This window comes from Providencia sp. TYF-12, assembly GCF_041344805.1.
Taxonomy (GTDB): Bacteria; Pseudomonadota; Gammaproteobacteria; order Enterobacterales; family Enterobacteriaceae; genus Providencia; species Providencia huashanensis.
The window spans coordinates 4144405-4202075 of record NZ_CP166833.1 but is presented as its reverse complement, the minus strand read 5'-3'; the positions used below and the strand labels follow the sequence as shown (position 1 = coordinate 4202075).

Below are 57671 nucleotides of genomic sequence, written 5' to 3'. Positions count from 1 at the left end.
TATGCCATACAGTGCAACGGTAGCGGCAACATTAGCATTGGCAGGGAAGTTCAAGGCAGCTTCTCGCGCACTACCACTAAAAAAGGCGGTAGCTTCAGAGACACTCGATAAGTCGATATAACGCTCAGCAGCACCATTGCGCCAACTGGCAGGGCTTTTACGTGACTGATAAATGACGTGGGTAATGTTCGCCTCTTTGGCTGCTCGTAAACCATCAAGCCCAGCAACCGCGCCTGAGAGAGGGATTAGTTGGCTTTGATGACGCTTTGCTAATGTGGTTAGTGTGTTTTCGAAAGTGGCATCAGCCAGTACACCAGTGGAAATAATGGCAAGAGTCCAGCCCCTTTGTAAAATGGTTGGCGCATACTGCTGTACCGCTTGATGACCAGCACACTCCAACACTAAATCGGGGTGTTCGTTAAAGTCATCAAGGCTATCAATAGGGAGCACCGCGCCATTGAAGCGTTCTTGTATTGCGTTATGGTGATGAGGGCGAGCCACAACCCAGCGAAGGGTTATTCCACTAGGTAAACGAGCAATCACTTCTTGTGCCATTGCACCATAACCAATCAACATTAATGTTTTCATAATTAACCCTTTAAATGTGATGGCTAAAGCCACCCGAAATATCTAAAGCGGCACCGGAGGTAAACGAAGCCATCGGTGAAGCTAAAAAAACTAAGGCACGGGCTGGTTCTTCTGGTTTCCCCAAACGTTGCATCGGGATCCCTCGCTTGTTAGCGATATCGCCAATCCATTGCTGCCAATCCAAGCTTTTATCACTCCGGTTTTCGAAACGACGCCGCCATTGGTCTGATTCGACCATACCGAGCAAAATTGAGTTAACGCGTATCCTTTTGGGTAGCAATGTTTTCGATAAATTTAATGTCATGTTCAACAGAGCAGCGCGTGCGGCAGATGTGGCGACCATATGGGGCTCGGGTTGTAACGCTAATAACGAATTAACACAGGTAATTGACGCAATATTGGATTGTTCTAAGAAAGGTAAAAAAGCATTTACTGGGTTAATGACACCAAATAATTTTAATTGTGCTTCATGTAACCAAGCGGCTTCAGGAGTGTCAGCATAGCTTGCAACATAGCCTTGACCCGCATTGTTAATCAGAAGATCAACTTGCCCATAGTGTTGATAAACATGTTGAGCGAAGTTTTCTGTTTGTGCCTTATCGAGGACATCACAGCGCTGTGCGATAAATTCCCCTTGAGGGTAGAGAGACCGTAATGTATTGAGAGCGTGTTGTAGTTTTTCAGTATCTCGACCACAAAAAGCAACTTTACAACCTTCGTCGAGTAACAGTTTGACTGTTGCAAAACCAATACCAGAGCTCCCTCCAGTCACGACAGCAATACGGTTATTTAACTGTAAATTCATAAGGATTCCTTTATTCGACTGGGTTGTATACCGTCTCTAAAAATTGTTTCAAATGGTGATTAAACTGTGTGGGGGTATCAAGGTAACTGGCATGTCCCGCTTGTTTAATCAACCAAAAAGGGCACTCTTGTTGTATCGCGAGCTGCTGTACTTGTTGTGGTGGCGTAATGGTGTCATCAGCGCCTGCCAGTATTTCGATTGGCCCGTTATAACCCTTTAAATACAAACTAATATCGTCATGGGCTAACATCCATGCTGCCGCAAGAAAGCCTTGGGGATTAAGTTTTTCCATATTTTGTTTCACCCAATCGATTTTTTCTGGGGTTGCATTGGGTGATAGTAGGGCGGCGGCTCGGTTTTCAGCATAGGCTTGTAACCCTGAATTAGTTACAATCATCTGCCGTTGTTGATACACGGAAGCTTGCTGTTCAGGGCTTTTAGAGGCATAGCCTTGAGCTGGATTAGCTAAAAATAACCCTTTTACTTGCTGAGAATATTGTGCGGCAAAAGCGCTAGCCATCAAGGCTCCGAGTGAATGCCCGACTAAAACGACCTGTTGTATTTTTAGGCTATCTAAAAAAGCTTTTAATGCTGTAGCATAGTCAACAGCAGTTGGTTTCGCTGTGTTGAGCATTGAGCTGCTCGAATAGCCGGGAGCATCCCAGCTATACAGTCGATAGTGGTCGGTCAGTGATGAAGAAGCCAGTTGGCTTACCCATGAGGCCGAGCCAGAGCTGATCCCGTGCAATAAAACGACGGCATGCCCATGACCTGAACAGCGCCAATTAAGGCGGTATTGGCCAAAATCAGCCAGTTGTTGTGCAGGAAGTTTTTCGATTGGCAAATTCATCACTGATAACTCCGGTTAGTTACGTTTCACTTTAGATAACGGGTGGTCTTCTGGGTAAGTCGGGATTGCAGGCTTTTGTGTGCCAATCATCACGCACATTAATGCCTCTTCCTCTCCATGATTAAATAGACCACGGTAAATCCCCGCTGGAACAGAAATTAGGTCACGTTCTTTGAGAACCGTTTCATACTCTTCGTCACCATCACGAACAAATAGCGTAATAGTGCCCTTCAGCATGAAAAACACTTCTTCAACATCAGGATGTAAATGTAAGGGGCCTTCACATTTGGCAGGTAATACCATGGTGGAGAAAGTGAAGTTCTCTGCGGGGACGGTATTCACGTCATTAGCAACACCTGTTGCACCAGTACCGATGTAGCGCATTTGGGCACGACGATATTTAGGGTCGTAATCAGCTTGGAATTTCAAGGCGTTCCAGTCATATTTACGGCCTTCAAGGCGAGCAATTCGTGATTCTATCCATTGTGCCATTGGGATATCTTGGGGTTTGATTTGAGGTTGTGACATAGCGTTATCTCCTACACAGAGTGATTAGTATTTTTTCAGTAGAGGCAGAAGTAGTAGGCTGCCGACTAAACCAATAATTACGATAAATAACAGCCCGCTATCCATAGTGTGAGTGGCGGTGATCAGCACCCCCATCAGCAGAGGTGCAGCCGCGCCAGCGAGGTTTCCTAGGCCATTGAATATGCCACCGGCCAATGCACTGACTTGTTTTTGTGTGACTTTAGCGAGTAGAGCGAAGATATTGGGAGCACCTGCTCCCCACATAAACATGCTAAATGCCATCATGAGGATGATGCTGTAGGTATCAGTGAGGAATAGCACTCCAGCTAAGCCCAATACCGCACCTAAGAGAGATACAAAACACACTAAAGCTCTACGGTCATAGCGGTCAGACAACCATGCGCCTATTCCTTCGCCAAACAACATGGCGATAAAGGGGAGAGAGGATAAGACCCCTGCATGCTCTAAGTGGATTGATTTCCCTTTAATTAAATAGCTTGGTAACCAGCCATTCATCCCCCAAAGATAAACAAGAAAAGCGATGTTAAACAGGCAGATAATCCAAAAATGGCTGTTTTGGAATAAGCGTTTTTTATGGGCTTGTATGGTCGCGAGCTGTTCGGCTGATCGTTTTTCACCCGCTGAGTTTTTGGTTTGAGCCTGACGATTTACTAAGTTAGGGTGACGGATACCAATCACGACTAGCCACCAAACGGGTACGGTAAAGGCCGCCATTACAAAGAAGGTACTTTGCCAGCCAAAATTATTCAGAAGATATAGGGCGATAGGGAAGCCTAGAGCCGCTCCAATTGGAGTTCCAAGTAACCACATCATGGTGGCGCGAGCCTGCATCTTAGGTGGAAATGTGCGGCGTACAATGGCGTAAGCAATGGCTAGCAGGGGGCCTTCAGCAATACCGAGCAAGATCCTCAGAAAAACCATCGTGCCGTAATGATGGGTAAACCCCATGAAAATCATTAAGAAGCACCAACTGCTAATCATAAACAGTAGCATTTTGGTTGGGTGGAATCGGTCGCCAATTCCACTAAGTAACATTGAGGAAACGCCATAAGCAAATAAAAATGCGCTCATCAGCAGACCTAAACGTGTTGGATCAAAGTCAATGCCAAGTGCCTGCTGAAACTTTTCATCTGAAAACAGAGCTGCAATACTGATTTTGTCGAAGAAAGCGAGCAATACACAGGAAAATAAGCCAATTGGGATTAACCAATTAATTTTTTCAGGGATGTCTTGGGCTTGTTGGTCATGTTCCTTGGCTTGTAAGGTAATGCTTTGATTAGCCATGTTATTTCTCCTTGCTGTACACTATTTCAGTGACATCAGTGAAAATGTTGGATCAGCAAGTTCAGAAGGATCCAGTTTGCGGTGACTTTGCATCCAACGCTTACCTAGCTTGATAGCGCGTGCATCATTGAAAGCAATCATTTGCACCAATTCATTAGTGTCATTCAGGGAAAAATGGACCTCTGAGTTTGGTGTATAGCGCTGGATGTGTTGTTGCGCTTGCGAAGTTGGTATGCCCAATATTTGAATATTATCTTGGTATTGATCCGACCATAGCCAAGCTGGCTCATCAAACCCTTCTGATTGCGGGTTTAACATGGCTTTTGCCGTCGTGATGGCTTGGTTTTGTGCGTAAGCCCAAGATTGCAGACATAAAGAAAGTGTTGGATGACAAGCTACGTCGCCAGCGGCGTAAATATCAGGGTGTGAGGTTTGCCCTTGGTCATTGATAACAATACCATGGGTGATATCAAGCCCAGCTTGTTTGGCGAGTTCAAGGTTTAATTCAACCCCAATCCCCATTACGGCTAGGTCGAATGTTTGCCATGGTTGCTTCTGGCAAGTGATTTGTAAGCGAGTCACTGACTCCCCAAGCTTAATGTCACCACAATCCGTAATGATATGTACGCCAGCTCGGGTATGGCGCTGTGCCAATGCTTCAGAGACATTTTGTGGAACGCTGCGTTCACATAGGCGGCTTTGACGCTCAAAAATTGTGACATCTATTCCCATTTGACGTGCAGAGGCAGCGACCTCCAAGCCAATCCACCCGCCGCCAATGATGGCAATTTTCTTTGACTCAAGGAGTGCTGAGCGTAGTTGTTGTGCATCGTTCCATGAGCGTAATGCGAAAACTTGTGGGTGTTTTTGCCAATCATTGGAGAGGTAACGGGGGCGTCCACCTGTGGCGAGTAACAGTTTTTCAAACGTTACAATACGACCATCATTGAGGTGAACATATTTTGTTTTTGTATCAATCTTAGTGGCTCGCACTGGGCGAAACCATTGCAAATGTAAGGCTTGGGTGGCTTCTTCACTAAATAACCGCGACAGCGCAAAGCTTTCTAGTGTGAGTGCGGCCTTTGATAGCGGTGGGCGTTCATAAAAGTCATGATCTTCATCGCTGATAACAGAAATTTGGCCTTGGTAACCTTCATCTCGTAAGGTTTTTGCCGCCCAGCCACCTGCTTGCCCACCGCCAATAATGACAATACCACCTTGGATTAAGGAATTCATAGGGTTACTCCTTTACCGGTTTGACTTGACGACGGGTTTCATAATCTAGACCGCCTTCCACCGCCCACTCGGTGAATGAAACCAGTGAATGTTCCAGTTCGCGAGGCTGCCATTTATCCGTCAAGAAATCGTCATTGGTGTAATATTCAAAGGCGCCACCGGTCGGGCTGTTAACGTACCAAAAATAAGCCGATGAAATCGGGTGGCGACCAGGACCAATAAAGGTGCTCCATTGCTGCCGGTTCATTGCTAAGCCCCCGCCAATGACTTCATGGATATCACGTACGGTAAAGGCAACATGATTAAGGCCGCTGCCACGGTGTGGTAATTTGAGTAGGAATAAATTGTGATGACAACCATTAACTTGAGCACGTAAAAAGACAGCACGGTCGATATAACGGTCAGAGACTTGAAAACCCAGCTTTTGGCAATAAAAGGCTTCTGTGGACGGTAAGTCGTCGACAAAAAATACCACATGGCCCACATTAATTGGCGTTGCTTTTTCGTAAACAGGGCTAGGTTGATCAATACGGCGAATATCCCCCCATTGGTTGATTGGTGAGATTTCTATTTCGACGCTCTGTTGCTGAGTGACGGTAAAAGCCACTGTCATACCATTCGGGTCACGGCATTCGGCGCCATCTCCAGTAAGTTTGAAACCATCACAACCCTGAATGTTTTCGATGATTTTATTGAGTTCAGTGGCATTTTCCGTCCCCCAAGTTATTCGACGCAGGGTTGAGCCTGTTTCAAAAGCAGGTGGAAGTGTAGGGTCTTGATGGTCAAAAAGTTGTATTTTTGCCCCAGAGAGCGTCGAAAATAATGACGGGTTGACCGCAGTAACCTGTAGGCCAAAATCATGTAAAAATTTTTGGCAGTTAGGGATGTCTTCGACACCAAATTCTAATTTTTCTATTCCAATCACTGACATAGCAAAGTCCTCTGTAGATTGGTGTTATTGCCAAAGGCACCTTTTGGGCAAAAGGAGTCTGAGGCTTATGGCAATAAACCTAAAAATGTAGGGTAGATAATTGCTTAACGCTAAACGGCTTTTGCTTGGTTCATACCACCAATAAATTCAGTCAATCTTTGCGCGGCATAACTCACTTCATTTTGTAATCGCTGGCGTTCCTGTGCCGGAATACTGTTCATCGGTACCATGATGCTAATCACCGCCTCTACGCCATTAGCTTGGTTGTAGACGGGGTAAACAATGGATGAAATCCCCCGACGATAAAATGATTCGCCGATCACGTAGCCACGCAATTTGTCGGCTTGGATCATTTGCCAGAATTCGTGTTTACTGCCTGCATTGTCGGGTAACTCATCGTGAGGGTAGAGTGCATCAAATTCCGCACGGTTCAGCCCACTAAGTAGCATGCGCCCAAGTGAGGTACGATGCGCGGATAAACGTGTTCCGACACTGACGTGGTTAATTTTTGATTCGGCACCACTAACCCGAGCGATATAAATAATATCTGTGCCATCGCGGATAACTAAATGGCTGTTACATTGGCTACGGTCTCTCAATTGTTCGATAATGGGTTGACCTAATTGAGTTAAATCTAACGATGCAATATAACCAAGACCAAGGCTTAATACTTTTCGCCCCAGAGAAAAGGCCCCTGTGCGTGGGTGTTGGACGAGAAAATCCAAATGCACCAATGTTTGGATAGCCCGATATGCCGTAGCCTTTGGCATATCGACTAAGCGCAAGATTTCAGCAAAAGTTAACTCACGATGTTGCTGAGCGAGGAGAAGAAGAAGTTGTAACCCTTTTTCCAAACCCGGTATTAAATATTTGCATGTTGAACTCATTGCCTTAACCCCTTAGCCAACTTGGTTAGTTAATTAAAAACAAAGCCACCATTAACGGGAATTAATTGCCCTGTGACAAAATTAGCCATTGGTGAAAGTAGATACAACGCGGTGCCCGTTACGTCTTCAGGGATTTGTTCACCTTGTAGTGCTCGGCCATTTTCATAAAGCTGGTGGCGCTCAGCAGGGACATATTCTGTTGCTTCAACTTTGGTAAGCCCCGGTGCAATAGCATTCACACAAATGCGGTGAGTACCAAGTTCGCGAGCCATTGAACGAGTCATACTGATAATGGCCCCTTTACTGGCGACATAAGCCATTAGCTTTGGTGCACCCCACAGTGCAGTATCGGAGGCAATATTGACGATTTTTCCATGGCCACTGAGTTTTAAAAATGGCAAAGCCGCTTTTGTGACTAGCCATGTTCCTCTGACATTGACGGTCATGACGTTATCCCACAGTGCTATGTCATACTCATCCAGTAACTTGCCGCCTACACCTGTTGCAAGAGCTGCGTTATTGATCAAACCATCAATAACCCCTTGCTGACCGATGATATCGAATGCATGCGCTATTGAATCAGGGGAAGCAAGGTCAAGCTGAACACCTTGTGCATCAAGGCCTTGGTTACGGAGTGTTTCAACGCTTTCTTGTAACCGTTGTTCTAGGATGTCACATAAGACAACATGAGCCCCTTGCTGTGCTGCGGCTTGGGCAAAACTAAAGCCAAGCCCTCTGGCTGCCCCAGTGATCACAATCCGTTTGCCCACTAATAAGTCACGCATTTTCAGCTACCTTGCTGTTTATTAGGTCAAATTGTTTTTTCGCTTCACGCTGCATTATCCGGCGTAGGCGCGATAGCCCCACATCATGTTGGTAGAGGAATTCTCTATTACGTGCGTTAGGCGCAAGGTTTTCTAAAATAATGCGGTCTTGTTCTAAGACATCCCAGTGCAACCCTTCTAGACGATTGCGGTACATAAAGCGCCATAAATCACGTTGCCAATCTTTGACTTTGCGGATGCGCCAGAAGAAGACCCGAGTATGATCACGGTCTTCAGGAACGACCATACCGATAATCCAAAAATGCCCACCCGGCCCAAAACGTTTTTGATAAGGAATGGATAAGCGCATCCAATTTGCGCCTGTGCTCGCAAATTCGACCCAATCGAAGTTGACGCCAATTTGGTCATTTTTACGGAAAATGAAACCATTTTTTGTCGCTTCAAGGATCATCTCTGACTGTTTGTCTCCTTCAGCCATTGAATGTGATGATGAATGGAGGTAGGTTCCGTGCATGGGGTCCATTACGTTTTCTAACGCATACTGGTAATTGCATTTCCATGAGGCAGTACATAGGAAATGACTGTGATTTTCGTCATCCGCTAATTCTTCAGGGAACTCAAGAGCGGGTGGGGTTTCACCTTCAATGACAGCAAAGTAGAGAAAAATAGCCCCATGAATTTCTTGAACTGGGTAGGTCTTTAAGCATTTTTGCCCTTCAAGCGGACATTGGCTGACCGCTGGAACATCTTTAACGACACCGTCGCCACCGACTTCGACGCCGTGGTACCAGCAAGCAATGCGTTCACCTAGGTTCCACCCCATTGATAATCGAGCGCCACGATGTGGGCATCTATCTTCAAGTGCGTGAAGTTGGCCTTTATCATCTCGCCATAAAACGATTTGTTCTTCGAGCCGAGTGATGCCAATAGGGTTACTGCTTACTTCCCAACTGGATAATACGGGATACCATTGTCCACGTAACCCAACATCTAAATATTCTTGAGAGTTTTGAAGTTGTGTATTGGTTGTCATGATTTGCTTCCGTTTATCAAAGGCGTTTTAATTATATTTTCTGAGTAATGCCAAGGTGTTAATAACCATTGACGAGAAGAAATTCTCGGAAACTGCTGGAAGACCAAAGGTGACCTTGTCGGTCATATATTTGCAGCTGGTTTAATGCGCTAACTAATTCATCAAGGGTTTCAGTGCCTGCTGCAAATAGAGTCTCAAGTGCCGAAATTAGAGTGGTCTCATATTCATCAGGTATACGTGAACGGGTTTGCCAAACAATATTGGGGGCACTTCCCGGTGCTTGAATACTGCCTTTCCCCCCTTCACGGGCAGGAATGATTTGGTTATTTGCAGGTAAATAAGGATTAAAATTCTGAATGGGTTCCATTTCTACTCCTCAATTAAACTGATTTCGATTTGGTTTTCGTGAACTCGCGTTTGGTAGGTTTTTAAGTCACGACCTCCTGGTTCACGTAAACATTTTCCGGTTTTGATATCGAAAATGGCTTCATGTAGTGGGCATTCAACTTTTCCATCTTCTACAAAACCTTGACTTAAAAGGGCATAAGCATGCGGGCAAACATCTTCCAAGGCGTAATATTGGTCCTCAACCAAGAAGATCCCAATCTCGGCATTATCAACTTTGGCGGAAAAAGGAAATTCTTCTTGAACTTGTGATACATCACATACCGCAATCCAGCTCATTGTTTTCTCCTTTTAAATGTGGGTAACATTTTGTTTCATATATAAAACATTGTTTATTATTTAAAACCAGATTAATTGTATGGACGATTATTAGTCAATCAAATGTTGGTTTTATGTAAAATAATCGTTTCAAAATGTGGGGTGTGTCTAGGTTATGGTGATGTTTTGTTTCATATAAGAAACCCAAGCTGACATACGCAGAGTAAAGTGCAGACTAAGCTGGTCGTGTTAGAAAAGGTGAAAGAATGGGGGGTGAGAGAAGAGGGGGAATAAAATTAAAATGGCGCCTTATTTAGACGCCACTAAAAAAGCGTTTCACGTATAGTTAAAACTGATTGAAGAAATAACTTAATGTCGTTTAAGTACAAAACCACTTATATACAAAGTAGTTCTATACTTACTATTGTCAAAAATGAAGCGTTAACTTGCTACTGGGGTTTGATGGTTGTTATTTAATGGTGCATGGGTCGTAAAGAGTTGTAATATAACGCCTAATAATGCGCATGCAGCCATCGCAAAGAAGGTATAAATATAGCCTAAAGAACTATTCCAACCCCCGCCTAAATTGATTAACCAGCCCATTAATAACGGTGATAACGCACCGCCAATAAACATTGATGTGGTAATAATACCATTTGCTGTGGATATGGACTGGTCATTTGCATTATCTGATGCCATGGCATAGTAAATAGGCCAAACAGCGTTAGCGACTAAGCCAAAAAACAGTTGTATTGCGATGATTTTTGGCATTGAGGTTGCGAAGTAAAATAAAGCAATCCCGATACTCATCCATAAACCACAGATGATCAATGTTCTTTTTCTGCCTAAGATATCCGATAACCATGGCCAAACAATTTGCCCAACCACGCCCGTCAATGTAAAAATAATACTCAAACCCGCAGAAGCCGCTAAAGATAACCCCGAAACATGATATAGATAAGAAGGTAATACCATGCTTATCCCCATATAGACGATTTGAGTTAATAGGGTATTCCCGGCGGTTAAGGCAATATTTCTATTTTTTAGTGTTTTCAGGAAAATTTTTAACCCTTCACCTTTTTGAACTTGAGTACTGCTATTCTCAGCAGGTTTTGTCATCCCTGACTTTTCAATATGTTGATATAATATTGAAATCCTTGCAGCGGTAGAATATTTTGCCCAAAAAATCATAATAGGCAGTGCGACGATTAATGGAATAAAGAAACTATAGCGCCAATTTGCTTCGCCAAATTCAGAAATAATAAAGCTTGCGACAACGCCACTTAATAAAGCCCCAATAGGATAGCCCGTATGATGTACACCGAGAGCAAACCCTCTTTTTTCTTTAGGCCACCATTCAGCAGTATTACTGACGCCAACAGGTTCACCCCAGCCTGCACCTAAATTAACCCCAAAACGCAATAGAATAAAATAGGTTAAGTTATGGCTAATTGCTTTAAAACCTGAAACAAATGAAATTGCGGTATAACCTAAAACTAAAGGAACTTGAAAACGAGCTCGTTTCCAACCGGAGCCATATCGGTCACTTAATACAGAACCTGGTATGTCAAGAATAGCGAGAGCTATCATGATAATAGCAACAATATTACCCCACTCTTCAGGGCTTAAATTAAACTCTTGAGAAATAACCGGACCTAACCTTAAAATCATTTCTCTATCATAAGCATTCAATAACCAAATAAGCCAACATATGAATAATGAAACCCATGAATAGCGATGTATATTCTTAAAGGATATTTTATTATTTGAAACATTATTTTTAATCATAATTATAGCTCTTTTATAAGTATAATAATTTGAGGTTAATTGATATTAAATTTTGATTAGCAAATTGTTTATCTACCCACCAAATCTTTTTTCAGCTATGCCCTTTACACCAAGATTATGTATTGAGAATACGCTTCCTCTTAATTGACCATCTTCAGGGAAGCGAGGTAATGGTGGCCTTGCCATTGAAGTAACATATAAAATATCTAAATTTTCGCCGCCAAAAGCGACGCTGGTGACCTTTTTAACTGGCATTTCGATAATTCTGTCAATATCGCCGTCGGGGTTATATCTCACGATTTTCCCTGCATAAACGAGTGCATTCCAAAGGTAGCCTTCACTGTCAACAGTTGCTCCATCTGCAGCGCCTCCTGTTGATGTATCGACTTTGCAGAATGTCTGGCGATTATTAATATTACCTGTCGATACGTCATAATCATATTTCCATATTTCCCCTGTCCATGTATCAGCAAAATAAAAAATATCACCGTTTGGTGACCAACAAGGTGCATTAGAAACAATAATGTTTTGTTCTATTTTATGGAGTGAGTGGTCTGTATTTAATCGATATAACGCCCCTGATGGGTTATCTTCTTGCATGTCCATAGAGCCGACAACAAAGCGTCCTTGTCTATCGACTTTTCCATCATTAAACCTATTGTTAGGTTTGTCACTTTCAGGTGCGTGCAGAAGATGAGTTTCACCTGTTATAAAGTCAAGAATATATATTCCTTTTTCTAGGGCGACTATAGCCGAATGACCGTCTTTGCATAAAGCCATTGAGCCTATTTTTTGCCTAACATCCCAACATTTAATTTCAGTTCCTTTTTCTGTACATGAAAATACTCGTCCATCTAAGCTATCAATCCAATATAAACGTTGTTGTTCTACATCCCATATAGGGCCTTCCCCTAAATTGTTTTTTAAATCCAATAATATATTTATTTTCATTTTTCAAATCCTACTAATAACATTATTTAAACTAGGGTTATTTAATGGGTTTCGGGAGTGTGATTACTTACACGATTGGGTTAATTAGTTATAGAGAATCTTAATAGTAGGGGAATAACGCTGGAATAATGTGAAGATGGCAATGTTTATTATATATTCAATTGTTAAATCATTTGTTCATTTGCACAATGAAATAAAATTTAATATTGAGGTGGGTTCTTATATTTTTTTATTCTAATAGTTATCTAAAATAAAATCAATTGACTTAAATTAAATGTATAGTTAGGCATATTAACTAATACTTCTTAATAAAGGTAATAGATTAATCGAGATTAAATTAACTTTTTAACAGAAAGTGGATTAACTTTATAAATTTAACTTTAGTTATTTTTTGTGTCAATAAACCTTACATTTTGTAATGGATTATTGATCGCGCACAAGGCTCCATTCTGACCTGTCTATAGAATAACCATTGAAATTACATAACTTAGCTAAATACAAAAAAATTTTAATAAAGCTATTTAAACTTTAAGAAGCAATGTTAAGTGAGGCAGATATGGATAAAGCATTATCTGATAGGTTGCTCCAATCGGAAATCAGCCGTAGGAAATTAATGCAAACAGGTACTGCAGGTGGGCTAGCGCTTGCCAGTGGTGCATTAAGTTTACCCTTTTGCAGTGCCGCGAATACGAATGAAACTGCATCACAAACAATGACACCCAAGGAAAAAATTGTTTGGAGCGCATGTACGGTTAACTGTGGTAGCCGTTGCCCGTTACGGATGCATGTGGTCGACGGTGAAATTAAGTATGTCGAAACCGACAACACAGGCGATGATGTTTACGGAGACAAACATCAGGTAAAAGCGTGTTTACGTGGTCGCTCTATGCGCCGCCGTGTGTATAACCCTGACCGCTTGAAATACCCAATGTTGCGTGTTGGTGCGCGAGGTGAGGGGAAGTTTAAGCAAATTAGTTGGGAAGAGGCCTACGATTTAATCAGTGACAATCTAAAACGTATCATTGCCGATTACGGTAATGAAGCGGTCTATTTGAACTATGGTACGGGGACTCTAGGGGGGACGGTTGCTCGTTCGTGGCCGCCGGCCAACTCACCTATTGCACGCCTAATGAATTGTACAGGTGGTTATTTAAACCACTATGGCACATACAGTACGGCACAAATTAGCTGTGCGATGCCTTATACCTATGGCAGTGGGGCAGGAAACAGTGTTTCTGATATCGAAAACTCTAAGTTAGTGGTGCTATTTGGTAATAACCCAGCTGAAACGCGAATGAGCGGTGGTGGTATTACTTATCAATTAGAGCAAGCGCGTGAGCGTTCGAATGCACGCATGATTGTTATTGACCCTCGCTATACTGATACGGCAGCAGGGCGCGAAGATGAATGGATACCGATCCGACCTGGTACTGATGCTGCATTGGTCGCGGGGCTTGCTCATGTGTTAATCACAGAAGACATGGTTGACCAACCTTTCTTAGATAAATACTGCGTTGGGTATGATGAGAAAACCCTCCCTGCGGATGCGCCGAAAAATGGCCACTATAAAGCGTATATTTTAGGTCAAGGGGATGATGGTGTAGAAAAAACACCACAATGGGCTGCGCAAATCACCGGTATTCCGGCTGATAAAATCATTAAACTCGCGCGTGAAATCGGTTCAGCAAAACCAGCTTATATTAGCCAAGGTTGGGGGCCTCAGCGCCATTCAAATGGTGAGCAGACAGCGAGAGCTATTGCGATGTTGCCGATTTTGACTGGCAATGTGGGAATTAGCGGGGGGAATACAGGGGCCCGCGAAGGGAATTACGATATTCCATTTGAACGCATGCCAACCCTTGAAAACCCAGTTAAAACCAGTATCTCTGTATTCTTATGGACAGATGCTATTGAACGCGGCCCTGAAATGACCGCAACTCGCGATGGTGTTCGGGGTAAAGACAAACTAGATGTGCCAATTAAATTTATTTGGAACTACGCGAGTAACAGTTTAATCAATCAACACTCAGATATTAATAAAACACATGAAATTCTTCAGGATGATAAAAAGTGTGAAATGATTGTTGTGATTGATAATCATATGACGGCTTCGGCAAAATATGCAGACTTAGTCCTGCCAGACTGTACGGCCTCGGAACAAATGGATTTTTGTTTAGATGGTGCTGCCAGTAATATGGGCTATGTCATTTTTGCCAGTCAGGCAATTGAACCTCGCTTTGAAAGTAAAACTGTGTACGAAATGTGTACGCAAATTGCACGTCGTATGGGGGTGGAAGAGAAATTTACCGAAGGGCGAACACAAGAAGAGTGGTTACGCCATTTATATGAAATTTCAAGAGAAAAACTGCCAGAACTCCCTGATTTTGAGACCTTCCAGCAGCAAGGGATCTACAAAAAAATGAATCCGCAGGGACATGTGGTGGCACACCAAGCCTTCCGACAAGACCCTATTGCTAACCCACTAAATACGCCATCGGGCAAAATTGAGATCTATTCATCACGCTTAGCGGATATCGCGAAGACATGGACATTGGATGAAGGCGACCTGATTTCTCCTCTCCCAATGTATTCTCCTGGCTTTGAAAGCCATGATGACAAACTTACGGATAAGTATCCTTTGCAACTTAGTGGTTTTCACTATAAATCACGAGTTCACTCAACTTATGGCAACGTCGATGTGCTTAAGGCAGCTTGTTTACAAGAGATGTGGATTAACCCGATTGATGCAAAACGTCGCAACATCAAAAATGGCGATATGGTGCGTATTTTTAATGATAGGGGTGAGGTTCATATCAATGCCAAAGTAACACCAAGGATTATACCGGGGGTGGTTGCGATGGGGGAAGGGGCTTGGTATGCACCAGATGAAAACAAGATAGACCACGGTGGGAGCCTTAACGTATTGACCACGCAGCGTCCGTCACCGCTGGCAAAGGGTAACCCTCAGCACAGTAATCTTGTTGAAGTGGCTAGGGTATAGGGAGGAGATAAATCATGACAACCCAATATGGTTTTTATATTGACTCAGCCCGTTGTACGGGGTGTAAAACATGCGAATTAGCCTGTAAAGATTACAAAAATTTATCTCCTGAAGTGAATTTTCGACGTATTTACGAGTACACAGGGGGAGATTGGCAAGAAGATAACGGTGTATGGCATCAAAACGTCTTTAGTTACTACCTGTCAATCTCCTGCAACCACTGTGAAGACCCTGCGTGTGTCAAGGTGTGCCCGAGTGGTGCGATGCATAAACGTGAAGACGGCTTTGTGGTCGTAGATGAAAGTGTCTGTATTGGCTGCCGTTATTGCAATATGGCTTGTCCATATGGTGCACCGCAGTTTAATGCGGAAAAAGGTCATATGACAAAATGTGATGGCTGTTATGAGCGAGTGGCAGAAGGGAAAAAACCGATTTGTGCAGAATCTTGCCCACTGCGAGCCCTCGATTTTGGTCCTATTGACGAGTTACGTAAAACTCACGGCAATTTGGCTGAGATAGCGCCATTACCTGAAGCGCATTATACCAAGCCAAATATTGTGATTAAACCTAACGCCAATAGTCGCCCTGTCAATGATACGACGGGTCATTTAGCCAATCCACGGGAGGTCTAAGATGGGCAACGGATTACATGAATGGCCGCTGATTTTATTCACCGTTTTAGGCCAAAGTATAGCAGGTGGTGCGATTGTGACCGGACTTGCATGGCTATCGACTGATGATAAACAGCAAAAACAGCGCATTGTTAATGCCATGCTAGTGCTATGGGTGCTAATGGGGCTAGGCTTCTTAGCCTCTATGATGCATATGGGGTCACCATTACGGGCCTTTAACTCGATGAACCGTGTATTTGCATCTTCATTAAGTAATGAAGTGCTGTTTGGTTCAATCTTTTTTGCCCTCGGGGGGCTTTGGTGGCTGCTATCTGCGCTGAAGAAAATGCCTGAGGGGTTAGGCAAAATTTGGTTGATCCTTACAATGCTAATGGGGTTAGTCTTTGTCTGGGCTATGACTCGCGTCTATATGATTAGTACTGTACCGACATGGGACACGCCACATACCACTATCGGCTTCTTTATGACGGTGTTTGTGGTGGGACCTATCTTAGGGACATTGTTACTGCGAATCGCTAAATTTCCCCTTCATAGCGGTAAGTTAGCGGCAATCAGTATTATTGCCTATATTGTGACTATCGCATCGGTGTTACTACAAAGTGGTGAAATAGCGCTAATCGCTAGCTCAGTACAAAAAGCGAGTGATTTAGTCCCTGACTACGGCTTATTGCAAATGATCCGTTTAGTGGCTACAAGCCTTGGCTTGTTGTTGTGGATCTTGCCAATTTTCCGTCAAAGTCAACCTTCTGCGGTAAGTTTGTTGATCGGCACATTATTGGTGTTGTTTGGTGAATTGATTGGACGTGGACTATTCTATGGTTTACATATGACAGTCGGTATGGCTGTTGCTTAATAGTAAACTTTTCAGCGTAGGGGGGTCCCTACGCTGACCACCGCAGAGACAATGAATATGCAAGACACGCGATTTCTTGAACAGGTAGCAATTACTGGACGCGTTCTCGGTTCTTTATTTTATTTCGCCCCAGATAGTGAAAATAATACGGATATTGTTGCTATTTTGCAGGAACCGACATGTCATGAAGAATGGCCATTTGACTTACCGTCTTTAACTACCATAAGTCAATTTTTTCAGTCCAGTATTCACGATGAAGAACCCTTGAACGAAGCCTGGCAGCGTTTATTTATCGGGCCTTATGCTTTACCAGCTCCCCCTTGGGGCTCAGTTTGGTTAGATAAAGAAAATATTATTTTCGGTGATTCAACTGTTGAGCTTCGTCAATGGATGCGTACAAAAGGCATTGAACCTGTGACGACCCAAAAAGAGCCTGAAGACCATATTGGCTTGGTCTTGATGTTAGCGGCTTGGTTAGCAGAGCAAAATAGGCGAGACGATCTTGAAGAGCTACTCGCGTGGCATCTTTTACCTTGGTCTGAACATTTTTTGGATACTTTAGCGGATACAGCAGACAGTGCTTTTTATATAGCAGTAGCGAAATTGACCAAAGAGACGCTTGCTGGTTATCAGCAACAAATCACACAGCCTGTTTTAGCAAAAACAGTGTATTACAAGGAAAACGCCGAGTAAAAAAATAGCACCATCCAGTTATAGGGTTGGTGCTATTGGTTTCTATTAATTGTTATTGTAGCTTAGGGTGTTGTTTCGCCTTGTTGTACATAAGGTGTATACACACCCGTTAAACTTTTCAAGAAGGCCACAATATCATCGACATCTTTTTGTGGGAGTTCTTTACCCACTTGATAACGCAGCATCAGTTTAACGGCTTCGTCTAAGGTTGCCACATCACCACGGTGGAAATAAGGTGCGGTTAGCTCGACATTACGCAGTGTTGGGACTTTCTGACGTAGCTTATCGCGTTCATCGGAAGTCACATTCATACGGCCAATATCTTGTGCAGTTATTTCACCGAATTCATAATCTTTCTTCAAGCCTAGAGGTTCGAAAGAGCGACCGCCGAGAATAATTCCCCCATGGCAAGTTGCACATTTATTCTCTTTAAATAGTTGGTAGCCATGTAATTGTTGAGCGGTCAGTGCACCGTTATCGCCTCTTAACCAATTATCGAATGGAGAATCCGGGGTAATTAATGTTTTCTCAAACTCGGCAATGGCATCGGTAATGGTATCGCCTGTAAAACCTTCAGGATAGACGGCATTGAAATCGCTTTTTAAAACAGGGTCCTGATCCAATTTAACAATGATTTCATCCCAAGATTTTGAGGCCATTTCAATTGGGTTTAATGGCGGCCCACCGGCTTGAGCTTGTAAGTCAGGTGCTCGTCCATCCCAGAATTGCTCAACGTTAAATACGGAGTTAAATACCGTTGGTGCATTGATAGGTCCTACTGCACCGCCAACACCAATTGATGTTTTACGACCATCAACCCCGCCGGCATTTAACGCATGGCAATGGGCACAAGAGATAGTACTATCGCCAGATAGACGCGCATCATGGTAGAGGCGGAAACCTAAAGCGACTTTTTTGTCATCGACTTCCAGTGATTTGGGAATAGGCTGGATTGGTTCATTACGATGTTCAGCAGCCATATCTTCACTTGCGTAATGTTCTGCTCGTTGCTTGGCTATCCAATCAAGAAGTTTAGTTCGTTCTTCATCACTGACACTGCTCGCCCAATGAAGTGCGACATAGCGAGTTGGCGGCATCGTGTGGTTCTGCATAACCCACTCAATTTTGTTTAATTCACTTTGTGGAACAGGTTCTCCAGCGATAAGAGCAGCGCGTGCGGCTTCGAGGTTAAATGATTTATAGCCGAGTTGAATATCATATTCCATCAATTGTTTTGCGATGGGGAATGATGCATAGGCGGGTAAATCAGCTGATGGAGTATGGCAGTAATCGCATCCTTTTTCGTCAAAAAAACGGAGGACTTGATTATTTTCTGCAATTTTAGATGTCTGAATGTCATTATTTTGTCTACGTTGATTATCGTGATACCAAACGTAACCAGATAACCCAAAATATCCGAGTAAAAGCAAAAATATGACAGCGACCGTAATGCGAGTAAGCTTTTTCATTACACTATCCTTGGAAGATTGCGGTCAAATATATTTAAATATTTTTAATTAATATAATTCTACAGCCGGACTATGATGGATAAATAAAGCTGAAAGGTTCTTGATTTTTATCAACGATGGCCATCGGTTTAAACGATTGCTGAAATAAGATTTGCCTATCAATCAAACTAAAAAGAAAAATAATCAATTTTAATTATTGTACTTGATTGAATTATATGTGAATTAATTTGTGGCTTACATCATGATGTGAGAAAGTCTAAATATTAAAAACAAGTTACCTTTAATGATGGCTTCCCCTTTATTTTTAATTAATCTAAGTAAATGCAAGTAGAAAAATATATTTTTATGCTTTTTTGATATTGTTGTAAATTAAATGCATATTTTAATATTGAATATAATATGTAAATTTTTTCTAATTTTTAAAATAAATTCTATTTTCTCTCGTTATTGTTGTATCGGAATAATTGTAAAATATATTTATTAACCCCCACTGACATTATCTTTTTTTATCGCTTCATTATTTTGTCATAAAAAAGACATTTCATTGTCATGAGCCTGACTTAAGTTCCTTGTAACTAAGCTAGGAGATAGCATTATGTTTAGTGTCGATACCTTGCTCCACGATATTTACCCACAGCAGCTACCTTCAGTATGGAAGCGTCGTATATTGAAGCGCTTGCTTTTCGAAAAGGAATTTAATCAATTTGCGCTTAATTACCCACATTTAAAAGGTTTTGACCTGATAGAACAGGTTATGGAGTACTTTGATATTCGCAGTGAATTTGCCGAAAGAGATTTAGAAAATATCCCTACTCAGGGGCCAGTTGTTTTAGTGGCAAATCACCCGATTGGTTCTTTGGATGGCCTCGCGATATTACGAGCGGTGGCTACAGTTCGTCCCGACGTTAAAATCGTAGCTAACCAATTTCTGAGTTATATTGAGCCACTAAGTAGCTTGTTTATTCCTGTTGACAATATAAAGAGTAGAACTAGTCGCCAACAAGTTTCCAATATGCAACAACATTTGAATAACCAAGGGGCTTTGATTATTTTCCCTGCGGGGGAGGTTTCTAGGGTTAGCCGCAAAGGTATACGTGATGGTCATTGGCGTAGTGGTTTTTTGCGTTTAGCAGCGAAAGCCCGGGCTGTTATTGTTCCCATTCATGTTCAAGGGCGTAATAGTTATTTATTTTATCTCACCTCGATGGTTTATCGCCCTTTATCAACGTTAATGTTAGTCAGGGAAATGTTTAAGCAACAAGGTAAACAAATAAAAATACGGATTGGTGGGCGTATACCATTTACACATTGGCATAATGGGCATATGAAGGCTCATGAATTAGCAGAACGATTTCGTCGTCATGTGTATTTACTGGGTAAGGGTAAAGCGGGGTTATTTACTAGTGAATCAGCCATTGCACTACCTGAAGACCGTTCAGAATTAAAAAAAGCGTTAGTTGCTTGCGAGCATTTGGGGACATTGCCTGATGGCAAAATGATTTATCTTTATCAACGAAATCAAGATATCAGGTCGCCTATACTTCGTGAGTTAGGCCGATTACGGGAAATTGCTTTTCGCGCTGTCGGTGAAGGGTCTGGAAAACGTCGTGATTTAGATAGCTACGATGATGACTATTGTCATCTGATCCTTTGGGATGAAGATGAGCTGGATATTGTGGGTGCCTATCGTTTTATCCCAACTGAGAAACAATTGGCTGTGAAAGGGTTAGCCGGTATTTACAGTTATAGCTTATTTCACTATGACCAAAAAATGTTACCTATTCTTGCTCAAGGGATTGAGTTAGGAAGAAGTTTTATTCAGCCTAAATATTGGGGCAAACGAGGTTTAGATTATTTATGGTTGGGAATAGGCGCCTATTTAGCCAAGTACCCACAATATCGTTATTTATTTGGTCCAGTGTCTATTTCTGGTGCGATGCCAGTAGCTGCAAGGGATTTATTAATTGCATTTTATCGGCTCTATTTTTCTGCAAAACAGACAATGGCACAATCACGCCAGCCTTATCCCGCTTCCTTACCGCAAGTGCTTGCCCAATTTGCGGGAGATAACTACCAAGAAGATTTAATTAAATTAAAGAGCTTACTCAATAATATCGGCTGTTCGATTCCGACACTTTATAAGCAATATACAGAACTGTGTGAGCCAGGGGGCGTACAGTTTATGGATTTTGGTTCAGACCCAGCTTTTAATGACTGTGTTGATGGTTTGATATTAGTCGACTTAACTAAATTAAAGCCTACACGCTATCAACGGTATGTGGGGGGACATTTAACAGGGAAAAGAGTCGCCACATCATTGTAATGAATCATAATTAAATGAATCCGATTTGAGAGGGGGATTGGGGGAATAGTTCTCCCCCAATTGTGTTTATCTATTTAGTGAAATTATGGCCAATAAGGTAGATGAGCGAAGAAGATATTAACCCTGCAACCACGACTGATAACTCAGGAGCGTAGGCATTCACAATTAATGCAATTCCTGATGCTAATATCCAAGAGATAAAAGCTAAAGGTTGCCAATTTTTTGACTCATCATTTTTTCTTTTTAAGACTAATTGGTCCATGATAATAATTGCCGCAATAGGTGGAACAATCAATCCAAGTAAATTTAACCAAGTTTGGAATGCATTCCAAATCCCTGTCACCGCAACGATAATCCCAATCACACCAAGGATAATCGTTAAGGTTCTCATTTTTCCTTTTGTAATATGTGACCAACCAACAGCACCATTGTATAAACAATGAGTACAGCCCACGCCTAAGTTAACAAAAACAAAAATGATAGCCAAAATAGAAAGTAACGGACTAGCATTGGCTAGGATCGTAATAAAATCTCCGCCAGTCACTTCTGGGTGCAATACCACTCCGGTGGCTACAATTATTGCGCCAATCACTTCTGCAAAGAACTTGGAAATTGGGAAGGCGGTAAATGCAGCTAAAAAACCTTGTTTACCATTTTTTGCCCAGCGGGTGAAATCTGCGGTCATGGTACCTGAATCGGTAAAGGTGGAGAAGATCATCGTTACAGCGACACCGAATGAAAGTACGCCAGCACCAGCCGCAGGCTGATAATTAATAATATCTGATGAGCCATTTTTCATAGCAATAACAACAGAAATAATGCCGAGGATTAAATACATCGGGGCTGCAATATAGCCCAGAAAGGCTAATGCTTTTATGCCTATGAATGTGGCTCCAACATAAAGCACACCACCTAAGATAGTCATCAGTAATAGGTTCTGTCCAAATGAACGAAACATTGTGTCGCCAGTTAGGCCAACCATCAGAGCAAACCAACCTATAACGACGGTTGCCAGCAACCCTGAAACTGCAATATATCCACGCTGTCCAAATGTTTTTTTAGCCGAAATAGCAAAGTTTTCCCCGGTTTTTCCTGCTAAATAACTTAAGGAACCAATAACTAAACATAAAAGTAAATTACCCACGAGGATTGCAGTGACCCCCATTTTGAAACCAAGCATTGCTGTAACGACACCGCCAATCACTGCGCTGGTTAATACTAGAGGGAAGCTGTACCAAACGGCAGAAACGGAGGCAAAGCTTTTTCGATGTTCAATAGGGACTGGGACATGTTCATATTCGGAATCTAATAGAGCATTTTCTTTTTCTTTATTTGACATATTAGGTGAACCTCATTTTATTAAAAATAATTGGAGTACCTATAAAAATAAATTTTTAAATATTTATTGTTCTAATATTTATGGTTTATTAATAATGGCGAAATAGAATCTATTGTTAATAAATAAATTTATTAACTTGTAATAAAAATGTTTTTCTTGGTTTTTTTATGATAAATCAAGCATATCAATAGTCAGTAGTGAATAGAATCCATTTGAAATTAATTCATCAATAAGGTGGGTGATTGTTGATCTTTTTTCAATAAACAAGGTTTTATGTGATTGCTAACATCATTAAATAAGAAATTAATATTGTTTTTAGATGGTTTGTAAAAAATTCATTAGAGTTAATATTACTCTCATTAAATAATAATGTTTAAATTGTGATTAATATCAAATTGCGTGTTTTCTTATTGTTATTTAACTGTGTTTTTTATGTTTCTTTTAATTCGTAAAAAGTACTTTTATTCTGTCAAAATGGAATATTAATTTTTTATGATGCCATATGAAAATGCGATCTTTGCATGAATTAGGCTGTCATCATCCAATCATAAAATTGTCATCAATTTGACGTATTCAAGCCGTAGCATCATCCATAACGATTAAGTCCCAAAGAGGATACAAATAGTTATGCGACAAACTCTCTCTTCCTTGAGTGAGTCTCCCTGTCTTTTGCCATGTAGGCAGGAAACGGGGGGCTTACCGATGATCTCAATTCAACGTTTATCTCAGGCATTTTCACACCAATATGTACTAAATGGCATCGATTTATCTGTAGAAAAAGGCACGATCCTTGCGCTACTAGGGCCTTCTGGTTGCGGTAAAAGTACTTTGCTTAAATTATTAGCGGGTTTATTACAACCTTCTGGCGGTGCGATTTATTTTGGTGATCAACTGGTGGCGAATTCTCAACGCCTTGTTCCTCCTGAAAAGCGCAATCTTGGCATGGTATTTCAGGATTATGCGTTATGGCCGCATATGAGCGTATTTCAAAATGTGGCATTCCCTTTGCGTATGCGCGGTTTCAGTCGTCCAGAAATCGAAAATCATGTTATGGAAGCTTTAAAGCGTGTGGGGTTAGTGGATTTTGCTAAGCGGAAACCCGCTGATTTATCAGGGGGGCAGCAACAACGTGTTGCCTTAGCTCGTGCCATTATTGCTGAGCCTAAAATTTTGTTATTCGATGAGCCTTTGTCAAATCTTGATGTTGCATTACGCCAATCACTTTGCGCAGAAATGGCTCAATTACTAAGAGCATTAGGGACTACCGCTGTATACGTAACACATGACCCCGCAGAGGCTAATGCACTAGCTCATCAAGTTGCACATATGCGCAATGGAAATATTGAAAGTTTGATCACATTATGAAGAGAGAGACCACTATGCAAAATTTACTGTCAAAGAACCGATTTTCACTAAAGGGTATCACAATGAGTCTTGGCCTTTCCTGTGCATTATTTTCCATTCCTTCCCAAGCAATTACGGTTTACACCGCAGGGCCTGGTGCTATGGCGAAACAATTGGCGGCGGGGTTTGAAAAACAAACAGGCACTAAAGTGAATGTTTTTCAAGCAACAACCGGGAAAGTAATGGCAAGGCTTGAAGCTGAACAAGCGAATCCCCGTGCTGATGTGTTGATTTCTGCATCATGGGATACGGCAGAGGATTTGCAACAAAGAGGTTGGCTGTTGCCTTATGAAAGCGCAAATGCCCAGCAAGTGCCTGCACGTTTTAAAACACCTTATTATGTCGCCCAAGGTGTTTCTGCATTGGGTATTGTGTGGAATAGCCAAAGTGGCACACCAAAACCTACAGATTGGCAGGATCTTGCTCAACCTGCTTTTAAAGATAAAGTCACGATGCCTGACCCTGCACTTTCTGGTGCATCATTAGATTTAGTCTTAGGGTTACAAAATGCCAAACAACAGGCTGCTTGGACATTATTTTCTGAATTAAAAGCCAATGGAATGGTGATTTCTGGGCCGAATGCGCAGGCGCTGACTCCTGTATTGCAAGGGGCAAAAGCGGCAGTATTTGGTGCAGTAGACTATGTGGCATATAGCAGTATTGCCAATGGTGAGTCGATTGAAGTCATTTTCCCTAGTAGCGGTACGGTAATTGCGCCTCGCCCGATGATGATTTTAAACAGTACTAAGCAACCTGATGAAGCCAAAGCCTTCATTGATTATGTATTATCTCCAGAAGGGCAAACGATAGTCGCTAACGCTTGGTTAATGCCTGCTAGGGCTGATATTGAAGGGAAGCGGCCTGATTTTTCAACACTCAAATTATTACCAGAAGCAACAGTAGATAACGCAGAACGTAGTGAAGTGCTAACGCGTTTAAGCGCACTTTTCCGTTAAATAATGCAACAAGGTAATTTTAATTAGCAAACCGCTGGGTATGCATAATACCCGGCAGGAGTGTTGTTTCTAATGATAAAAATTCGTTTTTTACCTTTATTGGTGCTCATTGCATTAATCATTTTAGTCGTGATCCCTTTGAGCTTCATTATTTTACAGGCGGTTTTCCCCCAATTAGGGCAGGGAATATTTGAACAACCATTCGAACCAATTATTCATTTACTGAATGAGCCAGAGCTTCCACTGTTATTGCAAAATACTTTGTTGTTAGGTGGTGGGGTCGCTGCCATCAGCGCAATGATTGCTATCCCTTTAGGGGCACTACGAGGCTTATTTAATATCCCTTTCGCAAAAGGCTGGGATTTACTGTTTCTAATCCCTTTTTTGATACCACCTTATATTGCGGGGTTATCATGGATGTTAACTCTGCAACCCAATGGCTATTCTCAGCAGCTTTTTGGTCTGAGCCCAGGAAGTGCTATTTTCTCATTAGGTGGCATGATGGGGATTATGGCTTTAAATTTATTCCCCGTATTATATTTTGCCGTATCGAGAAGCATGGCTGCGAATGGTAATAGACTTGCTGATGTGGCTCAGGTTCATGGCGCTACCCCTTGGCAGGCCTTTTTTAAAGTGACGTTGCCGTTATCATTACCATCGATTGCCGCTGGGTTACTACTCATTTTTACTCTAGCGATTGAAGAATACGGTATCCCAGCAGCAATTGGTGCGCCTAATGGTATTCGAGTATTAACGACGGATATTGAACAACGCTTAGCGGATTGGCCAATTGATTTACCCGGTGCAGCATCGTTATCACTGGTGCTGGCGAGTATGGCAATTTTGGCTTATACCTTACAGCGTTCTATTGTTTCTGGGAAAAATGTTGTCACGACGACAGGAAAAGCGGCAGCACAAGTGACTCGCTCGTTAGGTGGCTGGCGTTGGCCAGTTGTTGGGATATTTACATTTACTGCTTTTTTGGCGGTGGGAATGCCTTTATTAGCGATGTTTGGTACTGCATTTTCCGCCACGGTTTCAGGTGGATTGGCTTGGGATAACCTGACGTTAAGGCATTTCTCAGGGCTAATTGACTCGCAAACAGAGGCTCTTTCAGCATTGTTGACCAGCGTTTCTTTAGCGACTGTAACAGCAATATTGACAGGGATATTAGGTTTCTTATCGGCTTGGATCGTTGTATCACAACGTATTCGTGGTGCTGCTGTTATCGATGCGCTTTCTTTACTGCCAATTTCTATTCCTGGCATTGTTATTGCGGTAGGGATGATTTTGGCTTGGAACCAGCCCTTTTGGCCTATAACACCCTATCATACATGGGGGATCTTACTACTTGCCTATAGTTGTTTGCTTCTTCCTTACCCTGTACGTTATTGCAGTGCCGCATTAACCCAAATCGGCGGAAGTTTAACGGATGCTGCAAGGGTACATGGTGCTTCAGCTATCACGACATTACGTTTGGTACTTTTCCCGTTGGTATTACCGAGTTTAGTCGCAGCCATGATGTTAGTTTTTGCCGTGGCTTCTCGAGAGTTAGTTTCTTCATTATTGCTAGCCCCAGCGGGTATGCAAACCGTATCTATTTTTGTTTGGCGTCAGTTTGAACAAGGCTCGATAGGTAGTGGGATGGCAATGGCCTGTTTGGCGGTATTAATTAGCTTAAGCTTAATGCTGTGCGCACAATGGGTAGAACAGCGATATAGCAGAAAGTCATAAAATTAAGCGCAAGTAAGTTTGTGAGTGCTTACTTGCGCTTAAGGGTCATTTAATACATTACTCGCTAATATCACTCGCATCGTGGCGTTCGCGGACTTGTTGTGCCGGGTCACCTTGTAGACGGTTCACTCGGCGTCCACGTTGCACGGCTGGGCGTGCATAAACTTCATCGGCCCAACGAATAACATTTTTATATTCATGGACAGATAAAAACTCAGCCGCATCGTATAACCAGCCTTTTACTAGAGCACCATACCATGGCCAAATTGCAATATCTGCAATCGTATAGCTGTCACCGGCGACATATTTATGGTTGGCTAAGCGCTTGTCTAATACATCGAGTTGGCGCTTGGTTTCCATCGCAAAACGGTTAATTGGGTATTCGAATTTTTCAGGAGCATAGGCATAGAAATGCCCAAAACCGCCACCTGCGAAAGGCGCTGAACCCATTTGCCAAAATAGCCATGAGAAGGTTTCGGCACGCTCTGGTTGGGTTGTCGGTAATAACGCAGAAAATTTTTCGGCTAAATACGTCAGAATCGAACCTGACTCAAATACTCTAATAGGTTCTTCGCCACTTCTATCTACTAATGCGGGAATTTTTGAGTTAGGGTTAACTTCAACAAAACCAGAACTAAATTGGTCGCCATCACCAATATTAATTAGCCAAGCGTCGTATTCAGCCTCTTTAATGCCAAGGGCTAGTAGCTCCTCTAACATGATAGTGACTTTTTGTCCGTTCGGCGTTCCTAAGGAATATAGCTGTAGTGGGTGCTTACCTACAGGTAATGCCTTTTCGTGAGTAGCACCAGAAATTGGGCGGTTTATATTCGCGAATTTTCCACCATTGCCTTGTTCCCATTGCCAGACTTTAGGGGGAACATAAGGGGAGTTTGCCATGAGTTATCTCCTTAACCGTTTTAAAGGGGGCGATTTTTCTCTTCAATAATCTTATGTTGAATGATCTTCACTGTAGCAATCTGCGATGAATTCGCCACCTTTTTATCGTATTTTACTGCGGGAGGTGCTTGAACCGCACAGAATGCATGAAATAGCCACCTAAGAAAGTCAGTTAGTCATTTACACAAAGATTACCTTTAGGTGGGGGGATTGTTCATGCGCACAATAGCGAGTCAATAAATGGGATGAATATACTTAAGACTGAGGTTTGAAAATCATACCCAAAGTCAAATAGTTCAATTTATCATCATCTTTAACGCCAAAAAAGGCACTTAAGTAAAAAATAATTAACAAACCGATTGTGCAGATAGCTAACTTAAATAAAAAAAAGGTGTGAACAATATGTGAACATTGGCACTAATTTATGAGGTGGCATTTTATACATTGATAGTATATCAGCCATATTCAGTTGTGTTGGAGTGTCTCATGCTTGCATCAAATTCAAATATTTATCAAAGCTTATTAAATAGAGCAAAAATACAACCAGATGCTATAGCCATTGTATTTGAAGAGCAAAATTGGAGTTATCACCAGCTACTGGTTAAAGTAAACCAAACGATGCATTGGTTAACATCCAGTTTGCAATTGAATAAAGGTGACCGCATTGTATTAGGTTGGGGAAATACCATTGAATTCTGCCAATTATTTTATGCTGCTGTGGGGTTAGGGCTGCAAGTTATTCCTTTAAGTACTAAAATGAAAGAGTTTGAAGGAAAAGAACATGTACTGAATATCAATGCGAAGGCAATTTTTTGGGATGACAGTTATCAACCTTGGTTAGCTCCATTAAGTGTAAAAGGTATGAGCCTTTCACAATGGCGTGCCTTAACATTAACTGATGAAATTAACTTTATTAATCAGGTTGACAATGATGACCCTGCTGTAATTATTTTTACTTCAGGTACAACGGGTGCCCCTAAAGGTGCTGTTATTACCCATAAAAATATATTATCTGCAATATATGCATATCAGGAAACATTACAGTTATCTGAGAAAGATAAAACAATACTTGCTGTGCCTATTTACCACATTACAGGGCTTTCAGCTATTTTAGCCTTATTTATTCATATTGGTGGGACAATTTATCTACATAAAAAATTTAATGCACAAGAGATTATTTCCACAATTGCGAAGTCGAATATAACATTTTTACATGGTTCACCAACAGTATTTATATTATTAATTCAAAAAATAAAAGAAAATAAAAGTATCAATTTAGAAAGATTTAATACATTGCGAATGATTGCATGTGGTGCGGGCCATTTAAATGAAGGCACAATTAAAGAATTATCATATATTTTTTCAAAGACATCTATTCATTCTATATATGGCTTAACGGAAACATCGTCTCCTGCAACAGTTTACCGTGACGATATTCGTAGCAGTAATAAAAAAGCAAGTTCTGGTACGCCGGTACCGGGGATTCAAGTGGCGATCCGTAATGAAAAAGGTGATGATCAACCCGCAAATAGTACCGGTAATATCTGGGTTAAAGGGGATGTTGTGATCCAGCGTTATTGGCCTGATTGCCCTGCGAATAAATCTTCATTTAAAGATGGTTGGTTTTTTACTGGGGACATCGGTTATATGGATGATGAGGGCTATCTTTATATTCAAGATAGAATCAAAGATATGATTAACCGAGGTGGTGAAAAAATATATTCCATTGAAATGGAGGACCTTATTTCTAATTACCCTGGTGTCAATGAGGTTGCTGTTATCCCTATAGAAAGCGCAATTTATGGTGAAGAACCGATCGCATTTATTATTCCAGAAATGCAAGTGTGTTTAACCAGTAAAGAAGTTATTGAATGGCTAAAGGAGCGGGTTCCAAATTATAAAGTTCCTGTGAAAATTATATTTACACGTAATTTCCCTAGAACTTGGAATGGGAAAATAAGTAAAAAAGATTTGAAAAAACGATATTACTCTTTAAATAACTAACATCTAAATTAGTTTTTAATTAATCAAATAAAAGGCTACGAAATATTAGCCTTTAGGCAGGTTTTTATCATGAATAATAAATTTATCTCTAAACAGGAAGCCGCTAAATTAATTAATGATGGCGATACAGTTTGTACTGTGGGAATGACCTTAACGAGTGCTGCTGAATCTATTTTATCGGCAATTGAGCAACGTTTTTTATCTGAAGGCTCTCCAAAACAATTAACTTTAGTCCATGCGGCAGGGCAATGTAACCGTATTCGGGGTAATCAACATTTTGCTCATCAAGGAATGGTGAAACGCATTATTGGTTCACATTGGGGGTTAGCCCCTCGCTGGATGCAGATGATCAACGATAATCAGGTTGAGGCTTACTGCCTTCCTCAAGGGCAGATGGTGCATTTATATGGTGCGATGGCGGCTGGTCTACCGGGGCGCTTGTCCAAAGTTGGGCTAGGGACTTTTATCGACCCTGACTTAGAGGGGGGAAGAATGAATGCGAAAACATTAGCGCTTCCGTCCCTTGTGGAGAAAGTTAATTTCAAAGGGGAAGCGTGGTTATGGTATCCCGAAATTCCATTGGATGTTGTCGTGATCCGCGGTACACATGCGGATACTAAAGGTAATTTGACCACAGATGAAGAAGCCATGTCGTTGGAGGTATTGCATGCTGTTTTAGCGGCAAAACGCTTTGGTGGGAAAGTCATTGCTCAGGTGAAGTATTGTGTTGAAGAGGGGACTTTGCACCCGAAGCGTGTCACTGTTCCAGCCAGTTTTATTGACCATATTGTGGTTTGTGATAACCCTGAAGAAGATCATCGTCAGTCCTCAAGTTGGTTCTTTGATCCCACATTGTGCGGCGATATTCGAACGCCAGTGCAGCAAACCACGCCGTTACCTCTTGATATTCGTAAGTTGATCGGGCGCATTGCTTGCCGTTATCTCACGGAAAACTGTGTGATCAACTTAGGAACAGGGATACCTAACGATGTGATCGGTTCAATTATCCAAGAAGAAAATGCGACCAAACGCGTAGATATCACTGTGGAATCTGGTATTTGGGGCGGTGTTCAAGCGGGGGGAATCGATTTTGGTATTGGCCGCAACCTTTCTGCCATGATCAGCCACCAAGACCAAATGTTGTATTACAACGGTGCAGGGGTAGATATCACCTATATGGGCGCGGGGGAAATGGATGCCAGTGGCCATGTTAATGCTACTTTGCTTGGCAATATTTGCCCGGGTGCAGGTGGGTTTATCGATATCACGCAGAATGCTCGTCACGTCGTTTTTTGCTCAACATTTACGGCTAAAGGGTTAGATATTCGTTGTGAAAATGGGCAGTTAAAGATTATTCGTGAAGGTGATATCCGCAAGTTGGTGGATAACGTTAGGCAGATTTCTTGGAACGCAGATGTGGCGCGTCAGATTAACCAAACTATGCATTTTGTCACGGAGCGTGCGGTATTTACCTTGGGTGAGAAAGTCCCTGTGTTAGTAGAAATCGCCCCGGGAATTGACCTTGAGCGTGACATTCTTGCTCATATGGATTTTGTACCAGAAATCTCCCCTGATTTAAAAGTGATGTGCTCTTCATTATTTAAAGAAGCGCCTTTTGATCTGATTTCATATTTATAGTCTCAATATTAAAGAGGGATTTACGCATGTTAGTCAAAAATAAAGTTGCCATTGTTACAGGATCAGCGAGAGGGATAGGGTTTGCCATTGCACAAGTATTGGCAGAAGAAGGTGCAAAAGTGGTGATATCTGACCTTTCGATGTCCTCTGGCGAAGAAAGTGCGAAGCAATTACAAGAAAAGGGTTATGAAGCTGTTTTCATCCCATGCGATATATCGAAGCGTGACCAGGTTAATGAGTTGTTTTTAAAGACAAAAGAACATTTTGGCACCATTGATGTATTGGTCAATAACGCAGGGATAAATCGTGATGGCATGCTGCATAAATTAACCGATGATGATTGGGATAAAGTTATCGATATCAATCTAAAAGGTACGTTTAATTGCATGCAAGAGGCTGCAAAACTCATGCGCGAACAAGGCAGCGGACGCATTGTAAATATTTCATCTGCAAGCTGGTTAGGGAATGTTGGGCAGGCAAATTATGCGGCATCGAAAGCAGGTGTCATTGGCCTAACGAAAACGGCCTGCCGCGAATTGGCACGTAAAGGGGTCACTGTGAATGCGATTTGCCCAGGGTTTATTGATACCGATATGACTCGTGGTGTTCCCGAAAAAGTGTGGGACATCATGATCAGTAAAATTCCAGCAGGCTTTGCAGGCGACCCGCGTGATGTCGGCCAATGTGTGGCATTTTTGGCTTCCGATAAAGCGCGTTATATCAATGGCGAAGTGATTAATGTTGGCGGCGGCATGGTGCTGTAGGAGGAAATATGAAACAAGCAAATGACATTGTGATTGTAAGTGGTGTGAGAACGGCAATTGGGACGATGGGTGGTAGCTTTGCGAACACTCACCAACATGATTTAGGTGCGTTAGTTATTCGTGAAGCGGTAAAGCGTGCAGGGATCGCCCCTGAAGATGTTAATGAAGTGATTGTGGGGAATGTGGGGCAAATTGCAGAAAGTGGGTTTATTGCCCGTATTTGCCAATTGCGAGCAGGCTTACCAAAAGAAACGACCGCGTATTCTGTTAATCGCCAATGTGGTTCAGGGTTACAAGCGTTAGCTGATGGCATGATGTTGTTACAAACTGGTCAATCAGATGTGGTTGTGGCTTGTGGTACAGAAAATATGACCATGCTGCCTTATTACCTGCGCAAAGCGCGTTACGGTTATCGCATGGGGAATGATGTTTTAGAAGATGGCTTAACGTCAATTCTTACTTGGCCTGAAGGCCCATATCATAATGGTATGACCGCAGAAAATGTGGCCGAGCAATTTCATATTTCCCGTGAAGAAATGGATGATTTCGCATGGAACAGTCAGCAAAAAGCATTGAAAGCCATTGAAGAAGGCTATTTTCAAACGCAAATTTTGCCAGTTGAAATCGCAGAAGGGCGTAAGGGAACGCGTATTTTTGATACGGATGAACACCCGCGCGATACACCACGTGAGAAGCTTGCCAAATTACGTCCCGCATTTAAGGCAGATGGCGTGATTACTGCGGCTAATTCATCAGGGATTAATGATGGAGCCGCTGCGTTAGTCATGATGCGACGCGAAGAAGCTGAAAAACGGGGTTTGAAACCTAGAATGAAAGTGGTTGATTGGGCCGTTGCGGGCTGTGAGGCTGCCATTATGGGGTTTGGCCCAGCACCTGCAACACGCCGCTTGATGGATAAACTCAAGATGGACGTCAAAGATATTGACCTTATTGAGTTAAATGAAGCTTTTGCCGCACAAGCAATCGCAGTGATGAATGATTTGTCGTTAGACAGTTCTCGAGTCAATGTGAATGGCGGCGCAATTGCCCTTGGTCACCCTGTTGGCGCTAGTGGAGCAATCCTACCTGTAAAATTAATGTACGAAATGGAGCGTCGTCAGGTTTCTACTGGGCTAGTGACCATGTGTATCGGTGGTGGTCAAGGGATATCAATGTTGTTTGAAAAAGAATAAGAAATATTGCAAGCAGAAAGCCCGACGTGGGGCGTCGGGCTGTTGCTGAAGTAATAACAACAGGTAAGTCACTTATGACGAAGAACTATACCTGTTTCACCACAACATGAGGATCTTATCTATGTTTTCTACAAATGCAAATTTAGATTATGTTGCGCAGGGTAAAAAAACGAACGCAAAGATATATCGCAACCTGATGCCTTTACTGATCTTAGCTTATATTATTAGTTTTATTGACCGAACAAATATTGGGATGGCAAAGCACGCCATGTCAATTGACTTAGGGCTGTCAGCAACTGCATTCGGTATTGGTGCAGGGCTGTTCTTTCTGACCTACTCGATTCTTGAGATCCCAAGTAATTTGATTATGGAAAAAGTGGGAGCGCGGTTTTGGATCACACGGATCATGATCACTTGGGGGTTATTATCTGCTGCGATGGCATTTGTGACCGGGCCTACCTCATTTTATATTTTACGCTTATTACTTGGTGCGGCTGAAGCAGGGTTATATCCCGGTGTTATCTTGTATATGACATATTGGTTTAGCCAAGAAGAGCGTGCCAAAGCAACAGGGCTATTTTTACTTGGTGTCTGTTTAGCCAATATTATCGGTGCGCCGTTAAGTGGCTTATTATTAAGTATGGATGGCTTATTAGGTTTCCATGGTTGGCAATGGATGTTTGTTATTGAAGGTTTACCTGCGGTGATCTTAGCTTTTGTTGTCTGGTTTGTTTTACCCAATAAACCTGAAGATGCAAAATGGTTAGATGAGGATGATCGCAATTATATTAAATATAAACATGAACAAGATAAAAACAGTATTAGTGTGAGTAATAGTAAATTTTCACTGATGGCAGCATTTAAAAATAAAGCCTTCATGATGATTGTCGCAATTTATTTTACTCATCAATTTTCAGTTTATGGCTTAAGTTATTTCTTACCAACAATTATTGGAGAATATGGCAAGTTAACACCAATTCAAATTGGGTTGTTAACAGCTATACCTTGGATCTCAGCAGCGATTGGTGGCATTTTTGTGGCAAGAAAAGCCAATACACCTCGTCGTTCATCGCGCATTTTAATTTCAGGTTATGCCGTTATGGCTATCGGACTAGTGATTGGCGCTATGGGCGGGCCTGTTGTCGGTTTAATTGGATTCTGTTTAACCGCATTTATGTTTTTTGTTGTCCAATCTATTATTTTCTCGCTTCCACCAACCTATATGAGTGGCAGTATGCTGGCAGGTAGCTTGGCATTGTTAAATTGTCTGGGGTTATTTGGTGGTTTTCTTGGCCCATTTATTCTCGGATTTTTTGAGGACTATACTGGTACTGCTACATCTGGATTATGGTTTGGTGTTGGTTTACTTGTTATCGGCACCATTATCGCCTCACGGGTCAATACTGGTAGTATAGGGGATAGTGCAAAAGTGGAAGCTACTACCTCAATACAAGTAAAGTAATACAACATCGCCATTTACAATAGGAAAGTCTGCATGAAAATTGTTATCGCACTTGATTCCTTTAAAGGAAGTTGTTCAGCACAGCTTGCGTGTCAGGCTGTTGCAGAGGGTTTCGAGCGTGTATCCTCCGAGTTGGATGTGACGTTATTACCTATCTCTGATGGTGGAGAAGGTTTGTTGGAGTCACTAGAGCACAGCCCAGTATTATCAGGTGTCACACCTTATACTTTTAATTGTACTGGCCCATATGGAAGTAAGGTTGATGCACGATTATTAGTATTAGAAGGAAAGACGGCCTTTATTGAAATGGCGCAATGTTGTGGTTTAGAACTGGTTCAAGCAGAACATCGTCAAGTTGAAAAAGCGTCGACTTATGGCTTAGGTGAAATGGTAAAACATGCACTCGATTTAGGGTGCACACGCATTATTATCGGTATTGGTGGAAGTGCAACTAATGATGGTGGTGCGGGTTTTGCACAAGCTTTAGGCGCAGAGTTTTATGATAATGACCAACAGCTTATCGAATTTCCCATTAATGGCGAAAATTTGATAAATATCGCAAAGATTAACTTTGATAAATTCGATCCTCGTGTAGCGGATGTCGAATTTAATGTTTCTTGTGATGTTGAAAACCCATTATTAGGTAAAAATGGCGCAACCTATATTTATGGCTCACAAAAAGGCGCTGATAAAGCGATGTTAGATAAGCTTGAGCTAGGCATGGCTCATTACGCTCAATTAATGACAAAAATTACAGGGAAGGATTTTTCATTGGATGCGGGGAGCGGCGCTGCTGGCGGATTAGGGGCTGGGCTACGTTGGTTTGTTTCCGCTAAGCTTGAGAAGGGGATCGACTTGGTGTTGGGGCTACTTGGTGCGGAGTCGTATATTCAGCAAGCCGACCTTGTTATCGTTGGGGAAGGGCGGCTTGATAGCCAAAGTGCCAATGGTAAAGCTCCTGTTGGTGTCGCTCGTATGGCAAGTCATTATGGGGTACCAACAATCGCACTATGTGGGGGGTACAGTGAAGATAGCCGTATTTTATATCAACATGGTATCACTGCCATGTGGTCACTTTGTCCGGGGCCAGTTTCCCTTGAGCAGGCAATGGTTAATGGAGAACGTTATTTAGCTGATACGGCTGAAAATTTGTTACGTACTGTATTATCTAGCCATAGTAAGCAAATAAAACATTAAGATGAGGCGGTAATATGCTACTGACTGAAAAATTAGCTAATGATATTGTCACTCGTGCAATGGGGATAATCCATCACAACGTCAATGTGATTAATAGTCAGGGTGTAATTATCGCCTCAGGTGAAAAAAAACGTATTGGTGAGACTCATGAAGTCGCGGTGGAAGTTATTCGCTGTGGTAAACGGATCACCATTTATAATGAAAATGAGGCGAGTCGCTATTCCAATGTCGCGCCTGGTATTAATCATCCAATTATGGTGGCAGATAACGTTGAATTAGTGATTGGTGTCAGTGGTGACCCGGTTATTATTCAACGTTATGCCGAATTAGCAATACTCACAGCAGAGTTATTAATTAAACAGGAAATTGAGCGGCGTAGTATTAATTGGCAACATCGTTTACGTGATATGCTATTTGTGCAATTTATTGAAAGCACTACGCCAATGCAAGGTCGTAGTGCTTTATTGAAATTACACAATTCGGGTTTTTCATTTTCGTTGCCTACAATCCCGGTCATTATTAATATCGAAGCGATTCAATATCGGCCAGAAATTCTGGATTCCATTATTACTGAATTGTCAGCAATGGAAAAAAGTGATGTATTACTATTAAATAGCCGTGAAATTTTGATGTTATTTCCATCAACATTTTATAAAAACGAATCCTTTATTTCTCATCTACATTTTATTTTAGATAGTCAACTTAGCCAGTACTATATTGGTGTTGGGGTTCAAGCTGATACGGAAGAACATGTGAGAGATGCTGTTCATTTCGCACGTTCAGTCATTGATGTAGGGCGGTTAACAGTTCCTGAGAAACAAGTTTTTTTATTTAAAGAAATGGCCTCTCTGTGTTTATTTAATGAGTTGGAGAATAGCTATTTATTTAATTTTTTCTTAGATATTTGCAATAAAATATTATTACATGACTCGGGGGATATCTTGCTTGAAACCCTAGAGTTATTTTTATCGCAAAATGGCGAGGTTGGCAGCACGGCGCAACAGTTAGGTATTCATAGAAATACATTAAGTTATCGATTACAACAAATTAAAAAGCAAACAGGCTTAGACCCGACAAAGTTTACTGACCTTATTCAACTGTCTGTTGCTATGCATGGCTATCGTCGGCGTTATCCGAAACAACAGCCATGGTTGGATGCGTTAACTTGATCTCAATGGGCATTATTTTTGCTGTAAAACAAATATTGCAGCTTCGACCCGTGACTTTAAATTTAGTTTTTTCAATAAATGTTTTACATGTACTTTTACTGTACTTTCTGTGATTTGCAATTTATTAGCGATCAGTTTATTTGAAAGGCCTTGTGCTATTAAGTTTAAAATACGGGTTTCTCTTGGGGTCAACGACGACAAATTATGGTCCGCAGAGGTTCGATTGTCTCTTAATGATTCAGCTAATACGGTGGCAAGAGTAGGGCTAACTACCATTTTACCGCTGGCGGCTTCTTTTAAGGCAACAATCAGTTTTTCAGGTTCCATATCTTTTAATAAGTAACCGTCCGCCCCCCGCTTTAAAGCATTAATTAAGTCTTCGCTGTAGTTTGAGACAGTAAACAATATAATTCGGCCAGAAAGTTCTCGGCTACGCAAATCATCAAGTACTTCAAAACCATTCATACCGGGCATATTGAGGTCTAATAAAATTAAGTCAGGGTCTTGTTCTTCGGCAATTTTAATACCTGTCACCCCGTCATCAGCTTCACCAATTACCCGTAATGTGGGCTCTAAACTGATTAATTGCTTAACTCCGTTACGTAGCATTGGGTGGTCATCAATAAGTAAAATGGTGGATTGCCCAATGGTGGTATTTTTATTTTTCATGAACGAGTTGCTCCAATTTGGTTAAGACACACTCACAGGGAATATGACATTAACAATGGTTCCCCCTTGAGCTCTTGGGGTAATAGAATATTCCCCGTTTAAGCTTAGGGCTCTTTCTCTCATAATAATCAGCCCATAATGATTATTTTTTGCAGGCTGAAGTTGAATGCCTTCCCCATTATCTTCAATCATTACCGTAATTAACCCTGCATTTTCGACTAATGAAACCTGAGACCAATTAGCATTAGCGTGCTTTAGGATATTACTCAAGGCTTCTCGAATTATTTGTATAATATGGATAGCTTGATGTGGTGAAATACTTTTTGCTGGGATCTGATAATTTAAACCAATGTCAAAACCAATGCGTTGGCTAAATTCTTGAATGGTGCTCTCTAAAGAGGGCAGTAACCCAGGCTCTGTTAGTTTTAACCTAAAGGTTGTGAGTAATTCACGTAATTGGCTATAAGCCGAGTTAATTTCATTGCGCATTTCATGAAGTAAATCTTGATGCTGTTTGGGGAGTGGTCCGGGTTGCATTTGCAGGTAGCTAATTTGCATTTTTAAACAAGATAATGATTGGGCAATAGAATCATGCAGTTCTCTTGCGATAGCGGAACGTTCATCCATAATGAGCAATTGTTGCTGTTGTTCTAGTTGGTGCTCCATCGCTAACATACCCGCGATTTGCTTTACTAGCATGAGAACTAAATTATTTTGTTCATCAGATAATTGCTGATCTATTGCGATCTCCGCCAATATCACACCGTAACGGTGTAAGTTATCGGAGATATCCCAAGACATTATTGTTGTAGGTTGTATGGTTTCTGGTGATAGAAGGCCGCCACAATGGAATTCATGAAAGCAACGGTCATTATCTTCTTCATATAATCGTAAACTAATATTTTGTAATGGTGTTAGGTTCTTGAGTTCAACCAAGACTTTTTCTAATCGGTTTGCTAATGGTTCAATGGAATGTAATATGCGATTAGATTGATACAAATACAGTAGCACTTTGTTTTTACTTTGGAGATCGGCAGTTTTTTCTTCGACACGTGATTCTAGCTGGTGGTAACTTTGTGCTAACTCGTCTGACATTTGGTTTAAAGTTTGCCCAAGGGAGCTTAATTCATCTTGTTTTTTACCCGCAGAAAAACGCTGACTAAAGTCCTTATGGCTAATGGCATTGACCATATTTAATAGTTTCAGCCAAGGGTAGTAAATTTTTTTTCTAAGATGGCATATGGTAAGCAAAAGTAGAAATGCGACGAGGGCAATAAAAACCATTTGTGTTATTGAGACATAAGTTATTTTTCTCTCTGTTTTTTCATCAATATTACGGACTAACTCGTCGAGTTTATTAACAAACGTAATGACTTCAAAGCGGGCATCATTTGGTGACGTTGCATTAATAAGTGCGGGTTTTAAATTTGTTTCCCAATAATGATAAAGCTGAGTAAATTGGTCTGTTAAATTTTCTACCTCGATCACTTGAGTTAATTCCTGGCTTAATAAGTTGTTTTCGAGTTCGTTTAAATAGGTATCGGAATATGGGGTTAATGGGGTGAGAGAAAGCAAATGGTAACTTTGCATTCGTAATGCGCCTGATTTATTAATTGCGTGAGCATTTCCTTGAACGCTGGTAATCATGCTATTAGAAATAGCCATGCCAATAATACCGAGTACGGCAATCAATAGCATTAACCCGATGACTTGGTTAATGATTGAAAATCGGTGATAAGTCGTTGGCATAAATAATTCGTTCCTTTTTATTTGGTTATTCATTCTTTTCTATAACGTGGGTATTGTTCCTCTATTGTGCAAAATTGAATATGCCACTTCGGTGTTACTCCTTAATATCCCGCTGAGTCATTTCGCCTAAATTCAAACAGTAAAAACGGCCATTTAACGAATTTTATTTATTTAATTCAAATGATTAAATGGTTGTACTCCCCATACTCCTCTGGTGGTTTATCCAAAAAACGCACAAAATTTGATTTAAATCTGTCTTGATTTAGATCAGCTTCGCGGCGACATATTCGCCACACACTGCGATAAGAAATTGTGTTTATCGGGGTGATTTATGTCTCAACGAGATAATGTTAATAGTGGAGTTGCACAGCAAAATGCCAATAGTGTTATTCAGGACTGGCGTCCTGAAGAAACGCAATTTTGGCAGCAAACAGGAAAACGAATTGCAGAGCGTAATTTGTGGATTTCTATCCCTTGTTTGTTGCTCGCATTTTGCGTCTGGATGTTATTTAGTGCCGTTGCAGTGAATTTAAACAAAGTGGGTTTTAACTTTACCACTGACCAATTATTTTTATTAACAGCATTGCCTTCAGTGTCAGGGGCTTTATTACGAGTACCTTATTCTTTTGTTATTCCTATTTTTGGTGGGCGACGCTGGACAGCCATTAGTACGCTATTTTTGGTGATCCCTTGTATTTGGCTTGGCTACGCTATCCAAGACCCAACTACGCCTTATCAAATATTTGTCATTATTTCCCTTCTTTGTGGTTTTGCTGGGGCTAATTTCGCATCGAGCATGGCGAATATCAGTTTCTTTTTCCCAAAAGCACGTCAAGGAGGAGCACTAGGTCTGAATGGGGGGTTAGGTAACTTAGGTGTAAGCGTAATGCAATTGGTAGCACCATTTATCGTCGGGGTGGGTGTTTTTGCCTTTGCGGGTGGAACTGGGGCATTACAGCCCGATGGTTCAACCTTATGGCTAGAAAATGCCGCTTGGGTTTGGGTGCCATTTTTATTGTTATTTACAGTGATGGCATGGTTTGGCATGAATGATTTAGCGGCGAATAAAGCGTCATTAAAACAGCAATTGCCAGTGCTTAAACGCGGCCATTTATGGATTTTGAGCCTGTTGTATCTTTCTACCTTCGGTTCATTTATCGGTTTTTCTGCTGGTTTTGCCATGCTTTCTAAAACCCAGTTTCCCGACATTATTATCCTCAAATTTGCCTTTTTTGGCCCTTTCCTTGGTGCATTAGCTCGTCCATTAGGCGGCATGCTGTCAGACCGCTTTGGTGGAGTCAAAGTGACTTTCCTTAACTTTATTGTGATGGCGATTTTCTCTGGCTTGCTATTTTTCACCCTGCCTGAAAACGGACAAGGTGGTTCTTTTGGTGCTTTTTATGGGGTGTTTATGGTGCTGTTTTTAACCGCTGGGTTAGGCAGTGGCTCTACTTTTCAAATGATAGCCGTGGTCTTTCGTAAATTAACTATGGATAAAGCCATTGCCCGAGGTGCTTCAGAGCAAGAAGCACAAAAAGAAGCAGTAACAGAAAGTGCCGCAGCATTGGGTTTTATCTCAGCAATAGGCGCCATCGGTGGTTTCTTTATTCCAAAAGCGTTTGGGACCTCCTTAACGTTGACTGGGTCTCCCGCCGATGCAATGAAAGTGTTCTTTGTGTTTTATCTTTCCTGTGTGTTTATCACCTGGCTAGTTTATGGGCGTACACATAAATAATAACAAGCAATAAAGATTAATTTTAAGCAATGTACGGCGCGAGTCGCCGTCTCTTTGGAGGCAATCCGAATGAGCAAGTTTTTAGATAGATTTCGTTATTTCAAGCAATTAGGTGATACCTTCTCAGGTGAACACGGCCAAGAGTTAAACGTAAACCGTGACTGGGAAAATGGTTATCGTAGCCGTTGGCAGCACGATAAAGTGGTGCGCTCTACTCATGGCGTTAACTGCACAGGTTCTTGCAGTTGGAAAATTTACGTCAAAAATGGTCTTGTCACGTGGGAAACGCAACAAACTGATTATCCTCGCACTCGCCCAGATCTACCCGACCATGAACCAAGAGGCTGCCCGCGTGGCGCGAGCTATTCATGGTATTTATATAGTGCTAATCGCGTGAAATATCCGATGATGCGTAAGCGCTTACTTAAACTGTGGCGCGAAGCAAAAGCTGAACATCAAGACCCTGTCAATGCATGGCTTTCTATCATCAGTGATCCGCAAAAGGCGCAAAGCTATAAGCAGGCGAGGGGACGCGGGGGCTTTGTGCGTTCAAGTTGGCAAGAGGTGAATGAACTGATTGCCGCAGCAAATGTGGCAACTATCAAGGAGTTTGGTCCCGATCGCATTGTCGGGTTCTCTCCAATACCTGCGATGTCAATGGTTTCTTACGCGTCGGGAGCGCGCTATTTATCGTTGATCGGTGGTGCATGTTTGAGCTTCTACGACTGGTACTGTGACTTGCCGCCTGCATCCCCCATGACGTGGGGTGAACAAACAGACGTACCAGAATCCGCTGACTGGTATAACTCGTCTTATATTATTGCTTGGGGATCTAATGTTCCGCAAACTCGGACCCCAGATGCCCATTTCTTTGCAGAAGTACGTTATAAAGGAACAAAAACGGTCGCAGTGACGCCAGACTACGCGGAAATTGCCAAATTATGTGACCATTGGTTGAACCCGAAACAAGGGACAGATAGCGCCATGGCAATGGCGATGGGGCATGTGATCCTCAATGAATTCCATGTCAAGCGTGAAGCCGAGTATTTCCGTGAATATATACGCACATATACGGATATGCCAATGCTGGTTATGCTCGATAAACGTGATGATGGCTCTTATGTGGCAGGCCGGATGCTGCGAGCATCTGACTTAGTTGATTCTTTGGGAGAAGAAAAAAACGCCGAATGGAAAACTATCGCCTTTGATGAAGAAACAGGCGAATTGTGTGCACCACAAGGGTCGATGGGGTTTCGTTGGGATGGTAGTCAGAAATGGAATCTAGAACCTAGGGCAGGGCAAGATGCTCATGACATTAAAATGAAACTTAGCCTTGCAGATATGCATGATGAGTTGGTGAATGTAGGGTTCCCGTATTTTGGTGGTTTAGAAAGTGAACATTTCCAAAGCGTTGAACTGAAAGACGTCTTACTGCACAAATTACCCGCGAAACGTATTCAGCTGTCCGATGGTCGTGAGTCTTTGGTGACCAGTGTCTATGATTTGATGCTTGCTAACTATGGTATCGACCGCGGGTTTGGTGATGAAAACTGTGCAGTTGATTACGATGATATGAAAGCCTATTCACCTGCTTGGGCGGAAAAAGTCACCGGTGTTAGCCGCCAAAACATTATTCGTATTGCCCGTGAATTTGCAGATACCGCTGAGAAAACCCATGGCCGTGCGATGGTGATTGTGGGGGCAGGGATTAACCATTGGTATCACATGGATATGACCTACCGTGCGATTATCAACATGTTGATCTTCTGTGGTTGTGTTGGGCAAAGCGGCGGCGGCTGGTCACATTATGTTGGGCAGGAAAAATTACGTCCACAAACAGGTTGGTTGCCATTAGCATTTGGACTTGATTGGCAGCGTCCACCACGCCATATGAACAGCACGTCATTTTTCTATAATCACTCAAGCCAATGGCGCTATGAAACGGTAAGTACTGAGGAATTATTATCGCCTTTAGCAGATAAAAAAGCCTTTAATGGTAGCTTGGTGGATATGAACGTACGTGCCGAACGTATGGGCTGGCTACCCTCAGCACCCCAGTTGAATGTGAACCCACTGAAGATTGCCAAACAAGCACAAGAAGCGGGGCTTTCTCCCGTTGATTTTACTGTTAACCAGTTGAAAGAAGGAAAGATCCGCTTTGCTTCGGAACAACCGGATGACTCACAAAATTTCCCTCGCAACTTGTTTATTTGGCGCTCTAACTTACTTGGTTCTGCTGGGAAAGGTCATGAATATTTATTGAAATATTTATTGGGAACTGAAAACGGTATTCAAGGCAAAGACTTAGGTCAACAAGGTGGCGTAAAACCACAAGAAGTTGAATGGCAAGATAAAGCTGCTGAAGGAAAAGTTGACCTTGTTGTGACATTAGATTTCAGAATGTCGAGTACTTGCTTATTTTCTGATGTCATTCTCCCTACAGCGACGTGGTATGAAAAAGACGATATGAATACATCAGATATGCATCCGTTTATTCATCCGTTGTCAGCTGCTGTTGACCCAGCTTGGGAATCAAAAAGCGATTGGGAAATCTATAAGGGTATTGCTAAAGCCTTCTCGGCGGTTAGTGAGGGGCATTTAGGTCAGGAAATCGATGTGGTGACTCTGCCTATTCAGCACGATAGTGCGGCAGAAATGGCCCAAGCTTTGGATGTTAAAGATTGGAAAAAAGGCCAGTGTGACCTGATCCCAGGTAAAACAGCACCGCATATTATGTGTGTTGAACGTGATTATCCAAGTACTTATGCACGCTTTACCTCTCTTGGCCCACTCATGGATAAATTGGGTAATGGGGGTAAAGGCATCAATTGGAATACACAAGATGAAATTGATTTCCTGAAAAAATTAAATAAAACCCAGCCAGAAGGTGCAAATCAAGGCCGCCCTAAAATTGAAACGGCAATTGATGCCGCAGAGGTCATTCTAACCTTAGCGCCGGAAACCAATGGGCAAGTTGCAGTGAAAGCGTGGGATGCGTTAGGTAAGGTGACTGGGCGTGACCACACTCATTTAGCGCGTTATAAAGAAGATGAAAAAATCCGTTTTCGCGATATTGTTGCACAACCACGTAAAATTATTTCCAGCCCCACATGGTCAGGCTTAGAAGATGAACATGTGTCTTACAATGCTTGCTATACCAATGTTCATGAAATGATCCCTTGGCGTACGCTAAGTGGTCGCCAACAACTTTATCAAGACCATGAATGGATGCGTGCTTTCGGGGAAAGCCTCGTCGTGTATCGCCCACCAATTGATACGCGGGCGGCTCAGCCATTAATGGGCAAAAAGCCTAATGGCTTCCCTGAAAAAGCACTGAATTTCTTAACTCCGCACCAAAAATGGGGTATCCACTCAACTTATAGTGACAATTTATTGATGTTGACATTAGGGCGTGGTGGGCCAGTGGTTTGGCTTAGCGAAGAAGATGCCCGCGAACTGGGTGTTGAAGATAACGATTGGATTGAAGCGTTTAACAGTAATGGTGCATTAACCGCCAAAGCGATCGTTAGCCAACGTATTCCTGATGGCATGATCATGATGTATCACGCCCAAGAACGGTTGATCAACTTACCCGGGTCTGAAATTACGGCTCAACGTGGCGGAATTCATAACTCTGTCACGCGTGTTTGCCCGAAACCGACCCATATGATCGGCGGCTATGCGCACCTTGCTTATAGCTTTAATTACTACGGAACCGTGGGTTCTAATCGTGATGAATTTGTGGTTGTTCGTAAAATGAAACAGGTTGACTGGCTGGATGGTGAAGGTGATGACTACCAGCAGACCTTGAGCGGAAAGGAGAAAGCATAATGAAAATTCGTTCTCAAGTCGGCATGGTATTAAACCTTGATAAGTGTATTGGTTGTCACACTTGTTCAGTGACCTGTAAAAACGTGTGGACCAGCCGCGAAGGTGTTGAATACGCTTGGTTTAATAATGTCGAAACTAAACCGGGTATTGGTTATCCCCATAATTGGGAAGATCAGGACAAATGGAAAGGCGGTTGGATCCGTACTATCAAAGGTAAATTAGTGCCGCGAATGGGTAACAAAGTTGGGGTTTTATCCAAAATTTTTGCCAATCCCGATGTCCCTGCATTAGATGATTATTATGAGCCATTTGATTATGACTATGGCCATTTAAAAAATGCGAAAGAAGGTAAACATGTGCCAACGGCACGTCCGCGCTCTTTGATCACGGGCGAGCGAATGAGCAATGTAAAAATGGGTCCCAATTGGGAGGATGATCTGGGAGGCGAGTTTTCTAAACGTGCACAAGATAAAAACTTTGAGCACATTCAGAAGGAAATGTATGGGCAGTTTGAAAATACCTTCATGATGTATTTACCTCGTCTTTGTGAACACTGTTTGAACCCTACTTGTGTGGCCACGTGCCCAAGCGGTGCCATTTATAAGCGTTCTGAGGATGGCATTGTACTGATTGATCAAGATAAATGCCGCGGCTGGCGTATGTGTTTAACCGGTTGCCCATATAAAAAAATCTATTTCAATTGGAAAAGCGGTAAGTCAGAAAAATGTATTTTTTGTTATCCACGCATTGAGTCTGGGATGCCAACTGTTTGCTCTGAAACCTGTGTTGGTCGCATCCGTTATTTAGGCGTGTTGTTATATGACGCAGATAAAATTGAGTCAGCAGCTAGTGTGGAAAAAGAGACCGATCTTTATCAAAGCCAGTTGGATGTTTTCTTAGATCCCCATGATCCGCAAGTGATTGCTGAGGCTGAAAAACAAGGGATACCATTGAGCGTGATTGAAGCTGCACAAAAATCCCCAGTGTACAAAATGGCAATGGAATGGAAGTTGGCACTGCCATTACACCCTGAATATCGTACATTGCCGATGGTTTGGTATGTGCCGCCTTTGTCACCCATTCAATCTGTTGCAGATTCAGGGCTATTGGCAAGTAATGGGGTATTACCCGATGTAGAAAGCTTGCGCATTCCTGTGCAGTACCTTGCCAATTTATTAACGGCGGGGGACACCGAGCCGGTATTATTAGCACTGAAACGGATGTTGGCGATGCGCCATTATAAACGTGCAGAAACCGTTGAAAACCAATGTGATACTAGTGCACTAGAGCAAGTGGGTTTAACTGAATCACAGGCTCAAGAAATGTACCGTTATTTGGCGATTGCGAATTATGAAGACCGTTTTGTGATCCCATCTAGTCACCGTGAATTAGCACGTGAAGCTTTCCCTGAAGCTAAAGCTTGTGGTTTTAGCTTTGGTGACGGTTGCCATGGTAGTGATAGCAAAACAAATCTGTTTAACAGTAAACGTATTGATGCCATTGATATCACACCAAAAACAACACAGGAGAAAGCACTATGATGACGTTAAAAGTGATTTCTCGTTTATTAGAATACCCTTCAGAGGCGCTTTGGTTACATCGTGATGAACTGATTGAGGCATTAGAACAAGCAGATGAATTACCGATAACTCGGGCGATCCAATTGATGATGTTTGTACGTGAATATCTTAATGAAGAATTGTTGGATATGCAGGCGCAATATTGTGAATTATTTGATAGAGGCCGGGCAACATCATTATTGTTATTTGAGCATGTTCATGGCGAGTCTCGTGACCGTGGCCAAGCTATGGTCGATTTAATGGCGCAATATCAACAATATGGTTTACAGATTGATTGCCGCGAACTTCCTGATCATTTACCTATTTATTTGGAGTATCTCACGGTCTTACCCACAACAGAGACCGTTGGCGGTTTACAGGATATCGCCCCTATTTTAGCGCTCCTTGGTGCAAGGCTGAAGCAACGTGAAAGTCGTTTTGCCACATTGTTTGAAGTATTACTCGAATTATCAAATAGTGAAATTGCCACCGAGCAATTAACCGAAAAAGTGGCTTTGGAAGCGCGTGATGATACTCCACAAGCACTGGATGCAGTTTGGGAAGAGGAGCAAGTGAAATTTTTTGCTGATGAAAAAAACTGTGGTGGGGAAGTTACTGCCCATCAACATCGTTTTGCCAATGCCGTCACCCCACAATACTTGGATCTCGGCTCTAGCAGCCATGTAGGAGTGCAAAAATGAATTTTCTCAATCAATTTTTCTTCGACATCTATCCATATATTGCTGGTACAGTGTTTATTGTGGGTAGTTGGTTGCGTTATGACTATGGGCAATATACGTGGCGAGCAGGTTCTAGCCAAATGCTCGATAAGAAAAACATGCGCTTAGCATCAAATTTATTCCACGTGGGTATTATTGGTATTTTCGCAGGGCACTTTTTAGGGATGTTAACCCCACATTGGATGTATGAATCTTTCTTGCCAATGCATATAAAGCAATTAATGGCGATGATTGGTGGGGGCGCTGCAGGTGTGATGATGTTAATTGGTGGCGCGATGCTATTGAAACGCCGATTGACTAACCCTCGTATTCGCGCAACATCTTCTTTTGGTGACATCATGATTATGGTGTTGCTAGTGGTACAAGTGTGTTTAGGGTTACTGACTATTCCATTTTCAGCGCAACATATGGATGGTAGCGAGATGTTGAAACTTGTGGGATGGGCGCAGTCCATTGTGACATTCCATTGGGGGGCTTCAAATTACCTTGAAGGCGTTGGTATCGTGTTCAAGCTGCATATTGTGTTGGGGATGACGATATTTTTACTCTTCCCATTCTGCCGTTTAGTGCACATTTGGAGTGCACCTATCGAATACCTGACTCGTCGGTATCAATTGGTGAGAAATCGCCATTAAGTTCAGGCTTCACAAGGATGTGAACCAGTACATTGCTCTTGTGTAACTTGTTCTTATATCAACAACAAATGTGGCCATTTTGGCACCCCATCTCATATGAGATGGGGTTTTTTGTTTGTGTTTTATTTGCTCTCTACTTTAAATCCATTCAATCGTTAGCGTATTGATGATAATAGAGAAATCCTATTGAACAAGTAAGCCTCTTTATAATACTTATAATTACTTAATTTGATGTATATTAAAGGTTCAATGTGATTAGCTTATAATATGTATTTAAGGTTAGGTAATGAAATAATCATGACTTATAAAGTAAGTTACGTGTTTTTTCTTAGTTGTGATAATATGTATTAATGATTTCTGATATTTTTATCATGTAACTATTAATTAATATATAAAACATTACGCCTATCTGTTGTTTTATATATTATGTGGTAGTGAGATGAAACTAATTAAATTAAGTAATTTTATTATAAAATTTTAAGCTAAAATAGAGTATTTTAAATTTTCACTAATAAAGATATAGTAATAATGTATCATATATGATTGTGAGAAATTACTTTTAATTACTTTTTGATAAGCCTTGTAACATATTTAATTTATCTTAAATATTAATCCTATCCTTTAATTTGACATGGTGTTAATTTTTTGTTCTAAAGTTACATACCTAATAATCTATGTAATTTTATACTGAATTGTTTCCTGTTATATATTTTATTTAGTACTTGTTTTCTTTGTTATTTGATTTAACTTGTTGATTTTATTTTTACTTTTTTTTGTTCTATTTGCGTTGGTAAATGTGACAAAAAGTAAAAATAGAAATATTATGAAATTATTTTATTTATGATTTTGAGATGTTTCTCATTAATTATTATGCGATATAAATATCGTTTTAATTTACTTAACTTCTCTATAATTTAACTTTTTCTTTAACAGCATTTTTTTTCACTAATGAAAACCTGTTTTATGAGTATAAAAAACTTTATTAATAATATTTAGGTTTATTTTGTGTTTTTTTAATGAAAAAACTACGGTTCAATTAGATTTGTTATATCAATTTATCCTATTGCAGTGTATTAATTAGTGTGTTTTTTTTGAATATTATATATATATCACCAGCTTACGGATAAAGTTATTAATTAAACCTGAAATTTGACATAACTAAAATGAGGTATAATAATGGCGACGTATTGATACGTTGCTTAATTATTCATTTTATTAATGGAGTTCGATAAAAGGGAATAATTCTCGGTATCAATTTTTTAATGTTTACTTATCAAACATATTTTAAGAAAAAATTAAAATAATTGGATTAATAATAACTCATTATTTTAATTTGTGTCGTCTTTTTATCTAATGGAAATGTATAAAATGAAATTAAATAAACTTGCTGTAGTATTAGGTTTAGGTATGGCTGTTGTTGCTGGCTCTGCAGCTGCAAACCAAGGTGGCGGCCAAGTCACTTTTAAAGGTTCAATCATTGATGCTCCTTGCTCAATTCCACCAGGTTCTCAAGCATTTGAAGTCCCAATGGGTGCTATCGCAACATCTGCATTAAACGGTGGCGGTAAAAGTATTGCTCGCGATTTCAACATCCAATTAGAGCAGTGCGATATCACGACTCTGAAAACTGTTCAAACTACATTTACTGGTACGCCAAGTGACTCTGTAACTGATGGTTTAGCGATTGCAGGTACTGCGAAAAACGCAGGTATCGTGATCACTGATTTCAACGGTACTAAAATTGCTTTAGGTGCTAAATCTCCATCTCAAGCTTTATTCACTGGTGCAAACACACTGCGCTTCCAAGCGTATTTGCAAGGTGATGCTGATGCAACAAATAAACCAGCTGTACCAGGTGAATTTGACGCAATCGCAACATTTGCTCTGAGCTACCAGTAATTGGTATCGCCCGTACAAGGATGTATGGGCACTAATTTTAATGCGTTGAAATTAGTTATTAAGTTGAAATGGAGTCGCTATGAATCACTTTGGCATCATTGTCATGGTGCTTTCAGGAATGATATTTGCCCCGATAGCGAGTGCGCAAAATCAAAATTCTCGGGCACAAAGTCAGTTCAAAGGAACTGTCACTATGGGTGGTTCAATCATTGAGAGCCCTTGTGCAATTGATGCAGATAGCCGAGATCAATCAGTTAACATAACAACTGTACCGGTTAGCCAGATAATTAACGATAGAGAAAGCCCTGCAAGTAATTTCTCTATACGCCTTATCAATTGTGTTCTAACACCGGCAACTCCTGGAACTCCTAATTGGCAAACTTTCAATATTACATTTGATGGCCCGACAGATGGTCGCAGCTTCGATGTTTTCGGGCATGCAAATGGGTTATCAATAAAAATTTCTGACATGGCTGGAAATATTGCTATACCTGGGAAACCTATGCCTAGCTTACCCATAACTGTGGGTGATTCTATTCTGCATTATAACGTTCGAGTCGTGCCAAATAATAAGCGTTTAAAACCAGGAAACTATCAGACTACTATCCGTTTTAAGATGGATTATTACTGAGTTATTACTAAGGGACTATTATGGCTCTGCTATTTAAAAGTAAAAATAAAGTATTTAATAACTCAGTAAGTTATTTTTTAACGCCTGTTGCTACTATGGTGTTTCTTGCGATTGCTCATATAAATTTAGCTAATGCAAATAATGATAGTATTGAGTTTAATACGGATGTTTTAGACCTTCAGGATAAAAGCAATATTTCCTTAAATGAGTTCTCTCGTGCAGGTTATGTGATGCCAGGGAAATATCCATTTAAAATTAACTTAAATAGTCGCGACTTAGCAGATAGTTTTGATATTGAGTATATTGCAGATCCTAATGATCCGGGCATGACGGAACCTTGTTTAACACCAAATGTTGTTGAGCATATTGCTTTACGCGATGAATGGAAACAGAAGGTTGAATTTTCTAACAATGGCCAATGTTTAATTCCAGAAACGATTCCAGGAATGACAATAAATGGCTCTTTAGCTAAAGAAACTATCACAATTACTGTACCTCAAGCTTATATCGAATTTTCCTCTGAAAATTGGGACCCACCATCACGTTGGGACGAAGGGGTTCCCGCCCTCATTTTTGACTATAACTTGAATGCTAATGTGACAAGACCTGCTGATTCAGCCAATACTCAGTCGGTTACTGGTAATGGTACAACAGGTTTTAACCTTGGTGCTTGGCGTTTTAGAGCGGATTGGCAAGCAAGTTATAATCGGACTAATGGGCAGTCAACCGATCGTAAATGGGATTGGAGTCAATATTATGCCTATCGAGCAGTCAAAGAGCTAAATGCAAAGCTAACGATGGGTGAACAATTTTTACGCTCAGGTTTGTTTGATTCATTCCGTTATCTAGGGGCAAGCTTGATCTCTGATGAGAGAATGCTACCACCAAATCTACGTGGATATGCACCTGAGGTCTCCGGTGTCGCAAGAACCAATGCCAAAGTGGTTGTAACTCAGCAAGGGCGTGTTATTTATGAAACGCAAGTCGCTCCTGGTCCTTTCCGTATTCAAGATTTAAGTGATGCGGTTAGTGGTAAGTTAGATGTTCGCGTTGAAGAGCAAGATGGCTCTGTACAAGAGTTCCAAATGAATACGGCATCAATTCCGTATTTAACACGACCTGGCTCGATACTATTTAAAATCGCTGGTGGTCGTCCTAACAATATGGAACACAAGACTGAGGGGCAAGGATTCGTCATGGGCGAATTCAGTTGGGGGGTCTCTAACGGTTGGTCATTATTTGGTGGTGCACTTGGTGCAGGTGACTATAACGCGTTATCGCTGGGGGTTGGTCGAGATTTACTAGCTTTTGGTGCGATTTCTTTTGATATCACTGAATCACGCGCAAAACTTAAAACTGAAGACAAGATCTACACTGGTGCATCTTATCGTTTAAGTTATTCAAAACGTTTTGAAGAGTATGACAGCCAGGTGACATTCGCAGGATACCGATTCTCTGAACGTGACTTTATGAGTATGAACCAATACCTCGACCGTCGTTATAGAGGCGTGGAGTTCGATAATAGTAAAGAATTGTACACCATTACATTTAATAAGTATTTCACGAATGCAGATCTAACTGCGTATCTGAACTATAACCACGAAACCTATTGGAATAAGCCAGCGGCAAAACGTTATAACGTTTCTATTGCGAAATATTTCAATATTGGTCGTTTTAAAAATATCAATTTAAGTTTAACGGCATTCCGCAACAAATTTGATAATAGAAATAATGACGATGGGCTATACATGAACCTCTCTTTGCCATGGGCAGATAGAGCATCAATTAGCTACAACAATATGATAACGAGAGATGGTAACTCACACACTGTCAGCTATTTCGACTCCGTTGATGATAAGACCAACTATCGTGTTGGTACTGGGCTGAGTAGCCGAGGTCGTGGAACTATTGATGGTTTCTATACGCGTTACGCAGATTTAGCAACAGTGACTGCAAGTACCAGCTATATCAATGGTGATACTTCTTCAGCCGCCTTTTCATTACAAGGTGGTGCAACAGTTACAGGGCATGGTGCCGCACTGCACCGTATTAATACACCCGGCGGTAGCCGTGTGATGGTGAGTACTGAAGGTGTGAAAAATGTGCCTATCCAAGGTTTCGGACCGAACACTGAAACCAATATTTTTGGTAAAGCGGTGGTCGCTGATATCAGTGATTACTACCGTACCAATACACATATTGATGTGACTCAATTGCCTGACAACGTAGAAGCTATTCGAACGTCTCAGCCAATTACGCTGACCGAAGGGGCGGTTGCTTACCGCGAGTTTGAAGTGTTATCAGGTGTTAAAACCATGGTGAGATTGGCATTGGCTGATGGTAGTTACCCGCCATTCGGCGCCACCGTGAGAAATGAGAAGAATAGGGAGCTCGGTATCGTGACGGACAATGGCTCCGTGTATATCTCTGGCATTAACCCAAATGAAGTTTTAGATGTGCATTGGGATGGAAGTACGCAATGCAAAATTCAGGTTCCAGAAAATATTACAACGGCTGAATTTAACTCACTGTTATTACCGTGTACAAGCAGCCCAAGTGTTGAACCTGGGTATATGCCAGCAAAAGCGGTTCCTGTTGGGCAGTCAGCACCAGTTTACAAACCTGCACCGGTTAAACAGGGTGTAGCGCCGAGTCAGCGTTGGTTATTGAAACCACCGGATATTGCTTACAGCACAGATTATACCGAGTAACCCAAGTTGCTTGATTCTATAAATAGTTGGTACATATGAACATTAAGAAAATTGCATTTTTTACTACGACAATCACGTTATCTGCGGTGCTATGTGGGCAGGCTTTGGCCGCGATTGCACTCGATAGAACACGCGTCATTTATAATGGGGCTGAAAAGACCATTAGCTTGAATATTAAGAATGAAAACACAGAGTTACCTTACCTTGCGCAGGGTTGGATTGAAGATGTTAATGGTAACAAAATTGAAAGTCCACTCACGGTTTTACCTCCGGTTCAACGTGTAGAGCCTGGAGAAGGTAGCCAAGTTAAAATTCAAGCTCTTCCTGATATCGCGGCATTGCCACAGGATAGAGAGAGTGTTTATTACTTTAACTTACGTGAAATTCCACCACGTAGTAAAGAAGCTAACGTATTACAAATTGCATTACAGACGCGTATTAAATTGTTTTATCGCCCAAAAGCGTTATACGCCACTCGTACAGATTTAGAGAATCCATGGCAAGAAAAAATTACGTTAACCCGTAAAGGTGATGCCTACGAAGTTACGAATCCAACTGCTTATTTTGTCACAATTGTAGATGCAAGTGCAAAAGTGGGTGGAGATACTGTAAAGCAGTTTGAGCCTGTCATGATTTCACCAAAAAGTAACGGAATGCTTAAAGGTAGCGCAAGTGCCATGGGGGCAAAACCAGTTCTAACTTATATCAACGATTATGGTGGAAGGCCTAAATTGACGTTTGGTTGCGCTGGTACAACTTGCAAAGTTGAATCTTCGACGGACAGATAACGGGGAATAACGTATGAAAAGGACTCTCCTGTTCAGCACTATCTTATTCGGTTTAGTTCCAGTGTTCACTTTTGGAGCAGACAGTTGGGATATTGATGGATTACACGGAACATTGACAGTCAATGGCATGATGACCGAAGCACCTTGTACGATGGATGTGACCAATTCAATGCGTCAAGAAGTGTCTCTAGGGGAGATTCCTTCTTATTCACTCCGTAAACCTGGAGATAGAGCTGAGCCAGTTTCATTCGAATTAGAATTTAGACATTGTATTCGTACCGAAAGCCGAATGAGAGATGTTAGAACTGATACACCGCTTTGGGATGCGATGCAACCAGTGATTTCAGTTTCATTTATTGCGGTATCAGACGAACATTTTCCAGAAATGTTAAGTGTAAAAGGCGTCTCCGGCTTGGCGTTAGAAGTGACAGATGCACAACGAGAAGACATCAGGCTAGGAAGCCGAGGTCGTCCTCAATTTCTCGATGCACCGCAGGGAACTCTTCAATATTTTGTTACACCAGTGAGAACTCCCGAAAAACTGACGGAAGGAAGTTTCAGCGCCGTAATGGACTTTAAGGTGGATTATGAGTGATTTAAATAAGCAGCGGTACCTGCTGGCATCTTGTCTCGCTGGACTATTTTTTACATCGGTTTCTTATGCCGGATTACCCGATTCGCGTATTAGCCCATCGGGAAATACACGGGCGACAATCACGCCGGGTATGATAACTGTACCGATTAAAGGGGTTGTTTTGGCTCCACCGCCTTGCAAAATCAATGGCGGGAATATCATTAAAGTCAATTTTGATGAAATCATGAGTACGCGAATTGACGGTAACGCTTATTCAAAACCTATAAATTACAATATTAATTGTGAGAAAAGACCAACATCACAAATGAAAATGACGTTGGTTGGTGTTCCTGCATCTTTTGATAACGGTGCAATTGAAACAGATCTTCCGGGTTTAGGAATTGCTTTTCGTTATAACGGAAGCAAGCTTCGATTAAACCAAGAAATCAAGTTTGTTTACCCAAATGCGCCTCAGTTTGAAGCCATACCTGTTCGTGATTTATCCACAACATTAACAAAGGGTGGGGTTTTTCATGCAGGCGTCACTATCAAACTTGATTATCAGTGAGGGAAAAATAATGCAAAGAATAATGAAAAGACTTCCTCTGATAATGAGTTTGTTAGTTATACCTAGCAGTGCCGTGATGGCAAATGATGTGGAGTTTACGGGAACCTTACTAATTCCACCGCCTTGCACTGTTTTTGAAGATAAAGTCCACGTTATCGAATACAAAGATATTGGTTTACATAAGATTGATGGTGTCAGATTTACGAAACCTATTAATTACGCTTTGAAGTGTGAAGACAACTTAAAAGGTTGGGACTTAATGCTAACTATCAAAGGGACAGCAACAGATTTTGATAAGTCGGCACTGGAAACTAATTTCCGAGATCTTGGCATGCGTATTACCCAAAATGGTTTAGGTTTTGAAATCAATAAACCATTAAAAATTACCTATGGGCAACCGCCTGTTTTAGAGGTTGTTCCTGTCAAGCGATTGGGAGTTACGTTGCCTGAAGGAGGCTTTACTGCAACAGGGACATTGCTAGCGGAGTACCAATAATGAACAAACTAATTCAATGTGCAGTAGCAGGAGCCTTACTTATTAACTTTAATGCTGCTTTTGCTGTGCCTGATAATTTAAGAGTTATCGGTAATTTAGTAGAAGAACCCTGCACTATTTTACCGGGTGATGAAAACATTCCGATGGATTTTTTTGATACGCCGGAGAAAAACTTTTATGCCTATGGTGAAACCCCGCCTAAAGAGTTTGTGATTAAGTTGTCTGACTGTGACACGACAATAGGCAAATTTGTGGAAGTCACCTTTTCAGGAACGCCTAATCTAGCACTGCCTGGTTTTTTAGCGTTATCAACGAGTAGTGTTGCATCCGGTTTCGCGGTGGGGCTACAAAATTCAGATAAAACACCACTGGCGATTGAACAGAAAGGCTCGAAGCTAACGCTACAAGATGGTACTAACCAGTTGCGGTTCTACGCCTATTTAAAAGGTGAACCGGATGCTATTGCTGATAAGACAATAAAAGTAGGGCCTTACAGTGCCGTGGCAACATTTAAATTAGATTATGAATAATAAGGCTGTGACTAATATGAAAGTTTTGTTATCGCTATTAATTGGTGCAGTCATATTTTCATCTACTGCATCAGCCTCTGTTTTTTCCTATATCACGGAATCAAGACCCGGTAATAGCCCAAGTAATGGGGATGCAGACTATAAGTATGTTATTGCTCGCTGGGACCCTGAATTGCCAACTACGCCTAATCCTTGCTTTGGGTGGCCGACATGCTATCTCACCATAAGCCATAAGCATACAACTGCTGGAACACCGGGGGCGGCAACTGTCGAGTTGGCCGAAATTTCTAAGTATCGATACATGCGTGACATTCAGAATATACCCGGTGTTTTGGCAAGGGCGACAGCTCCAGCAACACAGTGGGCTGTTCATACCGGAGTTAGGCTGCAAAATAACCAAGAGTGCGTGGGGCTGTTTTACCAAGAGCATACTGGGGTTACAAATAAGGGTGGGTTAATTCCCGGCTCATTATGTGGTATTGCGCCTCCACCGATTGGAGCTTGTAAGATCAACAATACGATCCCAGATATCAACTTTGGCCCAATTAGCGAAGCAGAACTTGCTGGCCAATCAAAACAAGTGAACATCAGTGTGACATGTAACTTAGCAATGGATGTTTTGGTGATTGCCACAGGTGTTAACGTGACAAATGGCCGTGTAAATTTACGGGCAGATAATAGCTTATATGCGAATTTGTATTTAGGTGGGAACGATACCCCAGGGGAAAATGGTTACAAAATCCATGTACCTGCTGGTGGAACAAATTCGGTCACCCTGAAAGCAGTATTAGGTACCAATGGCCGAGTTCAAGCCGGTCAATTTGAAGGTGCCGCAGCTCTTATTTTAACTGTGCCTTAATAAATGGTGAAAATATGTATTCAGAAAACGGCAGTGAAAAAATCCATTATATGGTAGGTCAGAGGATCTTAGAAAAACGTAGAGAACTGGGATATACAGGGTTTCAGTTAGCTCAGTTGTTAGGTGTGAGTCAGCAACAAATCTCTCGCTATGAAAGAGGTAAAATTAAGATTGATTTATTTCATTTGTTTAAACTTTCATTTTTAATGAGGACACCCATTGATTGGTTCCTTGAAGATATCAGTTCTCAGCTCACTGAAAATGGTCAATTAGATGATATACAATAATGAGCATTTTAATGCTTGTTAATAGTAAATAGGTTGAAGTTGAGGTTTATGTGGTCTGCTGTAATAGAAATAGTTAAGCAACTACAGTCGAAAATTCAACCTATTGATTTTTATTTAATCATAAAAATCAATTTGTTATTAACTTAAACTTCCTCTGTAATATTTACCCTCGTGGACTTATTCTCTTCTTTTATGTGCAAAAAATATTGAAACAGTCAAATTGATGTTTTTGTGCGTTCTGACAATTTTTTAGTGAATGCAAATGCAAACTAATATCATTTGCGCTTGATTGTGTGTAATATACTTCCCATCTTTAAATCACCGAATTT

Annotated in this window: 49 protein-coding genes (1 of these 49 running past the window's edge); 30 read left to right on the top strand and 19 right to left on the bottom strand. The window is 41.5% G+C overall.

What is annotated here, in order from left to right:
* The 14 genes from ABE954_RS19650 to ABE954_RS19585 form a co-directional block, all read right to left on the bottom strand.
* Positions 1-588, bottom strand: partial view of an aspartate dehydrogenase gene (locus ABE954_RS19650; protein WP_181468787.1) — the 5' portion only. It extends 204 nt beyond the left edge of the window; 588 of the gene's 792 nt are visible here — the first part of the coding sequence; the start codon lies at positions 586-588; its stop codon lies beyond the left edge, outside the window.
* A gap of 10 nt (positions 589-598) precedes the next feature.
* Positions 599-1393, bottom strand: a complete 795-nt coding sequence (locus tag ABE954_RS19645) for an SDR family oxidoreductase (protein WP_129466526.1) — start codon at positions 1391-1393, stop codon at positions 599-601.
* A 10-nt stretch (positions 1394-1403) separates the two neighbouring features.
* On the bottom strand, positions 1404-2243 hold the full coding sequence (locus ABE954_RS19640) for an alpha/beta fold hydrolase (protein WP_371025911.1): 840 nt from the start codon (positions 2241-2243) through the stop codon (positions 1404-1406).
* A 15-nt stretch (positions 2244-2258) separates the two neighbouring features.
* The gene (locus ABE954_RS19635; protein WP_042845626.1) at positions 2259-2771 is read right to left on the bottom strand and encodes a cupin domain-containing protein; all 513 of its coding nucleotides are present in this window, start codon (positions 2769-2771) and stop codon (positions 2259-2261) included.
* A 24-nt stretch (positions 2772-2795) separates the two neighbouring features.
* On the bottom strand, positions 2796-4076 hold the full coding sequence (locus ABE954_RS19630) for an MFS transporter (protein ID WP_048605944.1): 1281 nt from the start codon (positions 4074-4076) through the stop codon (positions 2796-2798).
* Between the two features lie 21 nt (positions 4077-4097).
* Entirely contained in the window at positions 4098-5312 is a 1215-nt protein-coding gene (locus ABE954_RS19625; protein ID WP_042845624.1) for an NAD(P)/FAD-dependent oxidoreductase, read from the bottom strand.
* Between the two features lie 4 nt (positions 5313-5316).
* Entirely contained in the window at positions 5317-6243 is a 927-nt protein-coding gene (locus ABE954_RS19620; RefSeq protein WP_048605946.1) for a VOC family protein, read from the bottom strand.
* Between the two features lie 110 nt (positions 6244-6353).
* Positions 6354-7130, bottom strand: a complete 777-nt coding sequence (locus ABE954_RS19615; protein ID WP_042845622.1) for an IclR family transcriptional regulator — start codon at positions 7128-7130, stop codon at positions 6354-6356.
* Between the two features lie 29 nt (positions 7131-7159).
* Positions 7160-7915 (bottom strand): SDR family oxidoreductase, encoded by a 756-nt coding sequence (locus ABE954_RS19610; protein WP_042845621.1) that lies wholly within the window; start codon positions 7913-7915, stop codon positions 7160-7162.
* Positions 7908-8948 (bottom strand): aromatic ring-hydroxylating dioxygenase subunit alpha, encoded by a 1041-nt coding sequence (locus tag ABE954_RS19605; protein ID WP_166685007.1) that lies wholly within the window; start codon positions 8946-8948, stop codon positions 7908-7910. Before ABE954_RS19605 ends, ABE954_RS19610 begins: the two co-directional genes overlap by 8 nt.
* Before the next feature lie 58 nt (positions 8949-9006).
* Complete coding sequence (locus tag ABE954_RS19600) at positions 9007-9315, bottom strand: recombinase-like helix-turn-helix domain-containing protein (RefSeq protein ID WP_042845619.1); 309 nt, start codon at positions 9313-9315, stop codon at positions 9007-9009.
* A 2-nt stretch (positions 9316-9317) separates the two neighbouring features.
* Positions 9318-9632, bottom strand: a complete 315-nt coding sequence (locus ABE954_RS19595) for a non-heme iron oxygenase ferredoxin subunit (protein ID WP_042845618.1) — start codon at positions 9630-9632, stop codon at positions 9318-9320.
* 420 nt (positions 9633-10052) lie between these two features.
* On the bottom strand, positions 10053-11399 hold the full coding sequence (locus ABE954_RS19590; protein WP_048605950.1) for an MFS transporter: 1347 nt from the start codon (positions 11397-11399) through the stop codon (positions 10053-10055).
* A 72-nt stretch (positions 11400-11471) separates the two neighbouring features.
* Positions 11472-12350 carry an SMP-30/gluconolactonase/LRE family protein gene (locus ABE954_RS19585; RefSeq protein WP_048605952.1) on the bottom strand — a complete coding sequence of 293 codons (879 nt, stop codon included), beginning with the start codon at positions 12348-12350 and terminating at the stop codon, positions 11472-11474.
* Positions 12351-12906: 556 nt separating this feature from the next.
* On the opposite strand from ABE954_RS19585, the gene ABE954_RS19580 reads away from it, so the two are divergent.
* The 4 genes from ABE954_RS19580 to dmsD are packed head-to-tail and all read left to right on the top strand — an operon-like array spanning position 12907 to position 17529.
* Positions 12907-15351, top strand: coding sequence for a DMSO/selenate family reductase complex A subunit (locus ABE954_RS19580; protein WP_129466518.1), 2445 nt, complete (start codon positions 12907-12909; stop codon positions 15349-15351).
* A 14-nt stretch (positions 15352-15365) separates the two neighbouring features.
* Complete coding sequence (locus ABE954_RS19575) at positions 15366-15983, top strand: DMSO/selenate family reductase complex B subunit (RefSeq protein WP_187549596.1); 618 nt, start codon at positions 15366-15368, stop codon at positions 15981-15983.
* A gap of 1 nt (position 15984) precedes the next feature.
* Positions 15985-16836, top strand: a complete 852-nt coding sequence (locus ABE954_RS19570) for a DmsC/YnfH family molybdoenzyme membrane anchor subunit (RefSeq protein ID WP_042845615.1) — start codon at positions 15985-15987, stop codon at positions 16834-16836.
* A gap of 57 nt (positions 16837-16893) precedes the next feature.
* A complete protein-coding gene (gene dmsD, locus ABE954_RS19565) occupies positions 16894-17529 on the top strand; it encodes a Tat proofreading chaperone DmsD (protein WP_371025910.1) in 636 nt (211 codons plus the stop codon).
* A 62-nt stretch (positions 17530-17591) separates the two neighbouring features.
* Here dmsD and ABE954_RS19560 read toward each other — a convergent pair whose 3' ends face one another.
* Entirely contained in the window at positions 17592-18998 is a 1407-nt protein-coding gene (locus tag ABE954_RS19560) for a cytochrome-c peroxidase (protein ID WP_042845614.1), read from the bottom strand.
* 595 nt (positions 18999-19593) lie between these two features.
* On the opposite strand from ABE954_RS19560, the gene ABE954_RS19555 reads away from it, so the two are divergent.
* Entirely contained in the window at positions 19594-21321 is a 1728-nt protein-coding gene (locus ABE954_RS19555) for a lysophospholipid acyltransferase family protein (protein ID WP_042845613.1), read from the top strand.
* 70 nt (positions 21322-21391) lie between these two features.
* Here ABE954_RS19555 and ABE954_RS19550 read toward each other — a convergent pair whose 3' ends face one another.
* Positions 21392-22660 carry a cytosine permease gene (locus tag ABE954_RS19550; RefSeq protein ID WP_129466514.1) on the bottom strand — a complete coding sequence of 423 codons (1269 nt, stop codon included), beginning with the start codon at positions 22658-22660 and terminating at the stop codon, positions 21392-21394.
* Positions 22661-23362: 702 nt separating this feature from the next.
* Between ABE954_RS19550 and ABE954_RS19545 the strand changes: the two genes are divergently transcribed.
* The 3 genes from ABE954_RS19545 to ABE954_RS19535 all read left to right on the top strand — a co-directional run bounded on the left by ABE954_RS19545 (position 23363) and on the right by ABE954_RS19535 (position 26754).
* Positions 23363-24025, top strand: coding sequence for an ABC transporter ATP-binding protein (locus tag ABE954_RS19545; RefSeq protein ID WP_226619137.1), 663 nt, complete (start codon positions 23363-23365; stop codon positions 24023-24025).
* Between the two features lie 62 nt (positions 24026-24087).
* Positions 24088-25020 carry an ABC transporter substrate-binding protein gene (locus ABE954_RS19540; RefSeq protein WP_370661197.1) on the top strand — a complete coding sequence of 311 codons (933 nt, stop codon included), beginning with the start codon at positions 24088-24090 and terminating at the stop codon, positions 25018-25020.
* A 72-nt stretch (positions 25021-25092) separates the two neighbouring features.
* Entirely contained in the window at positions 25093-26754 is a 1662-nt protein-coding gene (locus tag ABE954_RS19535) for an iron ABC transporter permease (protein WP_166685001.1), read from the top strand.
* A 57-nt stretch (positions 26755-26811) separates the two neighbouring features.
* Here ABE954_RS19535 and yghU read toward each other — a convergent pair whose 3' ends face one another.
* Positions 26812-27654: a glutathione-dependent disulfide-bond oxidoreductase gene (gene yghU, locus ABE954_RS19530; RefSeq protein ID WP_210787000.1), complete on the bottom strand. Its 843-nt coding sequence runs from the start codon at positions 27652-27654 to the stop codon at positions 26812-26814.
* Positions 27655-28140: 486 nt separating this feature from the next.
* Here yghU and ABE954_RS19525 point away from each other — a divergent pair, with 486 nt between their 5' ends.
* From ABE954_RS19525 to ABE954_RS19495, 7 genes are all read left to right on the top strand, one after another.
* Positions 28141-29658, top strand: a complete 1518-nt coding sequence (locus ABE954_RS19525) for a class I adenylate-forming enzyme family protein (protein WP_129466507.1) — start codon at positions 28141-28143, stop codon at positions 29656-29658.
* 69 nt (positions 29659-29727) lie between these two features.
* Entirely contained in the window at positions 29728-31296 is a 1569-nt protein-coding gene (locus ABE954_RS19520; protein WP_042845603.1) for an acyl CoA:acetate/3-ketoacid CoA transferase, read from the top strand.
* Between the two features lie 26 nt (positions 31297-31322).
* The gene (gene fabG / locus ABE954_RS19515) at positions 31323-32060 is read left to right on the top strand and encodes a 3-oxoacyl-ACP reductase FabG (protein WP_048605961.1); all 738 of its coding nucleotides are present in this window, start codon (positions 31323-31325) and stop codon (positions 32058-32060) included.
* An 8-nt stretch (positions 32061-32068) separates the two neighbouring features.
* Positions 32069-33253 carry a thiolase family protein gene (locus ABE954_RS19510; protein ID WP_071548651.1) on the top strand — a complete coding sequence of 395 codons (1185 nt, stop codon included), beginning with the start codon at positions 32069-32071 and terminating at the stop codon, positions 33251-33253.
* A gap of 121 nt (positions 33254-33374) precedes the next feature.
* Positions 33375-34715 carry an MFS transporter gene (locus ABE954_RS19505; RefSeq protein ID WP_071548650.1) on the top strand — a complete coding sequence of 447 codons (1341 nt, stop codon included), beginning with the start codon at positions 33375-33377 and terminating at the stop codon, positions 34713-34715.
* 33 nt (positions 34716-34748) lie between these two features.
* A complete protein-coding gene (locus tag ABE954_RS19500; protein ID WP_042845597.1) occupies positions 34749-35912 on the top strand; it encodes a glycerate kinase in 1164 nt (387 codons plus the stop codon).
* 14 nt (positions 35913-35926) lie between these two features.
* Entirely contained in the window at positions 35927-37081 is a 1155-nt protein-coding gene (locus tag ABE954_RS19495; RefSeq protein WP_042845596.1) for a sugar diacid recognition domain-containing protein, read from the top strand.
* A 12-nt stretch (positions 37082-37093) separates the two neighbouring features.
* On the opposite strand, the gene narL is transcribed toward ABE954_RS19495, so the two are convergent.
* Together narL and narX are read right to left on the bottom strand one after the other, a co-directional pair.
* Entirely contained in the window at positions 37094-37750 is a 657-nt protein-coding gene (gene narL / locus ABE954_RS19490) for a two-component system response regulator NarL (protein WP_042845594.1), read from the bottom strand.
* Positions 37751-37771: 21 nt separating this feature from the next.
* On the bottom strand, positions 37772-39499 hold the full coding sequence (gene narX, locus ABE954_RS19485; protein WP_048605964.1) for a nitrate/nitrite two-component system sensor histidine kinase NarX: 1728 nt from the start codon (positions 39497-39499) through the stop codon (positions 37772-37774).
* Positions 39500-39830: 331 nt separating this feature from the next.
* Here narX and ABE954_RS19480 point away from each other — a divergent pair, with 331 nt between their 5' ends.
* The 15 genes from ABE954_RS19480 (at position 39831) to ABE954_RS19410 (ending at position 57342) form a co-directional block, all read left to right on the top strand.
* A complete protein-coding gene (locus ABE954_RS19480; RefSeq protein ID WP_042845590.1) occupies positions 39831-41234 on the top strand; it encodes a NarK family nitrate/nitrite MFS transporter in 1404 nt (467 codons plus the stop codon).
* Between the two features lie 69 nt (positions 41235-41303).
* The gene (locus ABE954_RS19475) at positions 41304-45065 is read left to right on the top strand and encodes a nitrate reductase subunit alpha (RefSeq protein WP_129466501.1); all 3762 of its coding nucleotides are present in this window, start codon (positions 41304-41306) and stop codon (positions 45063-45065) included.
* The gene (gene narH, locus ABE954_RS19470) at positions 45065-46606 is read left to right on the top strand and encodes a nitrate reductase subunit beta (protein ID WP_129466499.1); all 1542 of its coding nucleotides are present in this window, start codon (positions 45065-45067) and stop codon (positions 46604-46606) included. The genes ABE954_RS19475 and narH overlap by 1 nt, the downstream gene beginning before the upstream one ends.
* Positions 46603-47325: a nitrate reductase molybdenum cofactor assembly chaperone gene (narJ, locus tag ABE954_RS19465; RefSeq protein ID WP_048605970.1), complete on the top strand. Its 723-nt coding sequence runs from the start codon at positions 46603-46605 to the stop codon at positions 47323-47325. The genes narH and narJ overlap by 4 nt, the downstream gene beginning before the upstream one ends.
* A complete protein-coding gene (gene narI, locus ABE954_RS19460; protein ID WP_042845582.1) occupies positions 47322-47999 on the top strand; it encodes a respiratory nitrate reductase subunit gamma in 678 nt (225 codons plus the stop codon). Before narJ ends, narI begins: the two co-directional genes overlap by 4 nt.
* Positions 48000-49367: 1368 nt before the next feature.
* Positions 49368-49898, top strand: coding sequence for a fimbrial protein (locus ABE954_RS19455; RefSeq protein WP_166686580.1), 531 nt, complete (start codon positions 49368-49370; stop codon positions 49896-49898).
* 79 nt (positions 49899-49977) lie between these two features.
* Positions 49978-50529 carry a fimbrial protein gene (locus ABE954_RS19450; protein WP_166686581.1) on the top strand — a complete coding sequence of 184 codons (552 nt, stop codon included), beginning with the start codon at positions 49978-49980 and terminating at the stop codon, positions 50527-50529.
* A gap of 20 nt (positions 50530-50549) precedes the next feature.
* Positions 50550-53240 carry an outer membrane usher protein gene (locus ABE954_RS19445; RefSeq protein ID WP_166686582.1) on the top strand — a complete coding sequence of 897 codons (2691 nt, stop codon included), beginning with the start codon at positions 50550-50552 and terminating at the stop codon, positions 53238-53240.
* 35 nt (positions 53241-53275) lie between these two features.
* Positions 53276-54028, top strand: a complete 753-nt coding sequence (locus ABE954_RS19440) for a fimbria/pilus periplasmic chaperone (RefSeq protein ID WP_166686583.1) — start codon at positions 53276-53278, stop codon at positions 54026-54028.
* Positions 54029-54041: 13 nt separating this feature from the next.
* Complete coding sequence (locus ABE954_RS19435) at positions 54042-54623, top strand: fimbrial protein (protein WP_166686584.1); 582 nt, start codon at positions 54042-54044, stop codon at positions 54621-54623.
* Positions 54616-55170: a fimbrial protein gene (locus ABE954_RS19430; protein ID WP_042845557.1), complete on the top strand. Its 555-nt coding sequence runs from the start codon at positions 54616-54618 to the stop codon at positions 55168-55170. The genes ABE954_RS19435 and ABE954_RS19430 overlap by 8 nt, the downstream gene beginning before the upstream one ends.
* A gap of 10 nt (positions 55171-55180) precedes the next feature.
* The gene (locus ABE954_RS19425; protein ID WP_042845556.1) at positions 55181-55666 is read left to right on the top strand and encodes a fimbrial protein; all 486 of its coding nucleotides are present in this window, start codon (positions 55181-55183) and stop codon (positions 55664-55666) included.
* Positions 55666-56196, top strand: a complete 531-nt coding sequence (locus ABE954_RS19420; RefSeq protein WP_042845555.1) for a fimbrial protein — start codon at positions 55666-55668, stop codon at positions 56194-56196. The genes ABE954_RS19425 and ABE954_RS19420 overlap by 1 nt, the downstream gene beginning before the upstream one ends.
* Before the next feature lie 16 nt (positions 56197-56212).
* Positions 56213-57055, top strand: coding sequence for an adhesin (locus ABE954_RS19415; RefSeq protein WP_166686585.1), 843 nt, complete (start codon positions 56213-56215; stop codon positions 57053-57055).
* Between the two features lie 14 nt (positions 57056-57069).
* Entirely contained in the window at positions 57070-57342 is a 273-nt protein-coding gene (locus tag ABE954_RS19410) for a helix-turn-helix domain-containing protein (protein WP_042845554.1), read from the top strand.
* The last annotated feature ends 329 nt before the right edge of the window (positions 57343-57671 follow it).

Bases quoted from the DNA above. Each gene is read 5' to 3' on its own strand.
- ABE954_RS19430 (WP_042845557.1), top strand. From the start codon at position 54,616: ATGAGTGATTTAAATAAGCAGCGGTACCTGCTGGCATCTTGTCTCGCT.
- ABE954_RS19615 (WP_042845622.1), bottom strand. From the start codon at position 7,130: ATGAGTTCAACATGCAAATATTTAATACCGGGTTTGGAAAAAGGGTTA.
- ABE954_RS19535 (WP_166685001.1), top strand. From the start codon at position 25,093: ATGATAAAAATTCGTTTTTTACCTTTATTGGTGCTCATTGCATTAATC.
- ABE954_RS19600 (WP_042845619.1), bottom strand. From the start codon at position 9,315: ATGGAACCCATTCAGAATTTTAATCCTTATTTACCTGCAAATAACCAA.
- ABE954_RS19435 (WP_166686584.1), top strand. From the start codon at position 54,042: ATGAAAAGGACTCTCCTGTTCAGCACTATCTTATTCGGTTTAGTTCCA.
- ABE954_RS19520 (WP_042845603.1), top strand. From the start codon at position 29,728: ATGAATAATAAATTTATCTCTAAACAGGAAGCCGCTAAATTAATTAAT.
- ABE954_RS19640 (WP_371025911.1), bottom strand. From the start codon at position 2,243: ATGAATTTGCCAATCGAAAAACTTCCTGCACAACAACTGGCTGATTTT.
- fabG (WP_048605961.1), top strand. From the start codon at position 31,323: ATGTTAGTCAAAAATAAAGTTGCCATTGTTACAGGATCAGCGAGAGGG.
- ABE954_RS19590 (WP_048605950.1), bottom strand. From the start codon at position 11,399: ATGATTAAAAATAATGTTTCAAATAATAAAATATCCTTTAAGAATATA.
- narH (WP_129466499.1), top strand. From the start codon at position 45,065: ATGAAAATTCGTTCTCAAGTCGGCATGGTATTAAACCTTGATAAGTGT.
- ABE954_RS19610 (WP_042845621.1), bottom strand. From the start codon at position 7,915: ATGCGTGACTTATTAGTGGGCAAACGGATTGTGATCACTGGGGCAGCC.
- ABE954_RS19410 (WP_042845554.1), top strand. From the start codon at position 57,070: ATGTATTCAGAAAACGGCAGTGAAAAAATCCATTATATGGTAGGTCAG.
- ABE954_RS19480 (WP_042845590.1), top strand. From the start codon at position 39,831: ATGTCTCAACGAGATAATGTTAATAGTGGAGTTGCACAGCAAAATGCC.
- ABE954_RS19570 (WP_042845615.1), top strand. From the start codon at position 15,985: ATGGGCAACGGATTACATGAATGGCCGCTGATTTTATTCACCGTTTTA.
- ABE954_RS19635 (WP_042845626.1), bottom strand. From the start codon at position 2,771: ATGTCACAACCTCAAATCAAACCCCAAGATATCCCAATGGCACAATGG.
- ABE954_RS19450 (WP_166686581.1), top strand. From the start codon at position 49,978: ATGAATCACTTTGGCATCATTGTCATGGTGCTTTCAGGAATGATATTT.
- yghU (WP_210787000.1), bottom strand. From the start codon at position 27,654: ATGGCAAACTCCCCTTATGTTCCCCCTAAAGTCTGGCAATGGGAACAA.
- ABE954_RS19555 (WP_042845613.1), top strand. From the start codon at position 19,594: ATGTTTAGTGTCGATACCTTGCTCCACGATATTTACCCACAGCAGCTA.
- ABE954_RS19540 (WP_370661197.1), top strand. From the start codon at position 24,088: ATGAGTCTTGGCCTTTCCTGTGCATTATTTTCCATTCCTTCCCAAGCA.
- ABE954_RS19620 (WP_048605946.1), bottom strand. From the start codon at position 6,243: ATGTCAGTGATTGGAATAGAAAAATTAGAATTTGGTGTCGAAGACATC.
- ABE954_RS19415 (WP_166686585.1), top strand. From the start codon at position 56,213: ATGAAAGTTTTGTTATCGCTATTAATTGGTGCAGTCATATTTTCATCT.
- ABE954_RS19550 (WP_129466514.1), bottom strand. From the start codon at position 22,660: ATGTCAAATAAAGAAAAAGAAAATGCTCTATTAGATTCCGAATATGAA.
- ABE954_RS19420 (WP_042845555.1), top strand. From the start codon at position 55,666: ATGAACAAACTAATTCAATGTGCAGTAGCAGGAGCCTTACTTATTAAC.
- ABE954_RS19425 (WP_042845556.1), top strand. From the start codon at position 55,181: ATGCAAAGAATAATGAAAAGACTTCCTCTGATAATGAGTTTGTTAGTT.
- narL (WP_042845594.1), bottom strand. From the start codon at position 37,750: ATGAAAAATAAAAATACCACCATTGGGCAATCCACCATTTTACTTATT.
- ABE954_RS19580 (WP_129466518.1), top strand. From the start codon at position 12,907: ATGGATAAAGCATTATCTGATAGGTTGCTCCAATCGGAAATCAGCCGT.
- narX (WP_048605964.1), bottom strand. From the start codon at position 39,499: ATGCCAACGACTTATCACCGATTTTCAATCATTAACCAAGTCATCGGG.
- ABE954_RS19495 (WP_042845596.1), top strand. From the start codon at position 35,927: ATGCTACTGACTGAAAAATTAGCTAATGATATTGTCACTCGTGCAATG.
- ABE954_RS19455 (WP_166686580.1), top strand. From the start codon at position 49,368: ATGAAATTAAATAAACTTGCTGTAGTATTAGGTTTAGGTATGGCTGTT.
- ABE954_RS19560 (WP_042845614.1), bottom strand. From the start codon at position 18,998: ATGAAAAAGCTTACTCGCATTACGGTCGCTGTCATATTTTTGCTTTTA.
- ABE954_RS19575 (WP_187549596.1), top strand. From the start codon at position 15,366: ATGACAACCCAATATGGTTTTTATATTGACTCAGCCCGTTGTACGGGG.
- ABE954_RS19510 (WP_071548651.1), top strand. From the start codon at position 32,069: ATGAAACAAGCAAATGACATTGTGATTGTAAGTGGTGTGAGAACGGCA.
- ABE954_RS19445 (WP_166686582.1), top strand. From the start codon at position 50,550: ATGGCTCTGCTATTTAAAAGTAAAAATAAAGTATTTAATAACTCAGTA.
- narJ (WP_048605970.1), top strand. From the start codon at position 46,603: ATGATGACGTTAAAAGTGATTTCTCGTTTATTAGAATACCCTTCAGAG.
- ABE954_RS19605 (WP_166685007.1), bottom strand. From the start codon at position 8,948: ATGACAACCAATACACAACTTCAAAACTCTCAAGAATATTTAGATGTT.
- ABE954_RS19505 (WP_071548650.1), top strand. From the start codon at position 33,375: ATGTTTTCTACAAATGCAAATTTAGATTATGTTGCGCAGGGTAAAAAA.
- ABE954_RS19525 (WP_129466507.1), top strand. From the start codon at position 28,141: ATGCTTGCATCAAATTCAAATATTTATCAAAGCTTATTAAATAGAGCA.
- ABE954_RS19475 (WP_129466501.1), top strand. From the start codon at position 41,304: ATGAGCAAGTTTTTAGATAGATTTCGTTATTTCAAGCAATTAGGTGAT.
- narI (WP_042845582.1), top strand. From the start codon at position 47,322: ATGAATTTTCTCAATCAATTTTTCTTCGACATCTATCCATATATTGCT.
- ABE954_RS19440 (WP_166686583.1), top strand. From the start codon at position 53,276: ATGAACATTAAGAAAATTGCATTTTTTACTACGACAATCACGTTATCT.
- ABE954_RS19585 (WP_048605952.1), bottom strand. From the start codon at position 12,350: ATGAAAATAAATATATTATTGGATTTAAAAAACAATTTAGGGGAAGGC.
- ABE954_RS19545 (WP_226619137.1), top strand. From the start codon at position 23,363: ATGATCTCAATTCAACGTTTATCTCAGGCATTTTCACACCAATATGTA.
- ABE954_RS19595 (WP_042845618.1), bottom strand. From the start codon at position 9,632: ATGAGCTGGATTGCGGTATGTGATGTATCACAAGTTCAAGAAGAATTT.
- ABE954_RS19500 (WP_042845597.1), top strand. From the start codon at position 34,749: ATGAAAATTGTTATCGCACTTGATTCCTTTAAAGGAAGTTGTTCAGCA.
- ABE954_RS19645 (WP_129466526.1), bottom strand. From the start codon at position 1,393: ATGAATTTACAGTTAAATAACCGTATTGCTGTCGTGACTGGAGGGAGC.
- ABE954_RS19630 (WP_048605944.1), bottom strand. From the start codon at position 4,076: ATGGCTAATCAAAGCATTACCTTACAAGCCAAGGAACATGACCAACAA.
- dmsD (WP_371025910.1), top strand. From the start codon at position 16,894: ATGCAAGACACGCGATTTCTTGAACAGGTAGCAATTACTGGACGCGTT.
- ABE954_RS19625 (WP_042845624.1), bottom strand. From the start codon at position 5,312: ATGAATTCCTTAATCCAAGGTGGTATTGTCATTATTGGCGGTGGGCAA.